A 57,671-nucleotide genomic window follows, 5' to 3' on the forward strand; every position below is an offset into this window, starting at 1 on the left:
TTGGCTAGTTCTATATGCTGTTATAACCATAGTTAGCCTAATCTGGGGATTGTACAACTTTATTTGGGCAAATTCTTCAAATAGACTGTATACTTCTAACTTTCAGAGAAAAGCTTAATCAAACTTGGGTTTCTAGACCGGCCCAGGTAAATTGCCATTACTGGCATCCAGATAGCGAAACCCTTTTAATCAAGATCTCTTAATGGTTCATCTGAAATAAGCGCAGGGAAACAACAGCGAAAAACAACATCAGACCTACATACGTCCAACCTCTCCATTCTGAAAACGCAGGGTTATCGTCCAGATAGCGCTGCGGCTCGGGTAAAAAGATGAATTTCAACTTATTCCAGTCCCATAAAAGCAGATACACATTGGAAAGCAGCATTAAAGACGTGATGAACAGAATGTTGGGGGATTCGAATGAAGTGGTGATGACAAAAATATTAAGCATAACCGGGAAAAACGCCACTGCTCCCAAAGTGCTGAAAGTCTGCGACATGAGCAGAAAACCTGCAAACAATTGGCCCCAGCCAATGAAATGCCAGTAAATGCCTGCCTGATACATCGCTTCAAAAAAGTGCGGCAGCGTGCCGATCGGTACGTTTTGATCTGGCTGAGGCATAAATCTGACCCCTAGAATTTTAAAAATACTTGCATATACAAAAGAAGACCCGAGCAGATAGCGCAGGCCAATCGTAAAAAGTTGCAACAACAGGTTTTGCTTCAACCTGGAAACTGAATTCTGCATGTTTGCGAACAAGTGTAATGGTGTACTAGATAAATAGAACACATAAATATACAAACTGCCTTTTGATTCACAACATGTGATACTACAGCCCTTCGGGTACATGCTGTCCCGTTTTCTGAGGAAAAGAGGGCGAGTGGGGATGTTTTAAATCCAAAAATTTGGATACCCTCTTGTAACCTTTTGGCTCAACGCTGGTTTACGCATTTTGAAATTAAAAAAATGTAAACCTCAAACATTTCGAAACCAAGCCCTTCTTTATTCTAAAAATTTCAAACATGCGACAAACATTGTTATCGGTCGTTTTATCCCTTTTCCTAAACTCGGTTGAAGCCCAGTCTGACCATGCTGTGGCCATTGGTAAGATCGACACGATCGATTCCAAAAAGCTAAATGAGAAAAGGACCATCTGGATTCATGTGCCTGAATCAGCTAAGAGCGATCCGAAAAAAAAATATCCCGTCGTTTATTTACTCGATGCGGAATGGAATTTTGCCAGTACGGCATCCACAATCAGCTTTTTAAGTTCGGTCAATGGCAACAATTTTTGGCCGGAAGCCGTCCTGGTTGGTATCGTGAACACCAATCGAAAGAGGGACCTTACCCCAACGCAAGTAACGGGTGGCCTATGGATCGATAATCCCACCGCCAGCATTTCGGGTGGCGGTGAAACCTTTATAGCCTTTATCGAAAACGAATTAATCCCGCATATCGATTCCGCTTACCCCACAACCCAATACAGAATTTTGATCGGCCATTCACTGGGAGGCTTGATGGTGATCGATGCCCTGCTGCATCATAAAGACCTTTTCAAGGGATATGTCGCCATCGATCCGAGCATGTGGTGGGACAATCAACGGTTATTGCGGGAGGTGCAGGGAACCTTAAAAACCTCGTCGTACGCAGGGATATCAGTGTTCTTGGCGATGGCGCATACACAGCCGGGCGAGATGGACACATTAAGTGTTCAGAAAGATACGACGAGTGGCACGCTACATCCCCGTTCGATCCTCAAACTAGCTAACTACCTTACCACCGGGCATCCGAATGGTTTGCAGGCAAGCTTTAGGTATTACGACCAGGATACCCACAGTTCGGTTCCCCTGATTGCTACTTACGATGCGCTGCATTTCCTGTTCAAGGATTATCCATTGGTACTGAAAGACCGTTATTATTCAGATCCTAAATTCGACTTTACCTCCTTTCTGAGGACACACTTTGAAAACCTTACTTCGGAGTATGGTATGACGGATGCCAACGGAAAAGCTCTTCTGCCACCAGAAGAGCTGGTTAATAATCTGGCGTATTATCTGTTTAATGAAAAAAAACAATTTGACAGAGCCGAAGCGCTGTTTGCCATGAACCTGAAAAATTACCCTGAAAGTTTTTTGGCCTATGCCTTTCTGGGTGACTTGTATAAGGCAAAAGGCGACAAGTCACGGGCCGTTGCCAGCTATAGAAAGTCACTTTCTATCAAACAAACTCCAGAAACAAAAATCAAGCTAGAGAAAGCCGAGCAAATGGTTGTTCATTAGTTCCGATTGGTGTTTGCTCTGCCTGAGATTACCTGTGGATTATTTTAAGTAGGACAAACTCATCAAAAACTTGAAAATGCGCAAATGAGCATACAATAGAGACCAAGAAGAGAATGACTGTATCACGTTCGGGGGTGGGCGTTACACAACTGATCAATGCAGGAAGCTTTCCAATTTCCGGGAGCGATCATCAGACCTTTTTAAAAAATTTCGGACAGCGACTCTCACACAACGGCATATTGCACCTAAAAGGCCTATTTCAAGCTTTTGAAGCTCTTTCTGGCCTGTCTACTGGCGGAGTCATGTACTTTCATAATATTGGATGCGATCGCGCCATGGTCATGTTCTTATGAGCACCATCTATTCCGAGGACTACATATACACTTCATTGGCCTTCCTTCAGCCAGTCTGAAGATTTGTAAAAAGTATTACCTAACACTTGGGCTCCAAGGTCAATCTGCTGGTTAAAGAGCGCATGAAACACTTTATTCCCCTCCTCACCCGAATACCGAACATCAAGGCCGTCGAGCTCCTGGATGTTAAGATCAAATGGCACGAAGCGATAGGATTTGAAATTGTGCTCAATCTCAGAACAAACCAATTCGAATGCTTCCTTGTATTCTTCCTCTGGTGACACCGTAAGATAATTTGTGCCGACAGCAAACCTCTCCTGCGTTAAGGCAACCACGCACCTGTCCCGTCCAATCACTGTGTAAAACGGCCCAACCAAGCTAACGGCAAAATATAGGTCGCGGAAAATGGTGTAGTTTTTGATTGATGTAGCTTCAAGTTCCAAATAGGCACTAAATGAGGGAGCTTGCCCATAAGATGTTCCAATTACAGGTTTTTGAGTAATCGAATGCAATTTCTCTTGAAACGATACCCACCGGTTCTTAAATTGGGATTCATCATGGATATGATCAATAATCAATGCTTCAAGTTCTTTAAGACCGGGATAGTGATAAAAAAGCCCGCCTTCCTCTTTCTTTATCCCTAGCGGATAATACTTCTTGATTGCCTCATAAATCGGCCAGTAATTGTATCGCTTTTGATTGAAGTAAAACATAAAAGGATCTTTGTTATTGACAGGATACGCGGAGAACATCACATCGAATCGTAGTACGATACTCAATTTCTAAAATTCGAAACACATTCTTAGCTATTGAACAGAATGGTAGTAGAGTTCAAAAGCAAGTTGGCTATGTTGATAAATAATTGTGTAATTTCTAATCCCGTTTCATCATCAAAAGTAACGAAGAGTCAATTTCAACCGAAACAGGTAGAGGTTATAAATAAAGGTAACAGATCATTTATTCTGCGCCACCGGTTTCCATCCTAGTTTCTGCTCATAAAAATCTTTCAAAACCTCGGCGTCATCCTCCACAGCGTCAAGAGCTCAGTCGCTTTTCCATTTTTGTCTGATTGGTTTGGCAGGACAAAATAAATACCATCGACGACCTATTCTACAAAAGTCCAGAAGGAAGGCTGATGCTATTTCGAGCCTCTGACCCATGCTAAACCGTTGGTTAACCCTGGCATGCCGAAAAAGAAATGCTCGCCCAAAGTAAGGAGAATGCAAGTCATTTTCGCACCGGTAATATTGTTTCACAATAAACATTTAAAAAATGACGAGTTTATCAAAGATTTCCAGGTTGGGGATGAGTGCCGTTTTTTTTGGCTCTTTAATATTCCTAAGCAGTTGTTCAAAGAACGATGTGCAAGCTCCGCAACCGCAGGCCGACGTCAAAACGTCAAATTTGAATGAAGCGGACAAGAACGCAAAAACCAACGACTTGATACCTAGTATCCCACAGACAGCGGGTCCTGCTTGCTATGGCTGCTTAGCTCAAGGGTGGATTAATGATGGGGCAACGGTGCCGACAGGCACTTCAACTCCTAGTGGATTGTGGGGAGATAATAACCTGCCATGGATAAATTCGATAACAGGAAGGGGCCAAACAGCCTCATTTCTCACGACTTCAATGAAGGTGTCCAAAAATAGTTTAAAACGTTCCCTCTTAAAAGCTACAATTACCAACCTCACACCAGATAAAACATACGTACTTGTTGTACTGGTATCCACCACCCGAACCTGGAATTCGAATTACGCCAAGTCCGTCGACTTAACCATATACCATGAAAATGCTCCAACGAAGTATTTCTCAATCGATCTGAGCAGCAATCCAGCAAAATGGGTCAACCATGCAATTAAGTTTACCGCTCACTCTGATAAGGCAAAATTGTCGTTCAACATTGGCGACGTTGATAGCTTCGGATATGCACATATTTCCATTGGAGCAAATGCAATTAAGCAGCTTGACTAATTAACCAGAATCACCCATTGTAGCATTATTGAAACCGGATTGCCCATTATGAGCAGTCCGGTTTTTGTATGGCTAAGAAATCTTATCTTAAATTCTATAATCAGGGCAGCGTATTTTCAGCAATAATGGCTGGATGGGTAGCAAATCGAAAATTTCAAGTACATGTTCCAGACGGCCAGACTAATTCAAATTCGACCCCACAGTACCGGGCCAGTAATGCCTCGGACGATGACAATCAGAAAGGCTTTGATAAACGCTGGTGACTGCCTAGCCAACTGGTGATTTTGGTTGAAATATCCTCAAATATTTCAACCTCTTTTTTTGCCACAAAACTCAACCAGGCTATGGTCCTTTCCCCCACCCATCGTTTAGCAACCGGCGCCCCCTCCTGCTTGGTTCTGGTTTGGCGGCTTTTTTGAATTCGATGTCGAATCGGGTTAGCCCGTTTGCGAAGACAACATGATATGCCTGGCCTCCCTCTATTTTGGTTGAATTATCGAAACGTGCCCTAGGAATTGCCTTCACCAATTCCTAGGGCACGTTTAAATTTTATTTTGTTCCAGACAGGTAAGATAGAGCTCATTGCCTCAAAAAAATAAAATGATCCTGGCACTTTCGCGAATTTCTAATTACTTCTCAAACTTATTACCGGATCCGTCAAAGCTGCTTTAATACTTTGCCATGACACTGTTAAGATGGACACCACGATTGTCAGTATTCCGGATAAAGCGAAGACCCACCATTTAATTTCGATCTTATATGCAAAACCCTGAAGCCAGCGGTGCATGCCAAACCAGGCAAGCGGTGAAGCAATTAAAATAGCTAGTAAAATCAAGACCAGAAACTCTTTCGAAAGCATTCCCGCAATTTCTGCAACCGAGGCACCCAGCACCTTTCGTACACCAATTTCCCTTGTCCGTTGCCCCGCTGAGAAAGTTGAAAGGCCGAACAGCCCCAAACAGGCAATCACAATGGCAATGACAGTAAAATAGGAAATGATATCAGCAGTACGCTGGTCTTTCTCATATCGACAGGCTGCTGATATCCCGAAAAATTGGCTGGGAAACAGAAAATCTGGGAAACAAAAAGATGCCGTGTTAGTTGCTACTAACTGCTCTTGCTTGTACTTTTTAACGCCCACCAAACAAGGACCGGCTGAAAAAACAATCGTAAAAACCGCTTGCCGTCGGTGTCAAGCCCAAAGGCGTCTCTATGGTTGACCAGCTGAGAAATGTTTCCCGGAAACACAGCGGAAAAGAAGGCGGCCGCTATCTGTCCAACGGTTTCGCGGTGCTTTTTGGGTGCAGCAACCAACGCACTGCCCATTGCAATTTCAACAATGCCGGAATAAACAACGGTCTCGTCCTTTTTCAAAGGAACAAAGTCGGGTACCTGTGCCTGAAATTCCCTTCTGGCAAAAGTCAGGTGGCTGATTCCCGCGTAGATCAAGCCTGCCCCTAAAAGGACCCTTGCTGTTGTTTTGATATCTTGTTCTTTCATGGATTTTCAGTTTCCGACTGGATTACAAATATTGTTCCCGTTGGCCCCTTCTACACCCCCCCCCCGGCATAACCTATTGGGTGCGGAAATGCAACAGAACATAACTCAATTGATCATCCCTGATTTGGTAAAAAAGAGTTTTTTTTCTTCAACTAAATAATTAGTTTTTCATAACTATTGCTTTTACTCTTAAAAACAATAGTTATGAAAGCGATACATTTTTGCGGGATTGTGTTACTGGCCTGTGTGGGTTGCGCCAGGCAGCCTTCCTTACCTGCCAATAGCAGATTCAATGTGACGAGCAATTTGAACGATACTGTCTGGTATGGCACCGGCAAGGTACTGCGGCTCAAATCTGCCGGGCAACAGTCAGAAGATGTCCGGCAGTTCAACCTGGTCGTCTTTACCGACATTGATTATCCGGGTATGGGCGGCGGCCCCAATCCAAACACCGAAAATGGTTGCCTCGACCCCGAATGCACCAGGACCCAGGCGCTGGTGATTTACAACATTCCGCTGAAAAAGGGGCGCTTCAACATGGGTACACTGGACAAACGGACCAAGCTGAAAAACGAGGTCGCCACACTCTCCTACATAGGCAACTCAGGCGGACTGGGAAAACGCTACCTCTACCGCGGAAAAAAGCCCGGCTGGATCAAGGTGACCCGATTTGACAAAGCATCGGGTGTGGTAGAGGGCCGGTTTGCCATTTCGTTTGATGAGGACCTGAACCTTTATCCCCGTCTGAAAAACGGGATGCCCGAAACAGCCCGGTTTACAGACGGGCTGTTTCGGATCAAAATCACGGATGTGCTGCTGCGATAAAATAAGGGTATGGCTGTTTATTCACTCCGCAAACTTTTAACAGGGTTCATCAGCGCAGCCCGGATTGCTTGGAAGCTTACCGTCAGAAAAGCCACGGCAACGGCCATCAGGGCAGCTTCCAGGAATGTAAATGCATTGACAGGAATTCGGTAAGGATACTTTTGCAGCCATTGATCGACGGCGTAGTAAGCCAGCGGAAAAGCAAAGACAAATGAAATGCAGACCAGTTTCAAAAAATCAGAAGTAAGCAGCCGGGCAATGCTGGTGACAGAAGCACCCAGCACTTTGCGCACACCGATCTCTTTCGTACGGCGCTCCGCAGAAAGTGTAGCCAGCCCGAACAAACCAATGCAGGAAATGAAAATGGTCAGCAGCGTACCGAAAAGCATGATCTGCTTCCATTTCGCTTCCGATTCGTAACGTTTCAGGTTTTCGTCGTCCATAAATTTATAGGTATATGGGTTGAGCGGGAACAGCCGGGTATACGTTTCGCCAATATGCCTCAGGCTGGTGGCTTCGGTACCAGGTTTGATCTTCACAAAAAACCTTCCATAGGGATTCCCGGGTTTCATGGTGAAAACTTGCGGGCCGATTTTCTCATTCAAATCGGTGTAATGGTAATCTTTAACCACCCCCACCACCGAATACTTGGCCTTATCGAACGAAAAATCAACGATCTGCCCGATCGGGTCTTTCCACCCGGCTTGTTTCACAAACGTCTCATTCACAAGCACCGAACGGGTAGAATCGGCTGGAAAAGCCTCGGAGAAATTACGACCCTTCACAACAGGCACCTGGATTACCCGCAGAAACTCGGGGTCCACGGTTTCGTAAGTAAAGTCGATATCAGTATTCCCGTTCACCTTCGCCGCAGTATTCCACCGGCCGCCATTTTTGGGTGCCACGGCGATCACATTCGGATCTTTTTCAAGCTCCTGCCTCAGCAGGTGCGCTTCTGCCCTTGTCAGGTTGGATTTGTCTACCAGGACCAGTTGCTCATCATGATATCCTAAATCCTTATTGATCAAATAATTGAATTGCGAGTTGATGGTAAGCGTGCCGATAATCAGAAAAGAAGCAATCGTAAACTGAAGCACGACCAGGGAAGTTTGCAGATAGTTTTTACCCGAAAGCTGCATGCGGTTGTACAACGTTTTAACCGGATTATAACCAGACAGCACCAATGCCGGATAAAAGCCCGCCAGCAAGCCTGTGGCGAAAAAGAGTGCCAGATAACCCATCATTAGTTTTATATCAAAAAGATAAGAAATTGCCAAAGCCTTATTGGAAAGGTAATTGAACGTCGGCAATGTCAGTTGCACCAATATCAGCGCAAAAATGAACGCAGCCATACAAAGCAGAAAAGACTCGCCGAGGAATTGAGCGATCAGCTGCATACGGCCGCCTCCCACTACTTTGCGAACGCCGATTTCTTTCGCACGTTTGATAGATCGGGCCACCGTCAGGTTCACGAAATTGATACAGGCTATGAGAAGTATAAAAAGCGCGATTCCCGTCAGAATATAGGATAATTGCGGATTGCTATGGCCCGTCAGTCCATTTTCGGCAGGCAGATCGGCACTCAGGTGCATATCCGTAAAGGGTTGCAGGGTGTATACCTTCTTGTTTCTCATGCCAAATCTTTCAGCGACTGCCTTGATAGCTTCTTTAGCATCCGCATTGTAAACGATGTTCATCTTCTTTTCCACAAGAGCTATGGACGCTCCCGGAGTGGACTCTCCCGGAGTGGACGCTCCCGGAGTGGACGCTCCGGGATCAAGCAATACAAACGTGTTCAGGAATGTGTTGAACCAATTCTCGCTGCGTTCCATTTCACCATGATCGGTCACCATTGGTACGAGTATATCGAATTTGATGGAGGAATTCTGAGGTAATTTTTGCGCCACACCTGTAACGGTATAAGGTTCAAAGCGGGCATTCTTATCATAGCTGTCCTTCATCACAATCGTCTTGCCGAGCACATCCGTTTTCCCGAAATGCTTCTCCGCCATTCCCTCCGAAATGACCACGGATTGGGGATGGGCCAATGCGGTTTTCGGGTTACCACTCAGCAATGGAAAGGAGAATACCGAAAAGAAAGAGGAATCAGCGCGAAAAACCTCCTCGCTTGTAATCTCATTGCCTCTTTTGATATCATTCTGGTGTACCTGATAGCGTACGAAGGCCCGGATTTCCGGCACACCCGCTGCAAATTTTGGTCCCTGCAGGTAGCCCGTGGCCCCCGAAACACCCTCCTGTTTTCCCTCGGGAGAAATGTATTTATTGGCGATGCGGTAGATGTTCGGATTGTTGGCATGAAACTGGTCGAAGCTGACCTCGTCTTTGGTGTACAGCAATATCAGCATAGCAGCTGCCAGGCCAATGCTTAACCCAATGACATTGATAAAGGAATAGGCCTTGTTGTGCGCCAGTGTTCGCCAGGCAATGGTAAGATAGTTATGGATCATGCCGCGATTGAAGGAAGAAGTGGATAAATTGGGCGATTTTTGCCGTTTGATATACCTGGGTTTTATAAAACCAAATGCTTCTCTCCAATAATGGAGCCGGGCTCTTTGCAAACCCATGCTGCTGACCTGCAAATGAAAATCTTCATGGAGATCGCCCAGGATGCCTTCGATCAGATGCGGGGCGCAAATCCAGGAAAGAAGCTTGTCGGCCCGGATAGGTGGAACGGGAGTTTTCATCAGTCAACAGCGAGTTTAAAAGGTTTAACAAGACGTGACCAAAGATTTTCTCTCACTTCCTTCACTTGCTGCAAGGTGTTCTGACCGTAAGCAGTAGCCGAGTATAGCCGCTTCCGGCGCCCGCCACGTTCTGCCGTCGGCTCGCCCATAACCGATTTGATCATCCCCTTTTCTTCCAACCGCTGCAATGCGGAATGGACCTGGTTGATCCTGACCGTGCGACCGGTTTGCTCCGCAATTTCGTGTACGAGTAGCAACCCGTACGCACCACCTTCGAGCGCAGCGACCGTCAGAAGCACAATTTCTTCAAACTCCCCGAGATAAGCCCTGTTCATGATTTTATTAGTTTCATATTTGCTGATCAAATACTTTGCCAGCAGGGATACGCATACACAATATGCTATTAATTAAAGAGTTACGACCTGATTTGATTACAAAAGATGTTCATTTCTGGACAGTTGCTGTCCGTTGCCGGCAGTTATTTCAATGTGATGATCTCGCTATACCTTTCTGTTTTATCTGTTCCATGGACGATATAAACCTCATATTTTCCGCTGGGTACGTCGTCCGTGATTTGATACGATGTGAATGCGAGGAAGCCGTCAAAAATCGGGTAAATGTCTCCCGAAAAAGGCAAAGTATATTCCGCCCGGGTAGTATGGTTGACCAGTATCAACTCATTTTTGTTAGCAGTTGGCCCCCACGTCTGGGTATAAACGAGTACAGGTTCTTCACGGCTGATTTCTTTCGCTGACGGATAGTAAGGCAACCGGTAGCCCATATTTGTATCGAAGGAACTGAGCCGCGATGGCTGCGATACGATTCTTGCGATGGGTTGCTCAGTATATTTCCGGATATAGATATTGTCGTCGCCCGAATATCGGTCCAGCCATTGTCTTTCCAGGTAAGGTTCCATCACTTTGCCATTATGGAGATATGTGATCTTGTAATTTCCCAAACCAAAAGGCTCGGGCAAATTGCCGGATAATGTTCCCGGTTTTTCATATTTGAGGGGAAACTGCTGAGGAGCTATGAAGTCATTTTGAACAATGGCCTCGTATTTGTCTTCGGAACTTAAATTGAAACCTTTCACCTCGAAATAGCGATCCTTTTCGAGCATGGTCCATGATCCTCTCCTGAATAGGGTCGGGCCTGCTTCGATGCTGATCTGGGAGGAAAGTAATTCCGTTTTAGTACCCCAAACGACCTCCGCCCTGTAATCGCCCGGCATTGTAGTAACGGGCAATGTGATGATCAGCTCTTTCCCCGAGGTCGCATAGCTCTGATCGGCATAGAGTTCCTGCGCAATCTGGCCGGTTGCCTTGTCGGTGAAACGGACCAGTGGCTCATATACCAGCTTCCCGCTGTCACTGACCGTTGCCCGTGTACCCATGAGCTCATACAAAATGGTAATGGTAGCTTCCGGAGCGATGGTAAGCTGCATATTTTTGGCAGGCTCCGCCAGCAGAATGGCTTTGTGCGGGATTACGATGATGTTATAGGACCGTATTGTCCCGGTTATGCTTTCTACATCCAGCCTGATATCCTTTCCGTTAAAATTAAATCCATTGAGGAGCGTGGAGCCCGAAGAATAGCCATTTTCGAATGTGATCTCGGGCTTAATATGATCTCCTGACCCGTAATTCTCCGGAAGATTGACGACGATGAGATCTTTCCCTACTACGATATTTTTCGGATCAACGCCAGGTATGGAAAAATCAAGAATATTTATTTCCTTCTGCCCAGCGGGCTGCGGCACCTCGTCTTTCTTTTCTTTACATTGCCAGCAAAGGCAGGACAGACAAACAACCAGGTAGAGAATGTGCTTCATGGGTTACATTTTTCTGTAAGTTAAAAAAATCATCCAAAAAGCATTCATTTTCACGGACGTTCAGACAGCTTCTCACCGATTTGCGGCTGGATGATCACGTACCGGATCAGGGGATAATCTGTTTTAATGCTGGTCCGGACACGCACAATGGCATCGGTGATGGCGGCCGTGTCGAGGTCTTCTTTAAATTCAGTCAGCAGCATCAGCAGGACTTCCTGCGGCGATTGATAGGTGGAGAGCACACCCAGGACTTTCACGACCGCCGGGTCGCTTTCTGCCAGCGCCTTGATCCTGGCCTGCGTTTCCGGTGCGATACCTTCGCCCATCAGCAGGCTCCGGCTCTCCCTGGCGAGGATAGCGGAAACCATCACGAGTAACAGACCGATCATTACCGAAGCAACGCCATCCAGGTAAGGCAGTTGATAATGGTGACCTGCGATCATCAAAACGAGCACGATCAACAACCCCAGCACCGCTGCACCGTCTTCAAAAAGAACCAGAAAACTGGACGGATCTTTACTTTTGATAATGGCCTCCCACCAGCCCACGCCATTACGCACCTCGTTAAACTCCCTGATCGCGATAAACAGCGAACTTCCTTCCAATAGGATGGAAATACCTATTACCGCATAATTCCAGGTAGGGTCGCCGAGTGCCTCCGGTTCCATGATATGATGGATACCCTGGTAAATGGAAATCCCCCCGCCCAATCCGAATATCAGGATCGACACGATAAAAGACCAGAAATACAACTCCTTCCCATAACCAAATGGCCGGGCCGCATCCGCTGGTTTTTGACTCCGGCGCAGGCCGTAAAGTAGCAAGACCTGGTTGACGGTATCCACCATCGAATGAATCCCCTCCGAGATCATGGAAGAACTGTTCGAATAAGCGCCTGCTATAAACTTCGTGACTGCGATAAGGACGTTGGCCGCGAGGGCACTGTATATGGATTTGTTATTTCTGGGCATTGGGGGATGTCTTGTATCGCTAAACTAGATAAAACAAGCGTTCCAACCAACTCGGCTACCTGGGTGCTAAAACACAAAGGCAAACTTTGATTTTCTTAAACCTGCAAAATGAATCCCCGCGAACAAACATCCGATTACAATACCAAAATCAAGCTGAAAGGCTTTAATGGCTAAGGTCAGCCTGACTTCCGGGACTTACAGCTTTCATTACGCCGACAAGAACTTTGAAACAAAAGGGCCCATTTTGTTTTTTGGCAACCCACGTATCCCCTGCTCCTGCGGAGTTCTCACGCCGCCGCAGTAATGTTCAGATCCCCGCGCCGGAACGCGGGGATCTGATCTATTTAAACATTTTGGAAAGATCATTCAGGTCTACATCGCCATCGCCGTCCTTGTCAAGGCCCAACCTGGCGCCCATGCTGCCGATATTGCCTCCCAGCCCACCTGAGGATGTATTGCCAGGCGCACCACCGCCACCGGTCAGCGAACCCAATAGTCCGCCCAGGTCGAATCCGCCCTGTCCTCCCTGACTGCCTTTGCTGGCGATCTTACTCAGGACAATGGGGATCAGGGACGACGCAATAGACGCTGCCGTACCCGCATTGATGCCGAACTTTTGCATGATATTGCCCATGAAATTGTTCGAGATCTGCTGTACAGCAGGGTTATTTTGTGCCTGCCCCTGCTGCACCGACTCAAAAAGGCTGTTCACCTGCGCTGGCTCCCTCAGATCACTTAGCCCGTTCACGATCGAACGATGGGCCTCCTGTATCACAGCCTCATTGTGCTCATTGGGCACAGCTTCGTTTTCAACAACGGACTGTTGTCCGTTTTGTCGTATCAGATCAAACAATTCATCGAGCATATCGCATTCATTTAAAATTGAGAAATAAGGATTAAACAAACTATGCCAGGGCGGCTATTGATTTGCTTTCTGGATTGTGTCATATCTTTACTTTACAAACCTGGCTAAACGCATCATCCTTGATTTCGCAATCGCTTCTGGACCATTTTGAAAGTTATCTTCCCTTAGACGAAGAAGAGAAAAAGCTGCTTCATAACAAGGCGACCGAGCGTCAGATCAAGAGACGGCAATTCATTTTACAAGAGGGGTTTCCCTGCAGACATTATTCATTTGTTGTGAAGGGGTGTTTCAAAATGTATGCTGTAGACAAGAAAGGGACTGAGCATAATATTCAATTTGCCGCTGAAAATGACTGGATCGCTGACATCGGCAGTTTTCATTCCGGAAGGCCCAGCCAACTCTTTATTGAAGCAATCGAACCTGGTACGGTGGTACAAATAGAAAAACCGGCCCTTTACCTTTTATATCAGAGCATCCCCAAGCTGGACCGGATTTTCAGAGTGATCATTGAAGACAAGTATGTGGAACTGCAGAATCGGGTTTTACAGAATTTCAGTTCCAGCGCACAGGACAGGTACCTTGCTTTCCTGCAACAGTACCCTACCCTCGCTTCCAGACTGCCTAACACCCAAATCGCTTCCTATCTGGGTATCACGCCCGAGTTTCTGAGCAAAATCAGAAAGGAAATTACCTCCAGGGATTTCAACGCTTAAACCAGGTTAAGGCCATTTCTTAAGGTAGGTTATGGGTGCATCAGCAGGTTGTTCGCCAACTTTGCTGCGACATTAATCAGTCACAAATTGAAGTCAACCCATTCCAATTATCACAAATGAAAGCAGCTGTTATTTACAGTCCCGGCTCAGCGGAAGAGCTGATCCTGGGATACAGGCCGGTGCCGGTGCCGGATCAGGGTCAGGTACTTGTAAAAGTCAAGGCATTTGGCCTGAACCGCTCGGAGCTGATGACTCGCAAAGGGCTTTCACCAAGCGTCACATTTCCCAGGGTATTGGGCATCGAATGCGTCGGTGAGGTGGAATTCGATCCTTCGGGACAGTACCAGAAAGGGCAAAAGGTCGCAGCGCTCATGGGCGGGATGGGTAGGGATTTTGATGGCAGCTATGCCGAATACACTGTCTTGCCTCAAAAGTTGTTACATCCGTTTGAAAGCGCATTGTCCTGGGAAATTCTGGGCGCTGTTCCGGAAATGTTCCAAACCGCGCACGGCTCTCTTCACCTGGCGCTGGGCATCCGGAAAGGCGAAACACTCTTCATCCGCGGCGGGACTTCTTCGGTGGGCATGCTGGCCGCACAGCTCGCACACCATGCAGGCCTGACTGTGCTGGCGACCACGCGTAATCCGCAAAAAATGCAGGCGCTGTGCGATAACGGTGCGACGCATGCCTTGACCGACGATGGTCACTTGGTGAAGAAAGTAAGGGCCCTGTTCCCGGATGGGGTCGATAAAGTCCTTGAACTGATCGGCGCACCTACGCTTCATGACTCACTTAGCTGCTTAAAACCCGGCGGAACAGGCTGTATGAGCGGAATGTTGTCCGAAAAATGGACAATACCCGACTTTGCTCCGATGGAATTTATCCCTGCCACCGTCAAACTTACCACTTACGACAGCGGCCAGGTAACGAGCCCGACACAGGCATTTCAATCCTTCATCAGCGATGTTGAAAACGGGAATATACGGCTTTCGGTGAGCCGGGTATTCAGTCTGGACCAGATCGTAGAAGCGCACCGGTACATGGAAAGCAGTATGGGAGCAGGCAAGATTGTTGTAGTAACATCTTAGCACTTCATTTAATTGTTGCCGTCGCCCGACTTCTTATCATCGTTGCTGATCCGCTTTTTCTGACGTGGCGCCCCATTCATTTTACCAAATTCGTATTTCAGATTAATCCGCCAGCCTCTCCGGTACATCGCTACGTCCTGTACCTGTACGAAATTGGCCCCGACGAAATCATTACGCCAGCTGATTGTCCGGTTGAACGGATTATCGTAACCAACACCGATCGAGCCCTTTTTCTTCAACACTTCCTTTTGAAATACAATGTTGTAAAAACCAAAGCCGCCATATCTTCCTTGTATGTTAACCCGTGGTGAGTTGTAAAACCCGAATAATTGTGCCTTGTAGCCTTTGCCCAAATCGACTGTCGAATTGAGGTTGATCCGGTACATCCAATCCGCATTCCTTGTTTTAAGCTCGGCGCTTTCAAGCACGTTATAGAACATGTTGAGGGAACCGTTGACGGTCCATTGCTTGAAGATCTTGGTATTCGCGCTCAGGTTAACCCCGTAAGCCGCATTCTCGGCCACATTCTTGTAAATCTGCGTCAAAACCCCGCTGCTGTCTACCGAGCTGATGCTTTCGATGGCATTTTTGGTTTTTCTGAGAAAAAAGGAGGCATTCATACTGGTTTGACCAATGGAGATACTGTAATTGGCTTCGGCAGAATGGGTTAACTCCGGGCTGAGATAGGGATTGCCGCCATACTGGTTTTTAGAATCCGACTGGTTCACATACGGGTTCAGGTAGAAAAACTGGGGACGCTGTATGCGTTGCGAGTAGCTCAGGCGGATCTGTTGATTTTTCGGCAGGCTCCGAGACAGGCTCACACTTGGAATGAAATTACCATAGTCGTTCGAAAATGGCCTTGTCCCGTTCAGGAAATTGGCTTTGATAAAGGTGTGCTCATACCGCGCACCGGCATTGATACCCCACTTTTTCTTGGGTGTCCGGCTATAAACCACATAAGCGGCCGCAACCTGTTGATTGTAATCGAAAACATTGGCAATGTCGGGCATATCGACAAATTCCGCTGACCCGTCGGGTGCGCTGGCGATGCGGTAGTCGCTTAAAATCTGGCGAAAAATAGATTTCGCCCCCATTTCAAGCGTGCTGATGCTGTCCAGCGGATTGGTAAAGTCGAGCTGGAAGGTGGCTTCTTTGTTGTTGTTGATGTTATAGCTCTTTTCCCGATAATAAATCTGCTCTTCCCGATTTTGGACATTGGCCCAATAATCGCTGTCCTCTCCTTCAAAGGAATACATCATCAGCAGGTTCAGCTCCTTTTTCGGCTTTTTGAAGAGTCGGGTGTAGTCCAGATTAAAAGTAGCACCCGACCAGTCGTAGGTCCTGCTCATGTTCCGGCGGAAATATTCAGTTACAATGTCCTGACGGGTTTCTTCGAATGAAATGTCAAACCCGTTGGTATTGCGCCCGTTGTAATAGTTGACCCCGGCACCCATGCGGTTGAGCGAATCCACGTCCCAATCGGCATTGAAGGAGCCGTAGAAATTCTGCCCGCTGCCCTTCACCCATTGCCGCTGGTCCTGCAGGCTCAGGGTATCCGCATCGGTGAAAGCACGCACCTGGTTCATGACGCGCTTGTTGCGCCAGTTGCTGAAACCACCGTTGGCTGTGAGGCTGAGCCCCTTATTGCGGTGGTTGATGGTCGCATTGGGCCAGTTGTTCCATTGCCCGAAGTTAGGGCTTACGGAGCCGTTGGTACCTTTGAGGGTATTCTTTTTGGTGATGATATTAATAATACCCGCAGTTCCTTCTGCATCGTATTTGGCAGAAGGAGAGGTAATTACTTCAACCTGCTTGATGATATCCGCCGGGATTTGCTTCAAGGCGTCGGATATGCTCCGGGCGACAACGCTGGAAGGTTTGCCGTTGATCAGTACCTTAATATTGCCGCTTCCCCTCAATTGCACATTGCCTTCTATATCCACAGCCACGGAAGGTATTTTCTTCAGCACGTCCGTAGCGTCGCCTCCACGGATGCTGATATCTTTTTCCGCATTGTAAACCATCCGGTCCGAACGTTCTTCAAACAATGCTTTCTCCCCGGAAACCGTTACTTCGCCGAGTGTCTGAACGGCGGCCGCAATAACAATGCTTCCCAGGTCAATGTCTTTGGATTTTACTTCAAACTTCTCGGTATTCCTGGTCTTATATCCAATCAGCGAAGCCTGAACAGTGTAGTGCCCCGGGCTTACCTTATCGAATTCGAATACACCCTTTTCGTCGGTGGTGGCACCTTGGAGAATTTTCCCGCTTTGAAGCAGCGCTACGGTGGCAAATTCCACTTGCTTGGTGCTCGCCGAATCGACGAGCGTACCTTTTACTTTGACTTGTTGGGCCAGTGCAAGACCGATGCTTGCCACCAATGCCACCAGGGTGGGGAGTGTTTTTTTCATATATCATGGCTTCTGTTCAATGCGGCGCGAAAACCGACCGCAACGCAAAGACGACTGAGCCATGATGATGTTGCACCAGGAACATTTAAAGTATTTCCACAAACCCTTCCGTTCCATTTACCCGGATCCTCTGCCCGTCCCTGATGAGTTTGGTAGCGTTTTCCACTCCTACCACCGCCGGCAACCCATATTCACGGGCGATGACTGCTCCATGGGTCATGAGTCCGCCCACTTCGGTGACCAGGCCTTTGACGGAAACAAACAAGGGTGTCCAGCTGGGGTCGGTGAATGCAGTGACCAATATATCGCCGTCTTCCAGGTCCGCCTCTTCCATCCCCAAAATAACCCGCGCGCGCCCCTCTGCCACGCCAGTCGAAACAGCCAGACCTGCCATGGCATTTTCGGGCAGGTTCTCTTTTTTATACGATCCTGTGATGATCTCGCCATCAGAAGTCATGACGCGTGGCGGCGTTAATTTCTCATGGTGTTTGTATTCCTCTTTTCTTCGATCGATCATCCCTTGATCTGCCTTTTGGATGCGTACGGCTTCGCGAAGCTCTTCAAAAGTGAGGTAATAGATTGCGTCCTTATCATCAATAACCCTGGCTTCCACGAGTTTTTCTGCCTCTTTCAGCAACGCCTGCTTGTAAACGAAATAGTGACTAACCCAGCCGTATTTCGGGTATTCGCGGTAGCCCGCAAAATTCCGGATCAGATCGATCATTCTTTTGGTCTCGCGGGCTTTCTGCTCCCCATCCGGCAGTTGCCTGAGCCGGTCCAGTAACTCCTGTTCTTTCTGCGAGGCTTCCTGCTTCCCCTGCTCAAATTTCAGTTTACCTGCATTTGGTTCACAATTTTTGATGTTACCCAGAATGGCCGGGATCAGCGTCGCCGGTCTTTCGCTCCAGCGCGTCCTGGTTATATCGATTTCACCGGCACATCGCATTCCGTATTTCCCAAGAAAAGCATTGATCGCATCGCGGGATTCGTGCCCTCCATGAAACCGGACCAATTCATCCAAAAAGCTTCCTTTCTCCATTGCGCCTTCACCTTTCTTCCTCTGCGCCCCTTCCTGTTCGAGATAGGCAATAACTTCCGGATAAGGGCGGATCACATCTGCAACATCCAGCAGCGCCAATCCCATTTCCGAAGTAATATTGTTCGGCACGGACTGCGAAAGCGTGTCCGCTGCATTTTTTTCTCCTAACCATTCCTCCATTTTTTCGTTAATCCATAATGAGGCGTTGATACCGGCCAGGATCACACCAAAACTCTGCGGGTCCCATAAAAATTTCTTTAATTCCCCGATGTCTTCCAGGATAAAATCGAACAGCTCGGGCCCTGATTTCATCTGGATGTTTTGCTTTAACGCTTCAACCGACATCTGACTGGCTTTGATCAACCCGGAAACGATTTGTTCCGGGTCGCCCGGCGAATCGTACGCGTTCGATGTCTGATATTTCTGTTGCGAAACATCCCTATAGCTTTCACCTGAAGCCGGGCCCGTCTGATTATCCTGTAGGGGTTTTATAATATCTCCCCGCTCTATGAGGGTAGAGAGTGCGTCTTTTATAAGGGGATCTGATTTTCCCAGGGTTACGTTCAGGACAGTTTCCCTGCTTTCGGGGGAAGCGAGCATTGCAGTAATATCTATAAATAACCTTCCGCCGGCAGCCCGCATAGGTGCGCGGGTCGTTATCAGCCAAAAAGACAATCCCAAGGGCTTCATGGCGTCGGTCATCATTTGCTGATGGCCCACGGAAACATACACCCGTGACGCAGCGTCGTCGGCTTCGGGGACGGGGAATAAGGTCGTGATCGGCCGGCTCTGAACGATATGAAATGTGTCATCGACCAAACACCACTCAATATCCTGGGGAATACCCCGAGCGGCGCCGGGGGATTTGAAATGTGCTTCGATCTTTCTGCCTTTTTGCGCCAATTCCAAAATCTGCGCATCGGTCAGCGCCTGTCTGTTCTGCCGGTCAGGCCCGATCTCTCGTTCTTCAGTTCCGCCCTCTTTTAAAGCGCAGACAGCCCGTTTCTTGGCCGAGATTTTCTTTTCGACAATTTGCCCTTCACGAACTTTATAATGGTCCGCATTGACGAGTCCGGAAACCAATGCTTCGCCCAGTCCGAAACTGGCATCGATGGATGTTACTTTCCTGTTACCTGTGACAGGATCGGCGGTAAACAAAATCCCCGCTGCCTGTGGGAAAACCATCTTCTGAACAACCACAGCTAGCCGGACGTTACGATGGTCGAAGCCATTCTGTATGCGGTAGGTCACTGCCCGGTCCGTAAAAAGGGAAGCCCAGCATTTGCTGATATGCTTCATTACCGCGTCTTTCCCAATTATGTTCAAATAGGTATCCTGCTGGCCCGCAAAGGATGCTGTGGGCAGGTCTTCGGCAGTAGCACTGGACCGGACAGCAAATGCATCTTGTACGCCAAACTTGGTGAGGTAAGCGGCAACCTCTTCGGTGATGTCGGCAGGAATAGGGATACGTTCAATGGCTGCCCTGATTTGTGCACTGATATCGCCGATTGCCGAACGGTCTTTTGCCGTCAGTATGGCCAGGTCATCCAGTAAGGGTTTGAACTCCCCGCTGTTTTGGATTGCTTTTTGATATGCTCCGGTGGTAATGCAAAAACCCTCCGGCACCCGTATGTCACTGATACCGTAGAGTTCTCCCAAATGGGCCCCTTTGCCACCGACAAGCATTAGCTTAGACCTATCGATCTCCTCAAAACCAAGCACGTATGTGTTCATTTGGATGGCTTTTAAAATGTAGAAAGCCAAAAATAGGAGTTGCGGCAGATCAAAAAATGCCTTTTCAACTATAGTTTTTTCTGCGCAATACCGCAAAAAGAGGGAACGTTATCCATACAACTAACGGTCTTCGAGACGGTTATAAAAGCCGCTTTCCCTGTAACCCAATTGTCACCCCAAAGGCAAGTGGCTGGCTACCAAAACTTCCCGGTTCACCAGGAGCGGAACGATTTCTCCGATCACTATTTCCTGAAAATGCGCCGAATTCCGGTGCTCGGCCAGCGCCGCCTCATCCTTATATGCCTCGTACAGCATCAGCGTGTTTTTATCCGTGCTGCCCTGATGGATTTTGTACAATAAGTTTCCAGTTTCCTCTCTGCTTTTCCTGGATACGCCAGCAAGCAAGTCCAATACCGCATCCAAATGGCCTTCTTTAACCTGCCATTTGGCAAATAAATAAATTGTCTGGTCCATGTTGTTCAATTTTTGAATTATGATCTACTGATTTTCTTTGCAACTACGGCAATCACCAATGGTATTGCGCCTTCCCGAAATGAAAGGCGCAATATGGCCATCGTTACGCATGGGCGGCTTCCAAAATAGCAATCATTTTTTCGGCTACTCCTTTCGCCGATGCAGGATTCTGGCCGGTTACGATGTTCCCGTCCGCAATGCTGTTGGCAGACCAGGGCGCTGCTGCGTGAAATATTGCCCCTTGGTTGGTAAGTGCGGTTTGCAGAAAAAAAGGCACGTCCGTTTTAGCATAGTTCTCCTCTTCCTGGTTTGTAAAGGAGGCGATATTTCTGCCATTCACCAGATAAGATCCGTCGCTTAGTTTTACATTCAATAACGATACCGGCCCGTGACAAACCGCCCCTACAACAGCGTCGCGTTCGTAGGTTTCGGCAATCACTTTTTTGAGCAGTGCGTCTTCCGGCATATCGACCATGGGCGCCAGGCCTCCGGGTACAAAAATCGCGTCGTAACTGCTCACATCAGCCTCTGAAAGTTTACCTGCCTTCTGCATCGTTGCCCATCCTTTCCCCACCAGGAATGCGAGGTTCTGAGGATCGTCTGCCAGGTTGAGGGCATCCAGATAAGGGGTATCCCCTGTTAAACTGGCAAAGTCTATCTGATAACCTGCTTTGTCGAATTCGGCATAAGGGTGCGCTACTTCGGGAAGGAAAGTCCCTGTTCTTCTGTGGTTTGGACCAATGGAATTGGCATTGGATACGATGATTAAGATTCTCTTTTTCATGATTTCTGATGTTTTAATTTGATTCAAAATTAAAGCACCCTGCATCCGGCGGGAAGGAGGCAGATCACAAAAAAAGTGTGAGGCAGATCACACTTGTTCATTTTTTCATTTGGTGTTCGAGTAAAGTCTGCTTAATGTTTCCCGGCTCAAACCGAGATATTCCGCAATGTATTTCTTTGGGATCTTTTGTATCATATCCGGATAAAGCTGGCAGAATTCCTCGTAACGCTCCTGGGGTGTGCTCGCCAGCAGCGAAATGATCCTGCGCTGCAAAGCCACATAACCTCTGGTCAGTTTGACCCTGAAAAAATGTTCCATCTTATGCAGGTCGGCGGCCAGCTTTTCTCTGCCCTCCAATGTCATGCACAGCACTTCGCCGTCCTCCATGCAGGTGATATTCAGTCTCGCCTGTTTCTGATAGAAATAGGCCTGGTAGTCCGACATCCACCAGCCTGCTTCTGCAAACTGGACAATGTGTTCCTTTCCATCGTGGTCCAGATAGAACACCCTGAAAATTCCTTTGAGGATCAAATATTCAAAATGGACGTGATCGTCTTCCTGAACCAGGTACTGATGTTTTTTTACCCTTTTTAAAGTAAAAAAGGTTTTAATGTAGTCAAAATCTTCATCGCTGACGGGAGTGATTGCCTCAATGTGCTCTCGCAGTTTTTCCATAAAAAATCGAAACCTGATTACAACTCCAATTAACAACAATTTTCAATTAAACGACTGCCTGAATTCCATCGGGGAAAGACTTGTTTTGGTCTTGAATAATTTGCTGAAAGACTGGGGATGCTCAAAACCCAGCGCATAAGCGATTTCACTAACCGACAAACTGGTGGTTGATAATCGTTCTTTCGCCTTAGTGATAAGCTTGTTGTGGATATGCTGCTGGGTTGTCTGCCCTGTCACGGATTTAAGTAGTTCACTTAAATAAGCCGGAGACAAATTGAGCCGACCAGCTAAATAAGCCACTGTTGGCAATCCCTTGGCGACCAGTTCATCGCTGTTGAAATAATCGACCAGTAACTGCTCCAATTGACTTAAAACCTGATGCGTGGTGATTTGACGGGTAATGAATTGACGCTGATAGAACCGGTCTGCAAGGGTAAGCAGTGTTTCGAGCTGGGAAACAATGATCCTCTGACTGAATTTGTCGATACGGGATTGATATTCCTGCTCCATGTTCAGCATGAGATTGATAACCGTTTTTTCCTCTGGCTCCGACAAAAACAATGCTTCGTTAACTGAATACGAAAAGAAATGATAATGCTGGATTGTTTTGGCCAGCGTTGTATTCCAGAGCAGGTCGGGATGAATCAATAGCAAAAATCCCGAATGCCTTGGATGTTCGTGAGGCTCGACCGACAAGAGTTGTCCCGGCGCCATAAACACCATAATCCCCTCATCGAAATCGTACCGCTGCTGGCCGTACTTCAACTTCCCCTCGAAATTCCGTTTCAATGCGACGGAATAATAGTTCAGTATCAGGCTCTGACATTTGCCGGTTGTCTTTTTGCTCATGGAATCAAAGCGGAGCACGCTAATCAGCGGATGCTGCGGCTTAGGCGCTCCGACCAATTCGTGGTATTCGGCGATCGTTTGCAGACGAGTGGGTGACATGGCCGAAAATTTAAGTCTTAAAATTGGAAAAGCGATTTCAATCCCTGTTCTAATGACGCTGGTTTTCTGCCTAAAATGATTTCCAGGTCCGGACTGACGATTTCTTCCTGCCCGTTTTTGATATCTGTCATGAACGCAAGAAGCAGCCCTGTGATCCACTCAGATGTTCCCTGCTGCTTCATTTTGGTTTCGAATGAAGACGGGTCCAGGGGACTATAAGTAACCGTTTTCCCTGATAACTGGCTCAGTCCGGCGGCTACATCCTCAAAAGAATAAGACTGGCTGCCTGTAAAATGATAGATGCGGTTATCGCAATCCGTGTCGGCGAGTACATTTGCAATGGCCTGCCCCATTTCAGTTCGAAGTGCAAAGGAAACCCTTCCGGCGCCCGCAGGCAGTATAATGCCACTTTCCAGCACGTTCGCCCCGAGATACATAGGAAGTACATCCATATAAAGACTATTGCGAAAAAGGACATATCTGAGTCCACTCGCTCTGATGTAATCCTCTGTCTGAAAATGACGCACCATCAGCTGGTTTGTGAGCTTGCCGGGATCTTTCAAAGCTCTGCCAGTATAAGCAATGCAACGAACATTGGCCTGCTTAGCCGCATCAACCACATTCTGGTGTTGCCGGAGACCATGTTCGGCGCCCCCTCCTGAAACAAGCAATACTTTTTCCACCCCTTGCATAGCATGGTATAGAGAATCCGTGTCATCGTAGTCACCCATGCGCACTTCCACCCCTATTTCGGTCAGGTGAGTGGCTTTGCCTTCGTCCCGGACGAGTGCTGCAATCTGTCCGGGTGCCATTTTTTTGAGCAGCTGCTGAATAACCGCGCCTCCCAACCGGCCGGTAGCCCCTGTTATTAAAATCATAACCGTATCGTTTTTTGTTTTCACAAAGGTCAGTACGATACGGAAACAGGACGTAGCCGTATTTGGGTTTATTGTAGCCGAAACTGGGTTGGGTTCATGAATTCTCCCTTTCCCACGCCCGTGGGCGCATATCCGTAATGTTTCTTAAATGCATACGAAAAGTGCGACAGGTTTTCGAAGCCTGCTTCCAGGTACACGTCAACCGGCTTGCGCTTTTTTTCGGCAAGCTGGTAATGGGCCAGTTCCAATCGTTTTTGGGTGAGCCATTTTTGGGGTGTGGTATAAAAGGCTTTTTTAAAATCCCTTTTGAAGGTGGTGAGGCTCCTGCCGGTCAGATAGCCAAACTGGTCGAGCGGCATGTTGAACATGAAGTTCTTTTCCATAAACTCAGCGAGATTGATCTTTCCAGGCTCTTCGAAGTTGCTTATGGCGCAGAAAAGATCGTTATCGATGATTTGTATGATAGAGATCGCTTCAGCTACTTTCCCTTCGGCGATATGGGCAGGCAATTCACTCGTCAGGTCGAAATAGGGTATCAGTGAGCTGAACAAGCTTTCGAGCAAAGGGTGCTTTCCGACCGGCTTGATGCCCACTTTCGTTCCAGTTTGGACGGGCTTCGCATGATGCTTCACAAAATACAGCTGCGTCGATTCCGGCGTGAAGCAAATAGCCACCGACTTGTAAGGCCGCCCGTCCTTCGGCGTTTTGATGACTTTGGCGAGTTCAAGCCGTGGGAAAAAGATGGTATCACCGGCTCCGACCACATAGGTGATATCCGGCAAGATGATTTTCATCTCACCGGATATCATCCTGATCAAAGTGTTCTTCTGCACAATCAGGTCATCGTTGTAATATTTCTCTTCCGTGCAAGTCAGGAAAATATCTGCCTTTGAAACCGATTGTGTGGTATGCGTTATCATGGCGCAAATTTAAGGATATTAATATTTGCCGGGCTGAATGTCCGCCAGGATTGGGGCAGGTGCGGGTTTCACCCCGTTGATTTCGATGCCGCCATGCTGCATCATCCTGATCAGCTCCTTATATTCTGACAGAAACGTCGGCGGCGGTACCGACAGCCTATCCAAAGATGCAATTTCTTCGGCAGATAAATGTACATCTGTAGCAGCAATGTTATCTGCCAGCTGCTCCACAGTCCTGACGCCGATAATGGTTGAAGCAACGCCGGGTTTGTTGTTAACCCATGATAATGCAACGGCGGCCGGTGCAGTGCCGTGTACCGCCGCAATGCGTTCCAGTTCATCGATGATCGCGAGCTGTTTTTCCGTCAGCGTCACGTCGCCGTTCCTGGTTTGCAACCTGCCACCCACTTTTCCATTGTTTGCGCGGTTGTATTTACCCGATAGCAGCCCCCCTTTCAGCGGCGACCAGGGTGTAATACCCAAGCCGAGTTCCATTGCCATCGGCACCAGCTCATCTTCAACGGTCCTTTGCAGCAATGAGTATTCAATCTGCAGGCCAATGAAAGGTGTCCAGTCCTTCAGCAAGGCGGCCGTTTGCGCCTGGGCAATTTTCCAGGCAGGTGCGTCGCTGATACCGATGTACCTGATCTTCCCGCTTTTTACCGCATTGTCGAGCGAACGCATCGTTTCCTCCATCGGTGTGAGAAAGTCCCAGGAATGTATCCAGTACAGGTCGATGTAATCGGTCTGCAAACGCCTCAGGGAATGTTCCAAATTGGTGATCAGCGACTTGTTGCCAGTTCCTCCGGTGTTCGGGTTACCCGGGAACCCATTGTTGGCAAACTTGGTCGCAACAACCAGCTGTGTCCGCAGCGACGAACTTTTCCCCAGCACATCGCCGATGATTTTCTCCGAATGATTATTGGTGTAGATGTTGGCAGTATCTATAAAATTACCCCCTTGCTCCACGTAGGTGCTGATCATTTTTTGGGACTCGTCGGCGCTCGCACCCCAGCCCCAGTCTTCGCCGAAAGTCATCGTCCCGAGGCAAAGCGGGCTAACCCGCAAACCTGATTTTCCGAGTACTCTGTATGATTGTAATGACATGATTTAAAAGGTTAAAATGTAAAATGGCTAAAAGGTGAAAAATGTCGTTTTGGAACCGTCGTTTACAAAAAACTTACGCCCGTCAGCGCTTCGCTCAACGTCCAGAGTTTCGCTGCGCTTTCTTGATCCAATGCATAGGGCATGACGCCGAAAATTCTGGTTACGCCATGCACACGTTTACGCGGGTCGATGTTGGTCAGGTCTATCTCTGCTACGTCCGCGTTTTCGCAATAAACGCCGCCCAACTCATTCAACTGCGGGCTTGTGGCGCACCAAACTGTCGTGGAAGCACCTTGCTGAATGGATTTTCTGCCTGTCGGCGGATCGTGTATCACTTTTCCGTCCGGATCGTAAACGCCGAGTTTTTGCAAATCTTCGGCAGAAAGCAGCCTGCCTAAGTCGGTCTCTACGATGGCACCAGGGTGAAGCGAATACGATCTCACGCCAAATTCCTGCCCTCGCCTATCTAATTCCAGGGCGAAAAGGATATTGGCCGTTTTGGATTGTCCGTAAGCTGTTAAGGTCTCGTATTCGCGATGTTCAAAATTCGGGTCGTCAAAATGGACGGGAGAGAAATGATGCCCCCAGGAAGATACATTCACAACTCTGGCTTTGCCCGCCTTTTTCAATGCCTCCCAAAGTCTTGCAGTGAGCTGAAAATGCCCGAGGTGATTGGTCGAAAAATGCGATTCACAACCCCGCCCGTCCCTGTTGAGCGGTACCCACATGATGCCCGCATTGTTGATCAGCAAATGCAGCGGTCTGCCTGACGACAAAAATTTTTCGGCGAATGCATCAATGGAAGCCGGTTGCATCAAGTCCATTGCCTCAATTTCCACATGGGTAATGTTTTTAAGATTTCTTTTTGCCTTTTCGATATCCCGGGCGGGAACGATCACTGTGGCCCCGGCAGCTACAAATGATTTTACTGTCTCCAGGCCGATCCCGGCATAACCGCCGGTTACGATGGCAACTTTTCCCGTCAGATCAATTCCCTGGATAACTTCCGTTGAGGTGGATGACGCGTCGAATCCCGATCCGACCGGCTTTTGCAACGCACCCTGATCATTGTTTTTTCCCATATTCCTGTTGTTCTATTGAAACAAAAGTAGCAGGCATTTCCGCGTACAACTTTGTTTTCCGGGCTAATTTTACTTTGCCCAGAAGGCCACATTTAGATCTCCCCATGAGCCAAAGGTTTTGAGCGTAAAAGAATTTCCCCTAACTTTTATGCAGGTGTACATTACTCGCTGATTTTTAAACGGACAACAATCCAATGACTTCTGACGACTTCCGGCTAACGATACATATGGTATCAAGTCTTGACGGCATCATTGCCAAAAAAGACAATAGCATTTCATGGTTCGAGGCATCCAGTAACTATGAGAAAGGCGTTTCCGGACAGGACCCGGAAGCATTTCTGAAAACAATAGACTGCTACGTAATGGGGTCGCGGACATACGAACTTGCCCTGGAATTATCGAAAAATTATGGGTGGGCTTATGGTGACAAACCGACCATTGTAGTAACCAGCCGAAACCTGCCCAACGAAAGGCAGAACGTCGGATTTTATTCCGGCGACCTGACTGACCTTGTGAACGAACGTTTAAAGCCCGCCTACCGGAACGTGTGGGTGGTAGGCGGGGCAGTCCTTGCCAAAGATTTGATCCGCATGAAATTAGCAGACGACATCAGGGTTACCGTTTTGCCCATTATTCTGGGTGAAGGCACATTGTTTTTTGACCAGATAGGAATGGAACAGGCACTGCACCTAAAAGATGTGACCGCCTACAAAAATGGCCTGGTAGAATTATGGTACGAAGTAAACACGCGGTAGCTTACAATTGGTGCAGGCGATACTCAGTCGCTTGGATGCATTTCGTTTGCAAACAATGTATCGATTTGCGCAGATGCGGCTTCTTGTAAACGGCCCAATTCCGTTTTTGCTGATCTATCAGAGGCATCCTCTCAGGAAGTGATGCGCCGGAACAATCATGCAGCCCCAAACAGTTTCCAGCGTCCCTCGGACACCACTTCGATTACACCGTTGGTCACTTTAATGGCGGTCTGATCGTCAATCGCATAGGAAGGGAACGGCAGGGTGGCGGCTAACTTTTCCAGATTGTCAAGGGAATTCCCGGGAAAGGATTCATGATCCAAATGCGGATGAAGTGCAAAATCAACCAATCCCAGCGATTTGTCGCTTTCCACCGGCAGTGTATGACCGCCGTAGGTCGTTCCGAAGCGGGTCATGATCATGCTCCCTGCACTGAGGCCCACGTACACCATCTTATGTAGCAGCGACGGCAGGAGATCTGCCAGGCCGGACTTTTGCATCCAGTAACACAGGTACTGGCAGTCGCCACCCCCAACCAGCAGGGCGTCCGTCTTCCGAAGCATAGGAACCCAAAGTTCCTGCTTGATACTGGACAATGCAGTGAGTTCCAGCAGCCCCAGCGATTTCCACCCCAATTCGCAAAAGGGATCGCCTAATGATCCGCATATTACCCTTCTCGCAATGTCACCCCCACCGGGCAGGGCATATATGGCTGTGGGAACGAACAGGGCACTAGCCTCGCCAATCGGCTTGCCCAGGAGCTCAACCAATGCCTTGCGTATACGCATGTTGCTGATGCCGGCGGACGTGAGAAGAAGTTTCATAGAGCTTCAAAAATACAAATCAGTAACTGATATCGTCATCGGTAGCCATTCATATTTTGCGGCAAACCGGCATCTTCCGCAAAGCGTTCTGCTGATCGCGTATTGCGCTTACTCGGAATTCCTTACCATGTTTCTCCAAACACCTGATCAGAAAAAGAGACGGTAAATCGTTAGAGAAGCACACATGGAGCTAATATGACTTACTTTCTTCGCTTTCCGGCTTCGGGTTATATCAAACTGGTCCTGATAACCGCCTTATTTTTGATCAGCTGCTCCGGGCATGTATTTTCCCAGCGGACGTTGCAGATAACCGATTCCCGCGACCAGCACATTTTCACAGGTGATGAGATACAATATCTGGAAGACACATCAGGCGCTTATACCCTCAAAGAGGTATTGTCGCCAGCTCTGAGCAGGCATTTTGTGAATAGTAGCACGAACACGCCACAAAATTATAACCTGAGATCTACCTATTGGTTCAGGATCAGGGTCCGGCATAATCCGGAAAGCCACAAAAACTGGGTCCTGGAATTTTTCGATCAGACCATTGATCATATCACGGCCTTTTTGCCGGATGGGCGCGGCGGGTACACTGAGCGGCGTATGGGCGATCAGCTGCCTTTTCGTGACAGGGAATATGCGCACAAAAATTTTGAGCTTAATATCCCAAACAACACCTCGTTTGAAGGAACCTATTACTTCCGGGTAAAATCGCATCAGACGGCTGATGCGATCATTGTGCTGAGATCGGTGAACCGCTTCATTCAATATGCGCTGGATGAGTACTTCATCTTCGGCATATTTTATGGTATGGTACTGGTTTTCAGCTTCTACAACCTAATGATGTACCTGGCAGTACGTCAGGTGCAATACTTGTACTACGTTCTTTACAATCTCTGCGTGGGCCTTTTTGAAATGTGCATCGACGGTGTTGCCTATCAGTATCTATGGCCAAACGCGCCGGAATGGAATCAGTACGCCTACGGCATCGCGCTATACGGGGTCAGCATTTTTGCATTGCAATTCACGAGAACATTACTTTACACGCATAAAAAAGCGCCCCTGCTGGATCGCCTCATTGTCTGGATCATGGCGTTGAGGACGCTCTTTTTCGCCACCTGCCTTTTCTTCAATACCGACTGGTTCAGTTACAAATTCGTAGAGCTCGTCCCGCTTGCTGTGGCATTTTACACAGGCATCTACATTTACCGGAAAGGTTACCACCCGGCCCGCTTTTTCGTCCTGGGTTACACATTTCTCTCCATCGGTTTCATACACAAGTTGTTACTGATGCTACATGTTGAAGGCCTGAATTTTGGTGTCGTCACGTATTATAGCCTGAGCATCTGTTTTGTACTCGAAATGATTTTCCTCTCTTTCGCGATTGGCGACAAAGTACGGGTCCTGAAAACAAAAAAAGATAGGGCTCAAAAGCAAATCATCCATCAGATGAGGCTGAATGAAAAGTTGAAGGATTCTCTGAATGTCAGGCTGGAAGCCCAGGTGGAAGAACGGACGAAGGAGGTATTGGAGAAATCGGCGATCATCGAAGCCCAAAACCAGGAATTGACGCAGGTAAACGAACTTTTGCAGCAACAAAAAGAGGAAATCCTGCAAATGAACCTGTTGCTCGAAAGGGATAATGAGGTACTGCACACCAATGTGGTGAAGGTGACGCAGGCCAGGGTAATGTCCGCGGAAGTCGGTTTCGAAGAATTCAGCAAGATTTACCCGGATAATGAAAGCTGTTTCAGGTTCCTGGCCGGAATGAAATGGGGGAACGACACGGCTGCGGATCATTTCGAATGCCGCAAATGCGGCCATGATCATTACTTTCACGGGCATTCGCCTTATAGCCGGAGATGCGGCAAATGCGATTACGACGAGTCGGTGATCGCCCACACGATTTTTCAAAATACCCGAATTCCCATCAATAAGGCATTTTATATGGTCTTTCTGATGTACACTACCAAGGGCAAAATTTCCTCTCATAAGCTCTCGGAAATCCTGTCTATCCGGCAAGGCACCTGCTGGGCTTATGCGAGCAGGATCAAAAAAGTAATGCAAGACCGGCGCAAGGAAATCGCATCTTCCAAATCAGGCGAAGGGTGGAGTTTGCTGGTCCTGGACCAATCGCTGGAAACCGCCTGACAAACATCCCGCCATAATCCTTTAGCAACACCACTTTTTTAACGATAATATCACTGCCGCAAAAAATTTTTTGTGCAAAAAAGGCCGGTTTGCAGGCGTATCATCCCTTCGTTTTTTATCCCTACCGAACTTCGCGGCATCACTTGTAAATCAGGGTGATCGCCCTGTTTTATCTTCGGGGCTAAACCGTATCAACATGAATGTAAGTATCTATATTACAGATGTTTACATGTAAAATTTATTACTAAATATCCCAAAGTATACCTAAATTTGCCACATGGAATTATCCAAGAAATTATCAGATTAATTACCAAAATTCATTAACATCCTATGGGAAAGAGAATTACGATGTTCATTGCCATGATTTTCACGATGGTAGGCCTGGCAAACGCCCAGGACCTTGTCGTGAAAGGGGTGATCAGAGATCAGCAAAATCAGACATTGCCGGGGGCAAGCGTTCTGGTGAAGGGAACGCAATCAGGTACGGTAACAGATGTAGACGGAAATTACTCAATCAGTGTCCCCAATACCGGCTCCGTGCTGGTCATTTCATTCATCGGCTACGGAACACAGGAAGTTACGGTGGGCAATCGCACGCAAATCGATGTGACACTGGCGTCGGACCTTAAGAATCTGCAGGAAGTAGTTGTGATCGGTTATGGTACACAAAAGCGCGGTGATGTGACGACGGCGATCGCGTCGGTAGACACCAAGGATATCGAAGAGCGGCCAATCCTGCAGGCGGCCCAGGCATTGCAGGGAAAAGCGGCAGGCGTGCAGGTGACGCAGCCGTCGGGAAAACCAGGAAGTGCCCTGTCGATCCGTGTACGTGGTGCCACTTCGGTACAGGCCGGGAACGAGCCCCTGTACGTGGTCGACGGCGTCCCGACAATGGATACCCGCGACCTGAACGTAAATGATATCGAAAGTATCCAGGTGCTGAAAGATGCATCCTCAGCCGCTATTTATGGCGCAAGAGCTTCCAATGGGGTTGTAATCGTAACCACCAAAAGGGGTAAGGCCAATCAGTCGCAGGTAAATTTTGCGGCATACTATGGATTTTCAAATATAGCCAAGAAGATCAATGTGCTTAATCCGCAGCAGTATGCCGACCTGATGAATGAAATGGGCAACAATGTGACCGTCGGCAGCCAGACTACCGACTGGAACAAAGAAGTCTTCAAAACCGGACATAACCAAAATTACCAGCTCAACTTCTCTGGCGGTACCGATAAAAGCAGGTATTTCGTTTCCGGTGCCATCACACAGGACAAAGGCATTATCCAGCCTGCCAGCTACAAGCGGTATTCCTTCCGTGTAAACCTCGATAACCAGATCAAAAGCTGGTTCAAGCTGACAACCAATGTCAGCTATGCCAATGCGAAAATCAGGGACGTAAAGGACAACAACAATGCAGGCCGCAATGCGGTTGTACTGGGCGCGCTGGGCGCTCCGCCTACCATGGGTATTTACACACAGGACCCGTTAAGAGGCACTATTTTCTCCACGAACCCGCTCAAAGCCGGTTGGGATAACCCACTGGCCGCAATGTACGGACCTACACAGGCAGCAAAGGATAACAGGATTTTCGGCAATATAGCCGGTGACCTTACGCTCGCCAAAGGGCTGGTGACACGTTCCAATTTCGGGATCGATTTCATGAACCATTCCAACGATTACTATCTTGATCCTTTCCGGACTACCGAAGGCTGGGGAAGCAACGGAAGTACGCATGGATTAGGCAATGCAACCCGGAGCAACTCTTTCACATATCTCTGGGAAAATACGCTCAACTACGAGAAGAAGTGGGATAAGCAGGAATTTTCGGTGCTGGCAGGTACCACAGTCCAGAAAAACAACTGGAACAATTCCTACATGGCGGGACGCGACTTTCCCGCCGACGGCGTCGTGAAAACAATGAATGCCGCCAATGAAATCACGGAGGCATATACGGAACAATCGGAGTGGTTCCTGAATTCTTACCTGGGGCGTGTGATGTATAATTTTGACAGCAAATACCTGGTTACTGCCAATTTTCGCGCCGACGGATCCTCTAAGCTTGCCAAAGGCAATCAATGGGGTTTCTTCCCATCGGTATCGGCCGGATGGCGTATTTCCGCGGAGCCGTTTATGCAAGACGTGAAGTTTATCAATGATCTGAAACTGCGTGGCGGATGGGGCCAGAATGGGAACCAGGAAGGTCTGGCCAATTATGCTTCCTATGGGCTGAACAGCTACACCCGCCGTACCCCCACTACCCCACCCTCCGGCCCGGCAGTTACTGCCCCGACCTACGCGCCCAATCCCGACCTGAAATGGGAAACGACCACACAAACCAACATTGGTATCGACCTGAGCATGCTGCAGGGCCGGGTGACGTTCACAGCGGATGCCTATTTGAAAAAGACGAACGACCTGCTTCTAAATGTACCGCTGCCCAACACGAGCGGCTACACTTACATGCCGAGAAACTCCGGAAAGCTGGAAAACAAGGGCCTCGAATTTGTTTTGTCCACCATCAATCTCGATAAATCCGATTTTCAATGGACGACCGATTTCAACATTGCATTCAACCGGAACAAAATCACCGAATTGCAGTTGAGCAAGATCTATCGCTATGCGGAAGTCGAAGGCAGGAGCGACCAGATCATCATTTTGCAGGAAGGCGCTTCACTGGGCACTTTTTATGGGTACATAGCCGAAGGCGTCAATCCCGAGACCGGCGACATGATCTACAAGGACGTAAATGGCGACGGCACTTTCTCGCCTTCCGACCGTACGGTGCTGGGTTCTGCGCAGCCGAAGTTTACCTATGGGATGAACAACAACCTCACTTACAAGCATTTCAGCCTTTCTTTCCTTTTCCAGGGTTCGCAGGGGAACAAGGCATTTAATGCTTCAAGGCTGGAAACGGAAGGGATGTACGACAGCAAGAACCAGTCGACCGAGGTATTGAGACGCTGGCAGAAGGCGGGTGATATCACCGACATCCCCAGGGCAACCGACGGCAATGTCAACAACTCGCTGATTTCGTCGCGGTTTGTCGAAAATGCCTCTTTCCTGAGGATGAAAAGCGCAACGATCTCCTATGCACTGAGCAAGGATTTCGCCAGCAAGATCAAGCTGAGCAGGGCTTCCATTTACCTCACTGCGCAAAACCTGTTTACCATTACAAAATACAAAGGATTTGATCCTGAGGTCAATGCGTTCACATCGAGTGGTGCAACCCTGGGAATCGACTACGGCACTTACCCGGTGTCCCGCGCATTTGTGGCAGGTCTTAATGTCTCTTTTTAATCCAGAAATGATATGAAAAAAGTTAATTATATAACACTTGTGCTGGGAACATCGCTGATGGTGTCGGCGTGCCAGGACCAACTTGATCTGCAACCCATTTCTCAGACCGTCGTCGGCGAAAGCGGCACGGGGACGGCGGGCTCGTCCATTAAAGATGCTGCGAGCGCCGAAGCGGCCCTGGCTGGCAGTTATTCCATTTTCAAGAGTGCTTCGGCGGAATATTACGTGATGGATTATTTTATCCTGGGCGACGGCCAGTCCGACAACGCTTATGCCGGAGCAGACAACGCCGCATGGTTTGAAGTGGATGAATTCAGGATACTTTCGACCAATGCCGTGGCCGCGCGGGATTGGCAATATCTGTACAACCACGTGGCAAGCGCGAATTCTATTATCGCCAATGTACCCAAAGTCACGGATGCATCGCTGTCGGCAGACCGCAAAGCGCAGATCGTAGGCGAGGCAAAGTTCATACGCGCCCGGGCCTACTTCGATCTGGTGCGTATTTACGGCGACATTCCGCTCGTGGTGGATGAGCTGCCGACCATTACCTCCTCCAATGTGGAGGAAATTTATGGTAAGCTGTATCCGGCAAGAAGCAAGGCAGAAGACGTTTACATGCAAATCATCAAAGACCTGGACGAGGCTGCCATCACAGTCCCCAAGTCGGGACCGGACAAGATGACTGTTACCCCGGGGGCCGTTTATACCCTGCTGACCAAGGTTTATGCAACCCGAAAAGAATGGGATAAGGTGAAAACAAATGCAGATAAAGTGATCGCGCTTGGCTACACATTAGTGCCTAACTTCGAAGACCTTTGGGATGGTAAGCATGAAAACAGCGCCGAGTCCATTTTTGAGTTGAATTTCGAGGATTGGTCTACCGGAGGAAACTGGGGATCGTCTATGTTCTATGGCACGGACTGGAAGAAATTCAATACGCCTTCCAACGATTTGTTGAAGGCATACGATGATGAAAAAGATGCTGTACGTAAGGCATCTACCATTTTTACAGCCGACGTAACCGGCAAATGGTCAGACAAGTACTGGTCGCTGACGAAATTCCCGTTCGCCTATAAAATGCGAAACACAGACGCCTCCCAGAACATCATCATGTACCGTCTGGCTGATGTCCTCCTCTTGAAAGCGGAAGCTTTGAATGAAACCAGCGACCTGGCCGGTGCGCGCACTTTGGTAAATCAGGTCCGGGAACGCGCCAAACTGACGGCAACGCCAGCGGCCGACCAGGCGGCAATGCGGCTGGCGATCGAAAAAGAGCGTCGGCTGGAGCTCGCATTCGAAGGCCAGCGCTGGTATGACCTGAAACGGACCGACCGGGCAATCCCCGTGATGGAAGCTGTAAAAGACGGCTCTGGCGCCAGCCTGAAATACAATGTGACCGCCAACAGGTTGCTATGGCCGATCCCGCAGGGCGAGATCGATAAAAACGCCAATTTGACACAGAACGAAGGATACTGAACCAGTCACCTCATGCCCTGCCAGGCCGGGAGATGAAAAGCCCCGGCCGGCAAGGGCATTCTTTTTTACCTAGTGATATGAGAAAATTCGTGATAACGGTGGCCATAGGCCTGACAGCCTCACTAAGCAGCTGCTCGGGCAAGTCGGCGGCCGTAGATACACCTCGGCCGGAAGATACCACGTCGGGCGGTAAGGTAGCCGTTTGGGTCACCACCGGTACACAGAGCAAATTGTTTCAAAACGAGCTTGCACTCCCCATTGTAAAAACCGGTACCGTTTCGCCTTTTGCAAACCTGATCAGCATCGATTTTTCGGCCAAACTGCAGGAAATGGAGGGCTTCGGAGCCGCCCTAACGGGCTCGTCGGCCTACCTGATCAATCAGAAACTCGACGCTTCGCAACGCACAGCCTTGCTCAAAGACCTGTTCGATCCGCAAACCGGGATCGGCATCAGTTATTTGCGCATTACGATGGGCGCTTCGGATTTCTCTTTGGAAGATTTCACTTACGACGACCTGCCAGCAGGGCAAACAGACCCGACTTTAAGTAAATTCTCCATTGCAAAAGACCAGACAGACCTGATACCCGTTTTGAAATCCGCCCTCGCCCTGCAGCCGGCGATCAGGATCATGGCTACACCGTGGTCGGCTCCGGCATGGATGAAGACGAGCGGAAAACTGGCCGGAGGAAGCCTCAAGCCGGAATGGTATGGCACTTATGCCAATTATTTCCTGAAATACCTGCATGCGTTCAGGGATGAAGGGATCAGCATTGATGCGGTTTCTGTACAGAATGAGCCTTTGCATGAAGCTGCTTATCCGTCCATGGGCATGGATTCGACCGCCCAGGGAAATTTCATTAAAAATCATCTCGGCCCGCTTTTCCAGGCAAATACAATCAAAACGAAGATCCTGCTATACGACCACAACTGGGACAGACCTGGGTATCCTATGTCGATTTTGAATGATCCGGCGACCAGCAAATATGTTGCAGGGTCCGCATTTCACGCCTATGGCGGCCAGGTTTCCGCTATGGGCCAGGTCCACGACAAATTCCCCGACAAAGGCCTCTATTTTACCGAAATATCGGGCGGGCGCTGGGCGACCAACTTCTCCGATAACCTTAAATGGAACACGTCCAACATCTTTATCGGCACTGCCAACAATTGGTCTAAGAACGCACTTTTGTGGAACATCGCACTGGACGAAAACGATGGCCCGAAGAACAAGGGCTGCGACAACTGCCGGGGCGTGGTAACCATTGGTTCCAATGGCAGTATCACTAAAAATGTGGAGTACTACACGATTGCGCATCTGTCCAAATTTGTAAGGCCCGGCGCATTCCGCGTGCAGTCGGATAAACTCGCCGCCTTGACCCAACTAGAGCACGTTGCATTCCTCAACACCGACGGATCCAGAGTGCTGGTGGTATTGAACCAGGGTTCCGACAGCAAGAAATTCACTGTCGCTGCTGGTGAAGACCAGTTCAGTTACACAATCGATCCCAATGCTGTTGTAACACTGGTTTGGAAATAAGGAATTTAAAATACTGGAATGCGCCTAGCTCAGCAACCCTGCTTCCCTGGCAAAGAAAATTGACATTGCAATTACAACCGCAACCGCCGCCAGGATCACGAAAAATTTAACCCTGGGCGTGACACGGACTTTTTTGTTTCGGATGTTCTTATTAGCCACCGTGGCAACAACCGGCCTGCGCATCAGCGGAGCATCTGTGCCCAGCTTAGCTTTGTGAATTTCAAACAATTCCCGCCTCTTTTGATCGATACTGGATTCCATGAACCATTGTCTTTAAACCTCCATTAAATTATCGAAATCCTTATAAAAATTCAAAGCTGCAACTAAGAAAAGCTTCAAGGCATTGTAAATAAATTTTGACAAACCAGATTTCTGTGCTTTAATTTGTCTACTTAATTTATAGACTTTATATTAAAATGTTCAGAAATCTACTTCATCTCAGCAACAGACGCACCTCTCTACTCCTGCTGGTATATTCCGTTTTCCTGGGTTTCCAGGTAAATGCTCAGTACGTCGTCAGGGGCACCGTTACATCCTCAGCCGATAAAGGAGCGTTGCCCGGTGTAAATGTTGTGATTAAAAATTCGCTTACCGGCACGTCGACCGACGCGGACGGAAAGTACGAGATTGCGGCCGTGACGGATGCGATCCTGGTTTTCTCAGGGATCGGTTACGTTACCAGAGAAGTCCAGGTGAAAGGGCAAAGCGTGATCGACATTGCGCTGGCCGCCGATACGAAGCAGCTCGATGAGCTTGTTGTAGTGGGCTATGGTACCCAGAAACGCAATGCGTTGACCAATTCTGTCTCGACCATAAACGGCGATCAGATCACGCGCAGACCAGTTTCCAACATTCAGCAGTCATTTCAAGGCCTGATGCCGGGCGTTACCGTACTCGATCAGGGCGGGTCGCCGGGTAAGTCGAATACCAACATCCGCGTACGCGGGATTACTACCTTCAATATCAACGGAAGCAGCACCAGCGGTTTCGACCTGGGCAAAAACGACGCCCTGGTGATCGTGGACGGGCTCGAGCAAAGGCTGAGCGACATCAACCCCGACGATATCGAATCCGTATCGGTTTTGAAAGACGCTTCTTCGACAGCGATATACGGTTCAAGAGCCACCAACGGGGTAATTTTGATCACCACCAAAAGGGCCAGGGGCGGCAAAGTACAGGTGGACTACCACGGCTACTACGCCATCCAGAAATCCAATAATGTTCCCAAAATGATGGGTCTGGAAGCTTATATGCGTGAGCAGGTGGCGGCTTATACCAATGCAGGCGTGACTTTGCCCTCACGCTTTACCGAAGAGTCGATCCAGGCTTACGTAAATGCGACGGACCGTGAAAAGTATCCTTTGCCCAATACCTGGTTTGAAACCATGCTCCGCGCTGCTCCCCAGCAAAATCATACGATCTCGGTTGCAGGTGGAAATGAAACTTTACGGACACGCCTGAGTGTACGTTACCAGGACCAGGAAGGCGTGATCGCGGGCTACTCCAATACAATCGGCGAATTCAGGCTGAATTCGGATTATACGATTTCGAAGAGAATTCGCGTGAGCGGCGACATTAACTATCGCTATGCCAAAGCATTAAATCCGACGGTCAACAATGCAGACAACAACCCTACGCCGCTGAACAACTTTTTCCATGGCACACTTTGGGCAGTCCCCAAATATGCCGATGGAACTTACGGCCTCAGCACCCAGGGAAACAACCCCTTGATGTTCAACGAAATCGGCGGAAAGTCGCGGCAGAATACCGATTATCTGGCAGGCTATGTGAAAGCAGAGATCGACCTGACCGACGGGTTGACGTTATCGACGCAGATCGCGGGGAGGGGTAATTTTATTCACCAAAAGAATTTTACCAACTCCTACACCAATACCGACAAGAACACCAACATTACCAAAACCGTGGCGATCAACTCGCTGACCGAGGTGCGGAATACGCTGCGTGAATACACGATCAACAATTTGCTGACCTATGACAAAAGCTTCGGCAGCCATCACCTGAAAGCACTGGTCGGCTATTCACAGATCGGGAATACACAGACGTTCCTCTCGGCTTACCGCGAGCGATTTTATAACAATGATATCGGCTCCATAGGCCAGGGTGCCAATGACGGTACCAAGAGCAACAATGGAAATGACGCGGAATATGGCCTGCGTTCTTTCTTCGGGCGGGTGAATTACGATTACCAGGAAAAGTACCTCTTTGAGGCCAATGGTCGCTACGACGGTTCCTCCAAATTCACCGGCAACAAGCAATACAGCTTTTTCCCCTCCTTCTCAGCTGGCTGGCGGATTTCTAAAGAAAACTTCTGGAGTGGTTTAAACAAAGCTGTAAACGACCTGAAACTCCGCGGATCGTGGGGCATTACAGGAAACCAATCGGTGAACCTGTACAGCTACTATTCTGCATTGACGGCAGCAGGCTACACCTTCGGCGGGGCTTCGGTGCAGGGTTATCGTCCCACTACTTTGGCAAACACCAACCTTGGCTGGGAATCCACCACGCAGCTTGACCTCGGACTCGACGCGGCTTTCCTGAACAACAAGCTGACATTGACAGCAGATTATTACCGCAAACTCACCGACGACATCCTGCTGAACCTGGACATTCCTGCAACGATCGGGCTCACAGCGCCTCCCCAAAATGCAGGATCGGTGGAGAACAAAGGCTGGGAATTCAGCCTGAACTACCGCGGCACGCCGTCGTCAGGTGGCTTCCGGTACAGCGTTGGTGGAAATTTGAGTATCAACGAAAACAAAGTCGTGGACCTGAAAGGTACCGGCCCATACATTACCGGCTCGGACATCGACCCGCGCTACATCATTGCCAAAGGTTTGCCGATCAATACCTTGTGGGGTTACCAGACGGACGGTTTATTCCAAACCCAACAGGAAATTGCCGAGTACAAAGCAACTTATGCCGCCAATACCAAGCCCGGGGATGTGAAATACGTGGATAGAAATGGCGACGGCAAGATCAATGCCGATGATATGACGGTGATCGGAAATTCATTTCCCAAGTATACTTTCGGAGTGAATGGGGATTTCTCCTACAAAAATTTCGATCTGAACATGCTCTTCCAGGGAGCTGCGAAAGTGGATGCCCGCCTGGCTGGCGCATTGGCAGAAATGGGGAACCAGGAAGGTTTTACCCACGAAATTTACACCAACAATTACTGGACACCCGAAAACACCGGCGCACGTTTTCCGAGACCGGTAAAATTCGATTTGCGCAACGTGGCCACGTCCGACCGCCTCGTGATCGACGGCTCTTACCTCCGTCTGAAAAATGTACAGCTAGCTTACAATATCCCCGCTGATGTGGTGAAGAAGCTGGGACTGGCGCGACTTCGCGTGTACACGTCGGCCACCAACCTGCTGACATTCTCCAAACTGAATGAGTGGAACCTGGATCCCGAGGTACCGTCGGGCCGCGCGGTTTATTTCCCGCAAACTGCATTGTACACCTTCGGTCTCAACCTCCAATTCTAAGCAACTATGAAACTCAATAGCATTAAATACATCTTATTTTCGGCAGTATCGGCGTTTTTGCTGGCTGCCTGCGACTCCAACCTCCTCGAAACCGTACCCAATGACCGGCTTTCGGAGGACCTTTTCTGGAAATCGGAAAACGATGCCCGCCTCGCTGTCAACTCCATTTACACCGACCTGGACACCACCAATATCTTTTCCTGGGACGGCGTAACCGACATTGCGCACACCAATCAGAGCTTCAACATTGACGCTTACATTGAAGCCGGCAGCTACGATGCCACGAGCTCCAAGATCTACAATGAATGGAAACGCGCCTACCGGGGCATCCGGGCTTCTAATTATTTCCTCGAGCATGTCGACAAGATCCCGAGCACGAACACGGTGCTGATCAACCAGTTTAAAGGCGAAGCAAGGGTTTTGCGGGCCTATCAGTACATCAAGCTGGCTGGTTTCTTCGGCAACGTGCCGCTTGTGACCAGTTCGCTCACCATCGACGAAGGGCGCGCGCTGACCAACACGCCGGTGGAGCAAGTCTGGGATTTTATTGAAAAAGAACTCACAGAATCTGCGGCCCTGCTGCCCGCCACTTACGGGGCGGCCGACAAAGGAAGAGTTACAAAAGGTGCCGCGTTAGGCTTGCTCGCGCGTTCCAGCCTGTACGCAGGCCGGTATGCCAAAGCGGCAGAGGCTGCAGACCAGGTGGTCAGACTGGGTGTGTATGGCTTGTACGAATCTTACGAAAAACTGTTCAGCTATGCCGCCGAAAATAATAAGGAGGTGATTCTGGATAAGCAGTTTGTGAAAGATGTGTATGCCAATAATGTATTTGCCTTCCTCGGACCTTACAGCCAGAAAAACGGTCAGAGCACTTATGTTCCTACCAAAGCGCTGGTAGATATGTATGAAACCACGGCCGGCAAGAAAATCACCGACGCGGGCAGCGGCTATAATCCTGCCAAACCTTACGAAAACCGTGATCCCCGCCTGAAATTCTCTGTTTTCCTCGAAGGCGACCCACTGCCCAGCGGCATTACGTTCCAGCCAAAACCGACCAGCGGCACCGCCGACGCGATAGGCAGTACCTACATTGCGTCTACAACTGGTTTCAACATCAAAAAATACATCAACGCTGAGGACTACGCGAACCCGGCCAATGGCGGGATCAATATCATCCTCCTGCGCTACGCCGAAATCCTGCTGACTTACGCCGAAGCCAAGATCGAGCTGAACCAGATCGATGCAACTGTTCTGGCGGCAATTAACCAGGTAAGAAATGGCCGTACCGATGTAAAACAGCCGGATGTAACGGCCACCACACAAGCCGCATTGCGTGAGATTGTCAGACACGAGCGCACCGTAGAACTCGCATTCGAGGGGCAGCGGCTTTTTGATATCAGAAGGTGGAAGATCGGGGAAACCGTCATGCAGGGTGCGGTTTACGGGATCACTTATACCGACGCCTCGGGTAAGCTGGTAACCGTGCAGGCAGCGACTTCCAATAAAGTTTTTGACGCGGCAAGGCATTATCTTTGGCCAATCCCGCAAAAAGAGCGAGACCTGAACCCTAATTTAAAACAAAATCCAAACTGGTAAGCATGTTAAAAAAAGTCACATTCATACTGCTGTCGGCCGCCCTGTGCACCTTCATGAGCTTCCGACCCGACAAACCTGCCACGAAAACACCCAACATCGTCCTTTTCTTCATTGACGACCTGGGTTATGGCGATTTATCCGTCACCGGAGCGCTCGGTTACAGGACCCCGAACCTGGACAAAATGGCCGCCGAAGGTACCCGTTTCACCAACTTCCTGGCCGCCCAGGCCGTGTGTAGCGCATCCCGCGCGGCATTACTGACGGGTTGCTACCCAAACCGGCTGGGTATTTCGGGTGCATTTGGACCGAATGCGAGAATGGGTCTGAACCCGAAAGAAGAAACCATCGCTGAGCTTGTAAAAGCGCAGGGTTATGCGACCGGCATTTTCGGGAAATGGCATTTGGGCAGCGAGCAGGAGTTTTTGCCTCTGCAACAAGGCTTCGACGAATATTATGGTGTGCCCTACTCGCACGATATGTGGCCGCTGCACCCATGGCAGGAGCGAGCAAAATATCCGCCGCTGCATTGGATCGAAGGAAATACAGCAGGCAAAGAGATCAAAAACCTTGAAGACGCCAGTGAACTGACTCCCCACATTACCGCACGTGCCACGGCGTTTATCCGTAAAAACAAAAACAAACCATTTTTCCTGTATGTGCCGCACCCGCTCCCGCACGTGCCTTTGGCGGCGTCGCCGAAATTCCGCGGCAAGAGCGAAAGAGGCATTTTTGGCGATGTATTGATGGAGCTCGACTGGTCTGTGGGGGAAATAATGAAGGAGCTGAAAGCACAGGGACTTGATGAAAATACCCTCGTCATTTTCACGAGCGACAATGGCCCCTGGCTAAACTATGGCGACCACGCAGGGTCTTCGGGCGGGTTCCGGGAGGGAAAAGGAACTTCATTCGAGGGCGGGCAGCGCGAACCCTGCATCATGCGCTGGCCGGGAGTGGTACCTGCGGGCCGTGTCTCAAACAAGCTGCTTTCCACATTGGACGTCCTGCCGACCATCGTGAAATTGACTGGCGCAAAACTGCCGAAGGAAAAGATCGACGGGGTTGATTTTACAGACCTGCTGAAGGGAGACGATCGTAAAACGCCACGAGAATCCTTTGTGTACTATTATCGGAAAAACAGCCTGGAAGCTGTGCGCAAAGGCGACTGGAAACTGGTTTTCGCACATCCCGGACGCAAATATGAAGGTCAGCTGCCTGGGAAAAACGGACAGCCAGGCCCGGCGCCGGAAGATTTCCAGTATCCCAAAGCATTGTACCACCTCACCCGCGACCCTGGCGAGCGCTACGATGTTTTGGAACAAAACCCGGAAATCGTAGCTGAGCTGGAAAAAATCGCGGACGCTGCCCGTGAAGATATGGGTGATGATTTGCAGCAAAAACAAGGCAAGAACGTCAGACCCGTGGGACGCGCCTCAGCTAACTAAATCTCCGGGTTCATCTGCCCTCCTTTACTTCGTCTAACCAAAATCCGTCGTCATGTCACCACGCAAAATACCAGCCCTGATCCTGCTTGCATCCCTATGCTGCGGAATCCAGGTTTTTGCACAAAACAAGAATGCCAAGCTGCCCAACATCATCTACATTTATGCCGATGACCTGGGCTATGGCGAATTGGGCTGCTACGGACAGAAAAAGATCAAAACGCCAAACCTCGACCGGCTTGCCCGGGAAGGGATACGGTTTACCCAACATTATACCAGCATGCCCGTGTGCGCCCCGGCGAGGGCCATGCTGATGACCGGAAAGCACAGCGGGCATGCTGCCATCCGCGGTAACCTGGAACTGGGCGGGTTCAGGGATGATGAGGAACGCGGGCAAAAGCCATTGCCCGCCTCAGAATTCACCATCGCGGAACTGCTCAAACAGAAAGGTTACGCCACCGCGCTTACCGGCAAGTGGGGCCTCGGGATGAACAATTCCGAAGGCTCCCCCAGCAAGCAGGGATTTGACTATTATTACGGCTACCTCGACCAGAAACAGGCGCACAACTATTATCCTTCCCACCTCTGGGAAATGATCAGTGGGACACATTACCACAGCCCTGGCTGGACGTGCACAAAAAACTGGATCCAGCCAAAGCCACGGATGCAGACTTTGCTTATTTCAAAGGCACAGCCTACACACCGGCCAAAATGACGGAGAAAGCCCTGGCATTCATCGACCGGAGCAAAGGCGGACCTTTCTTTTTGTATATGCCGTATACGATACCCCACGCATCCCTGCAGGCACCCGACGAATATGTCAACAAGTATATTGGCCTGTTTGATGAGAAGCCGTATTATGGTGAAAAAAATTATGCGTCGACCAAATATCCGCTTTCGACCTACGCGGCGATGATCACTTATCTGGACGATCAGGTGGGTATTATTCTGCAAAAAGTGAAAGAGCTGGGCCTGGATGAGCATACGATCATCATGTTCAGCAGCGATAACGGGACAACATTTAACGGGGGCGTGAATGCAACCTTTTTCAATAGCGTTGATGGTCTCCGTGGACAGAAAATGGATGTGTATGAAGGCGGTATCCGGGAACCTTTCATGGCGCGGTGGCCCGGCAAAATCAAGGCTGGCAGCACCAGCGACCACGTTTCGGTCCAATATGATCTGATGGCGACGGTCGCGGAGCTGACCGGGCAAAAACTAAAACAAACCGACGGGATATCCTTTTTACCAGAGCTGACGGGCCAAAAAAGCAGGCAGAAAAAACATGACTTCATCTATTGGGAATACCCCGAAAAAGGCGGCCAGCTCGCGATCCGTATCGGCGACTTTAAAGGTGTAAAAACAGACATCAGGAAAAACCCTGGCACCCCCTGGCAGATTTTTGACCTGAAAAACGATCGCAACGAGACCACCGACATCGCTGGCAACCATCCGGAGCTCGTCAGGAAGCTGGACGCCATCGTCGCACGCGAACATGAAGATCCTGGCGTGGACGAGTGGCGTTTTCTGGATCAGGTGATCGGGGTCAATGCGAATCATTGACATCTCGCCGGAGCGTACAATACAGTTTCCTGCCCTGGCCTGCAAAGTCTGTCCTGTAAAGCTCCCAGCTGTCTTTATTCAATTCCTCCAGATGGTACTGATTGACGGGATTGGAAAGTTCATTTTTGAGCCAGCGGGGAAACGCATTGGCGGCACGCGCATTTTCCCAGGTCCTGATGGTTTTGAAAATCTCGTATTTCTCCGGACAGGCCTCCACGTCCTGCTGATTCAACTGGAGGCTGTATGTAGAACCTATCCCTACCGCAATTGCCTCGATGTGCTCGTATTGGGCCACTGTTACTCCTGGCTTGATCGGGAAGTTGCCGCCCATCCCCACAGGAAAGAAGTTCGAATAAGTTACGTCCCTGAGATCTTTGCCCTGGCTGGTCGCACTCCCCCACTCCCTGGTTTCGGCATCGTACAGATTTTTCCCGCCGCCTACGTTCCAGATGCTCTGGTAATGCCAGGAGCCCTCGGACAATGTGGACCCTGTGAAGCGGATATAAGGGACACCAAGCATTTTGGCCCGGTCAAACATTTTATGAAAAAACCGTTTGACGGAATAATATCCGTGTCCATTGTTGAATAAAAACTCTTGGCCGTCAAAATCATAATAGGCCAACCCGTTGATATGGCACACATCCGCATAGTATTCAGCTATTTTATCCTGTAGCTGCATATTGGGGATCAGACCGTCGTACCCGTAGTTAATCGTGACCTGAAGCTTATAAACCGTGTCGCCCGCAGCGTGGTTTCCAGGAGTTGTCTTCCAGTAGCCGCGTTTGATATTGAGCAGGCGGTATGGTGCCTTGTCGGAAACACCCATATAATAAATGAGCTCCTTTCCGATTTTGATCATGTTCAGGTTTTTGCTGTGACCTTCCCAGCTGGCAATCTCTTCCAGGTATTTGGGATCGTCGACAAAGATGAGGGTGTCTGCCGGTCCGATCCCTTTTGCCAGCAACCTTTTTTGCTGATAGCACAGGCTATCGGTGGGGATAGGACTCGCATCTTTCGTGCCCGGGGCCAGTGAGTTGGTGATCGGGGTGCGGCCAATGAGTATGCCGCTTTTTGCGGCCATTTCCGAAAACTCCCTGTGCGACTTGTCTGCGGACGCCATTTTCAAGGGCTTCCTTTCAAAATTCTTTCCATCCAGATACCCTTCATTCCCCCGGTCTGGCCGGATAAATCCCTGGTCATACAGGCTGATCGCTTTAAAGCCTAACTGACGGGTATAAGAAACAATGCTGTCGTAAACAGCACCTGCGCACATGGCATCCGGCACGAATGCAGCCGGGTCTTTCACCCATTTTCCATTCATCGTGGGATAAGGCAGGCCCTCTGACAAAACAATGTTTTGCATGACGTCCAGCAGGGCGGTACTGTCCGGGCTTCCCCAGAGCGCTACCGAAGAGCCGATATAATCGATACCGGGCAGCGGCTGCACGTCCAGGTGGTTTGGTATATTGGCCGACATGTTCGGGATCAGGGAAAAAAAGACCTCCCGCATGAATGATCTATCCCTGGAATTATAAGCAATTGAAATTCTCCCTTTTGCGTCGATCTGAGCTGCATTGCCGTACAAAATCCTGTAATAAGGTTCCTTGTGCGCATAGAAAGCTACATCGCTGATACCATCTCCGCCGATTGGAAAAACCTGCCCTTCGTGCAAGTGCGACGGCAGCGGAAACTGCCTGGGATCCGGGCTGTGAATAATGTATTGAAAAGGGGCCGCGTCGGCGATGGTTTCGGATGTGCCGCCCAGCGTATTGTCGTTGAGCGCCAGCATACCAATGGCATAATTAACCGACTCGCTGGTGTCACGGGCGACCCCAATGATCTCCCCGAAAAGATTGGTAATGTTGGTATGATAGGCGCCCCACTGCACGTTGTCTACCCCGTTACGAGGATACAGTGCCAGTAAGCTTAGCTTGAAATACTTCTGCCTGGCAACCAGCGAAACACGGGCCACCGAGCCATTGGGATAATGAAGGGTAAAAACATGGTCTGCCTTGTGATAAGCAGCCTTTACCGGCTGGTAGTATTTCTGCTTTTTACTGTCATAAAGGGAAAGCAAGGGAGAGGGTTTGTCGGCAGGACTGAACTCCCGCTGCCGCCCGCGGCCCGTTGTATTTTTCATACTGGTGATCCATCCCTTTGCATTGACATGTATCCTGAAATAGGCGGTACTGAAGTCATTTTGCGCATGGGCACGAAGGGAAAGAAAGCAGGCTGCGGCACTAAAAATAAGGGTTCGTAAAAACCGGGACTTCATAACAAATTGAGATTAGGGACAATAAAAACAGACGGCATAGAAAAGCGACGGCAGTTACTGGAAGCAGCCACCATCGCCTTTTTTACTGATCCGGTGCTATTCAAGCGGATTAAATGTGCCGCCCCACTCCACATTCTGCTTGATCGGGGCACTCGCGTCCAGATTGGCCTGGCTGATCGGATAAAACCAGTGGTTCAGGTTGAGGTTGTATTTATACTGGGCGTCACCATCGAGATTTTCTATGTAGACAGCCGTAAATTTCTTTCTTACCAGCGGATCCGAAATGTCGTCGGTCCAGGCGATCTTTTCTCCTTCATTCAAAACCATATACAGGCCGTGACGGTATACTTGCTTGTTCAGGATGTCAAATCTTTTCCAGCGCCGCAAATCGCCCCATCTTTTATTTTCGAATGCGAACTCAATAAACCGCTCGTTCACAAAACCTTCCCGTATTTCGGCCTGGACCGAGGCTGTAATGCCGTACATTTCGGCAGCACCTGGCTGGATACCTGCCCGTGCCCGTATATCTTTCAATACCCGCAGGGCCTCTTCGGATTTACCGGATTCATTGGCCGCTTCGCCGTAGTTCATCAGTACCTCGGCAAAACGGATCTCGACCCAGTCCGTTGAAGCATTGGCGATCGATGTCTTAACCAATGTGTTATCCAATCCTTTTAACTGAAAGAAACCCGATACGCCCGCCCCGATACTCGCCTGAGTCTGGTCACTGGCCAGGGAAACGTATTTGAATCCCCCGGGAGAGGAAGCATCGGCTGCTTTCCGCCATGCACTCCAGTACCGGGTGCCGGCTGGCAGGTCAGGTGTTGGATAGGTGGTACCTCCCGTGAATACTGTGGCATAAAAACGATCATCTCTATTCGTTACAAAATCGGTCAGGTACTGTGCATTATAAGCGGGATCGCTCAGTTTTGCAGGATCAAACTGCATGGGCGAGCCATCCTTTTTCGGAAATGCATTTAGCAGGATCAGGATGGGCTGATTGGCGTTCGATGCGTCTTTGGTGAGCGGTTCGGGGCGGATATTTGCCTGGTTAAAAGGATGGTCGGGGTACGAAAACTGGTTTACCATAATTACCTCCTTGTTCCTCTCCTGCTTCCAGATCTGCCCAAACTGCTGCAACAACCCTTTTCCCTGCGCCTTCAGATAATCAACCGCGGCCTTATTGGCGTCATACGCCGCCTGCCATCTCGACAGATCGTTGGACGGATTGAATAACGGACTGGCGTACCAAAGCAATACTTTCCCCTTGAAAGCCATAGCAGTACCTTTGTCTATCCGGCCGTAGTTGGCATCGTCCCACCGGTCGGGCAGGGATGCGATGGCAAGATCAAGATCGGCGACAATCTGGGCAATGCACTCCGAGGTTTTATTCCGTCCCACAAAAAGACCCTCTTTATTGGTCACATCCTGCGGTTGCAGGATCAGCGGCACACCGCCGAACAGCGCCACTTTGCCAAAATAGTCCCAGGCGCGCCAGAAAAGCGCCTGGCCAGACATCTGACCCTTCGCTTCTTCACTTAGCACTGCAGGGGAAACCCCTGGAAGTTTACTGAGGAAAAAATTGATCTTGTCAATGTTCGTATAGCTTAAACCCTGCCCTTCTGAAGCGACACTGATAATTCCTCTCAGATAACTGCTCATTGATCCCGGACTGTTTATTGCTTCATCGGTCGCATTCCCGTTGACCGGCCAGGATGGGATCATACTGCCGTGAATGTCTGTTAAAAAGGCGTTGATCAGTTTCTGGTCATTCCAGACATTCTCCGGGCTGATCGCCGTGGTATTGTTATAGTCCAGGTCGGTTTCGCAAGCCTGGGCGAGCAACATGGCGACGAGGCAAAAAAGACGTAAAAGGATATTTCTTGTATATATGCGCATCATCATATCTTTTTAATTTGATCAAAACGTGACATTTACACCAAAGTTGAAACTGCGCATTACCGGGTAGGCAGTGCCGTCTGAGATCTCCGGATCATAGTATGAAAAATGGGTCAGGTTGAAAAGATTGGTACCCGAGAAATAGAATTTCACACTTTCCAGCGCTTTATTGTAAAACCGGGGAGGTACAGTGTATCCCACAGTCAGGTATTTCAGTCTGACAAAGCCCGCGTTTTGATACCAGAAGGTCGATGCCGTATTATAAGTGCTGGACTGATTGGCGGACACTCTTTTGGGCAGATCGCCCCCTGGGTTTTCGGGACTCCAGCTGTTATCATACCAGCCCGCGTACATGCGGTTCCATTCTACTCCGCCTGCCAGGTCCTGATATGATTTCTGCTGATGCAGGTAGCCGTTAAACATCATGTCCACGCTAATGCCCTTCCAGCTTCCGCCCAGGTTCAGGCCATATACAACCGGAAAGTTACTTTTCTTGATAATAACCCGGTCGTAGGTATCAATTAGCCCGTCCGGCGTTCCCTGTGGGCCGCTCAAGTCCTTGTAAACCATCATTCCCAGCGCTGGGGCTATACCATTGTAAGTGTATCCCGGGTGGGCAGCGTTAAACTGGTCAAGCTCAGCCTGGTTCCGGATGATCTGGTCAAACTGGTAGCCGCGGATCACACTCAGCGATTTTCCGACAGGCACATCGATCGCCTGTGCGTTCTGGCTGTAATCCTGGGTAACGATCCTATTCCAGCCATAGGAGGCCGTGAGGTTGCCGTGGTATGCAAAAGCATTCTTCGTATTGTGGTATCCGAGGCTGAAATCAAAACCCTGGGCCTTGATCACCCCGTAATTCTCTGCCGGTAATGTCAGACTGAATGTCGGAGGTACCGACAAGATCCTGGAACCCAGGATGTCATAGGATTTTCTGTTCCAGTATTCCAGTGTGCCCGTCCAGTTTTTAAGGAAACTGATATCCATGCCCGCATTGTAGGTCAGCGCCTTTTCCCACGTCAGGTCCGGGTTCACAACAGAGCCGTAAGTGATCCCGGTCGAAGGTTTGGGATCAGTCCCGAAATAAGCCGGGTTGGCCTGTTTGTACGATTCCTGCCATTGCCATCCTCCCACTGCATCATTGCCTGTTAACCCAGCCGACAAACGTAGCTTCAGGTTATCGATCTTCGCCGACTTGGGGAAAAAGGATTCCTTCGAAATGACCCACCCGACTGCACCTGCCGGGAAAAAGCCCCATCTTTTATCCGGCGCAAAATTCATGGACCCATCTTTCCTGAACGAAAATGTCGCCAGGTACTTACCGTCGAAGTCATAATTGAACTGCCCGATGTAAGAGGCACGGCCGATCATAAAATCTGTACTCCCGCCGCCATAATCATCTGCCCGAGAGCCGCTGGCTGCCCACCACTGGTCGGTTGTATAAACCGGAAATGACTCTCTTCCGGCAAAAATACCGCTTCCGCTTGACTCTGCTTTTTCGTAAACCACAATGCCCTGGACATGATGCACATTGTCGAATGTATTCTCGTAGTTCAGCTGAAGGTCGAGCTGATAGTCCTGCGCCCAGTCGACGTTGGTGCTCAGATACTCCCTGGAAATATTGCTGGACAATTTCGTTCCGGTGATACTGGCATCGTCTGTATGGATAATGTGCCGGTTGACGCCGTCGCGCTTCATGACATTCATCACATAGTTTTTCTCGAAAACCTTCTGCCGGTTATAAGAATAGTTTTTGCTGTAAGCCGCCTTGGCGCTCAGCCCCTTCACGACCGGGATATTGTAAGTGGCGTTCAGTACCACCTGGGGTTTGAGAAAATTGGATTTATTATACCCACCGTCGCCGTTGACAGTTCCCCCTACATTGGCTATCCAGCCATAGTCCACAAGTTTTCCACTGTCGGTGTACACGGGCTGGTCCGGTTGCCATACGAGCAGTTTCCGATACAGCGCCTGCGCGCCCTCCCAGGTTACATTGCCCTGCATATTGTTACTAAGGCCCAATCCTACAAAGAATTGCAGGTCTTTAGTGGCGTCGATCGTAGCATTCAGCCTGATATTGTATTTATCGTAAGTGAGCGGTTTAAGGGATCCATTTTGCTTCACATACGAGGCCCCCGCATAATACCGGATCTTTTCACTGCCGCCAGTCACACTCAGGTTATGCTGTGAGGTCGACGGATTTCGCCAGACGGATTTAAGCTGGTCATAGCCCCATCCGTTATTAATTCCCTTGTAATAGTCCAGTTCCTCCTGAGACCAGGTCCAGCCTGCCGGATCGGAATTTCCGTTGATCCGAGTATACAGCTCTCCCGCCTGTACCGCGCTGGTGAGGTCCGCATTTTTAGTCCTGGTGTCAAAACCTGTACTGAATGAATAGTTGAATGTGGGCTTTCCTACCTTTCCTCTTCGGGTGGTAACCAGGATTACGCCGCCGGCCGAGCGCGAACCATACACCGCTGCTGAGGCAGCATCCTTCAAAACGGTGATGGTCTCAATCTCATTGGGGCTCAGGTTGTTGAAATCAGCCGCACTGCGGATCACGCCGTCAATGACATAGGTAACGGGTTGTGCATTGGAAGAGGAACTGGTGCGGATACTGATACCCGGGGTCGTTCCAGGTATGCCATTGGGCGTACTGATGTTGACTCCCGCCAACCGGCCAGCCAGCAGATTGCCCGAGGAAGTGGTGGGAATATCGCGGATTTCCTCACCGACATTCATGCTGACGACCGAGCCGGTCATTAAAGATTTCTTCTGTGCGCTGTATCCGGTTACTACCAGTTCTTCCAGCGATTTGGTATCCGCCTTCAGTACCACATCCATTCGCGTCCTGGTCCCAACGACCAGTTCCTGCGAAAAAAAGCCAACAAAGGAAAAAACCAGCACCGCTTCTTTGTCGGCCACTTCCACCCTGAACTCACCTTCTTCATTGGTGATGGTCCCCTTTTGAGTCCCCTTCAATACCACGCTGACGCCCGGTAAGCCCTGTCCCTTTTCATCGGAAACTTTGCCATTTAAAATAACCTCCGACCAAATCTCCGGTGCGGGCGAGGCGCTTGCCGACAGGTGAGGGGCCTGTACCGGATAGAACAATCCTTCGCCGCTATGGCCCGTCTGTCCCGACACAGGCATGCTTTGTACCTTTTTGCCTGCCTTCATGTTCTTTGTAACGATATACCCCCCGGTTCTCGATTTTTTATACTGAAGGCCGAGCGGGGCGAGCATATCGGCAAGGGCCTTTTCCGCGGATGATTCAAATGCCAGCTTTTCCACCGAAACTTCATATCCTTCCACCACGCTGTCAAAATACAGGATATCAACTTTGTAATGCAGCTTGAATTCCTGCAATGCCATTTTAAGGCTCTTTGTCGATTGCTGGGGAGCAATGACCGATGGCTGCTGTCGCCTTATTCCAGCAAGTAATTGGGTGTGCCCGGGCTGAACACTTCCCATCATCATCAGAATAAATAAGAATGAACGTATTGTTCTTTTCATAAAAAGGTGGTTAAAAATATAAGGGTTTAGGAATGTGCAAATCAGTAATCCAGGGTAATGACTTTTCCGTCCCCTGATTTTTTGTAGGAAAGGCCCGAGTCATCTGTCAGGATTTCCAGGAGCTCCTCCGCATTGAGTGCTGTAAACGAGCCGGAAATGGTCTGGGCAGCCAGCGTGGAATCCGGTATGCGGACTTCCAGACCGAAATTATCTTCAAACAAGGTGCATATCTCCCTCAGGCTCTCATTTTCAAAGATGAAACGATGGGCTTTCCAGGCGGAGTAATTTTGCGGATTGTCTGTTTTCCGAAGACTTGCATGACCTTTGGGGTCCATCGTCACCAGGTCTCCCGGCTTCATGGTGATTTGTCTGGCAGCTCTGCCATCCAGGTAGTGAAGCGTTACCTTCCCCTTGCTAAGCACCACTCTGGCGCCTCTCGCCCTGGCATATACGTTAAACTCGGTCCCCAATACTTCTACGTCGAGATTCTTATCTGTATGCACGACAAACCGCTTGTTCTCAGTGGTGTGTGTTATGCTAAAACTCGCCTCGCCTGTCATGTACACATCGCGTGCGTCTTTTCCAAAACCGAAGCGCGGAACCCTGAGCATGGAATTGGAATTCAAAATGACTTTGCTGCCGTCTGCGAGTTCGAGTCTTTGCGTCTGCCCAAATTTTGTCACATATATTTCGTAGCGAATGTGATCCCGCAAAAACCAGCCAGTTGAGAACATGACAAGCACAAGTGCTGCGGCGGCCATCCAGTACATTTTTCTGACTACCTGAAAACGCGCCAGCGTTGGTATGGCATCACCGCCACCGGCGGCCATGCCCCCTGCAGGAGTTTCCTCCATTCTTGAAAAATGGCGTGAAATTCCTTTTTCTACATCTGCCTGATATTGAAGCTTCTGGTTTTCCCATTCTAAAAGCCAAATAAAAAATTGCTCTCTGGCCTGAGCATCCTGGCTCCACTGGTCTATCATCTCTTTTTCAAAAGCAGTCGCCCGCCCTGAAAAATAATTGAAAACCAGCTCTTTATTAATTGATTCTTTCATCTGTCGAATTTGATGTTTTTGAAAAGACTATTGCGGTCTCATCAACGCTTAGTGGAAAAACCCCAGCAGCATGAGGAACCATTTGGCCTTGATAACCCTTCGAATCTCTTGCATGGCACCATACATTTGCGCCTCAACCGTCCGGAGTGAGAGGCCCAGCTCCGTAGCGATCTCGCCATATTTTTTCCCTTCATAGCGGTGCATCAGGTATATCTTGCGTCTTTTCAAAGGCAATTTGTTGATCGCGTTCTCGACATCGTTATACAAATCCTCGAACTGGGTAACCTGGTCGGGCTGAAGTTCCGGCTGCAAAGTCACATACTCTGCGTATTCCAGGGAAGTATTCCGCCGCACTTCTACTCTTACATAATCGTAGGCGCTGTAACGCACGGCTGTAAACAGATAGGCTCGGAAGGACGTCTGTATGGTTTCGAAGGCCTTGTCTTTATGAAACTTGTAGAACACATCTGATACAATATCTTCGGCTACCTCCTTGGAAGAGACATACCTGACTGCATGGCTGCACAGTGCGCGGTAATACCAGCGGAACATCAGCTCAATTCCTTTGCTGCTGTCTGATTCAAATGCCTTTTTAAGCAGCATTTCGGATTCTGTCAGCATTTCCTGATTTCGTTTAGGCTGATCAAAACCACCCGGGGAGGTGGGCGCTTTTTGTGGGTCATCCCCCGAATGATCAAAAACTCCTAAACTTTCCATGTTCGTTGGTTCAATGCGGTGTCTCAGGGGCAAAGCAAAATCTTACCCCTTTGTAAGTAAGTCGATCTGGGCGGGAAAAACACCTAGAACAAAATCGATCATTTTTGAAAAATAGGAATACAGCGTAAAGCTGGCCACCTGCTGCCGATATTAGCAAGGGAATTTTTGGCCGATTTTCACTTAAGTGGAAATTTTACAGATTATGACCCGTGACCTTTGTCAAAAAAACAAAGGATATCATGGACCCAATCAATGAAACAGGTGCAGCAAGACCAGCTATCGCTGTCAACACTGCCAAATCACTTCGTCGCCTTTATTTTCTACGTACCGCACTTTTTGTCATCCGGGCTATACTCCTCACCTTTTTTGTAAAAACCAATGCTGGCGTAGCGGGCGCATTGTTTATTATTTATCCGTTATAGGACGTGTTTGCTACCAGTCTCGACATTCAAGCCAATCCTTCGTATGTCTCAAAAACCCCGCAGTATGTCAACATTGCAATAGGATGACTAACTACGATTGGCGTGGGATTCGCCTTGCAAAAAGAGGTTCCGGAAGCGCTGATGGTCTTTGGTGCCTGGGCGATCATTACCGGACTCATTCAATTAATTTCAGGGCTGAGTCGACGTAAGGAAATGGGAGGGCAATGGCCGATGATGATCAGCGGCGGTCAACCTATCCTGGCCGGCGGTAGCTTTGCTGCACTTGCCCACGAGCCAACCATGGGCATTCACAGCCTGGCAGGCTATGCAGCTTTGGGCGCATTTTACTTTCTGATTGCGGCTATCAGATTAAATAAATTAATTAAAATGACACCTCCGTGAGTGAAGCCTACCCCGGGATCACCAACCCCTCTCTCAGCCGGATCGGGAAGAGGATAAATAGGTAACAAGCTTCCGCCCTGTTCGATACCGGACACAACCCGTTCTCTTACGAACATCAAACCTCTCCTAAATACCTCCAAACAGCGCTCAAAAGCGCATTTCTGCACTTTCCGATTCCTGGCACGTATTTATACTATAAAATGTAAACTAATCATTTTTGGAATGCGCAGGACGTATTTGGGAGAATTTGAAGAAGTGGTGCTGCTTATGATCGCTATTCTCGACGGGCATGCTTACGGCGTCACCGTGTCGCAGGAAATTGAGCGGCAAACAGGCAGGATCGTCGCCTTCGGCTCGGTTCACAATACGTTGATCCGCCTGGAAGAGAAAGGCTTCGTTACCTCCGAGCTGGGCGGGGCGACTACCGAGCGGGGCGGCAGGCGGAAACGCCTTTTTAAGGTAACAGCCCTGGGAAGAACGGCGCTGACCGATATTCAGCTGCTGCGCAACAAGCTTTGGAAACAAATGCCCGATGCCACTTTAAACCTGAGCGGCATATGAACACGCCACAACCGCCACGGTGGGCAAAAACGATCCTTCGCTGGCTGCACCCCGAAAATACGATTGAAGAAGTGGAAGGGGATCTCGACGAGCTCTATGCGTACTCGCATCAACGTTCAGGTAAAAGACTGGCACTGCTGCGCTATCTGTTCGACATGGTGACAGTGCTCCCACCATTTGTACATCGGCGTCGTAATAAAACAAGATATGAACAACCATTTTCTCTTAGCCCTGATATGTTAAAAAACTATTTCAAAATCGCCTGGCGGAACATCGTGCGCCAAAAAGCCTATTCAATATTAAACATTGCCGGCTTGTCCATTGGCATGGCGTGCAGTATCCTGATCCTGTTATGGGTACAGAACGAGCTGAGTTACGATCGTTTTCATCCCCGCGCCGACCAACTGTTTCGTCTGACCTGTAATGCCGGTGATTTCAAGACGGCTGTGAGCGCGGCGGGTATGGCCAAAGGCTTGCAGGCACAGCTGCCCCAGATAAAAGGCGGAGTAAGGATCAGCAAACCCAATCCCGCGCTGTTTGAAGTGGGAGAAAAAAAGATAGAAGAAAAACGCGTATTTTTTGCAGATTCGAATTTCCTCGAAGTTTTCTCCTTTCCCTTGCTGGCAGGAAATGCGGCAACAGCCCTGAAAGATCCGGGAGCCATATTGATCACAGAAGAAACAGCCGTAAAATATTATGGCACACGCGATGCCGTAGGCAAGACGATCCGCATCAACAATAACGAAAACTTTACAATTGGGGGCATTCTGGCCAATACGCCCTCCAATTCACATTTACAGTTCGATGTGATCATTCCCATGAAAACCATGGCAAAGTGGAACTGGGACTTACAAAACGATACATGGAGTAGTTTTAACTTTTATACCTATCTCGAACTGGATGCAAAGACGGCTGCATCCGCTTCCGCCCGGCAAAAACTCGTCCGACAAATCGACAAGATTTTCAAGGATCACGGCGGGACGATCAAAATCGACTTTCAGTTACAGCCGTTAACTGATATTCACCTGCATTCCAACCTGCAGATCGACCTTCCCGGGCACGGCAGCATTCAGTATGTTAATATTTTCTTTGTGGTCGCGCTCTTCATTCTGGTGGTGGCTTGCATTAATTTCATGAACCTTGCCACCGCGCGCTCCGAGCGCCGGGCCAAAGAGGTAGGACTGCGCAAAGTCGTGGGCGCGAATCGCTACCAGCTTGTGTTCCAGTTTCTTGGCGAATCGCTCATCTTTTCGTTCCTCTCGCTGGTGATCGCGATCGGGATTGTATATCTGCTGCTGCCCGTCTTTACGATGCTGACCGAGAAAACACTCGCCATTCATTTGCTGGATGGCAAGCTGCTGCTGAGCCTGATCGGCATTGCGGTATTGACGGGCTTGCTTTCCGGCAGCTATCCCGCATTGTTCCTGTCTGGGTTTGCTCCTGTGAAAGTGCTGAAAGGCAAGCTTCGGGTCGCTGGCGGAAATTTGCTTTTTCGCAATGCACTGGTGGTTACGCA

Annotated in this window: 45 protein-coding genes (1 of these 45 running past the window's edge); 19 read left to right on the forward strand and 26 right to left on the reverse strand. The window is 49.1% G+C overall.

What is annotated here, in order from left to right:
• Positions 1–199: 199 nt before the first annotated feature.
• Positions 200–748, reverse strand: coding sequence for a hypothetical protein (locus AC1XUF_RS27740; protein WP_483345125.1), 549 nt, complete (start codon positions 746–748; stop codon positions 200–202).
• A gap of 275 nt (positions 749–1,023) precedes the next feature.
• Between AC1XUF_RS27740 and AC1XUF_RS27745 the strand changes: the two genes are divergently transcribed.
• Positions 1,024–2,280: an alpha/beta hydrolase-fold protein gene (locus AC1XUF_RS27745; RefSeq protein ID WP_483345126.1), complete on the forward strand. Its 1,257-nt coding sequence runs from the start codon at positions 1,024–1,026 to the stop codon at positions 2,278–2,280.
• Between the two features lie 385 nt (positions 2,281–2,665).
• Here AC1XUF_RS27745 and AC1XUF_RS27750 read toward each other — a convergent pair whose 3' ends face one another.
• On the reverse strand, positions 2,666–3,412 hold the full coding sequence (locus AC1XUF_RS27750) for a hypothetical protein (RefSeq protein ID WP_483345127.1): 747 nt from the start codon (positions 3,410–3,412) through the stop codon (positions 2,666–2,668).
• 493 nt (positions 3,413–3,905) lie between these two features.
• Between AC1XUF_RS27750 and AC1XUF_RS27755 the strand changes: the two genes are divergently transcribed.
• Positions 3,906–4,604 carry a hypothetical protein gene (locus AC1XUF_RS27755; protein WP_483345128.1) on the forward strand — a complete coding sequence of 233 codons (699 nt, stop codon included), beginning with the start codon at positions 3,906–3,908 and terminating at the stop codon, positions 4,602–4,604.
• Positions 4,605–5,229: 625 nt separating this feature from the next.
• Here AC1XUF_RS27755 and AC1XUF_RS27760 read toward each other — a convergent pair.
• Entirely contained in the window at positions 5,230–5,745 is a 516-nt protein-coding gene (locus AC1XUF_RS27760) for an ABC transporter permease (protein WP_483345320.1), read from the reverse strand.
• Positions 5,712–6,104 (reverse strand): DoxX family protein, encoded by a 393-nt coding sequence (locus tag AC1XUF_RS27765; RefSeq protein ID WP_483345129.1) that lies wholly within the window; start codon positions 6,102–6,104, stop codon positions 5,712–5,714. Before AC1XUF_RS27765 ends, AC1XUF_RS27760 begins: the two co-directional genes overlap by 34 nt.
• 204 nt (positions 6,105–6,308) lie before the next feature.
• On the opposite strand from AC1XUF_RS27765, the gene AC1XUF_RS27770 reads away from it, so the two are divergent.
• The gene (locus AC1XUF_RS27770; protein ID WP_483345130.1) at positions 6,309–6,929 is read left to right on the forward strand and encodes a hypothetical protein; all 621 of its coding nucleotides are present in this window, start codon (positions 6,309–6,311) and stop codon (positions 6,927–6,929) included.
• 17 nt (positions 6,930–6,946) lie between these two features.
• On the opposite strand, the gene AC1XUF_RS27775 is transcribed toward AC1XUF_RS27770, so the two are convergent.
• The 5 genes from AC1XUF_RS27775 to AC1XUF_RS27795 all read right to left on the reverse strand — a co-directional run bounded on the left by AC1XUF_RS27775 (position 6,947) and on the right by AC1XUF_RS27795 (position 13,301).
• Positions 6,947–9,634 (reverse strand): ABC transporter permease, encoded by a 2,688-nt coding sequence (locus AC1XUF_RS27775; protein WP_483345131.1) that lies wholly within the window; start codon positions 9,632–9,634, stop codon positions 6,947–6,949.
• Positions 9,634–9,969 carry a PadR family transcriptional regulator gene (locus AC1XUF_RS27780; protein WP_483345132.1) on the reverse strand — a complete coding sequence of 112 codons (336 nt, stop codon included), beginning with the start codon at positions 9,967–9,969 and terminating at the stop codon, positions 9,634–9,636. The genes AC1XUF_RS27775 and AC1XUF_RS27780 overlap by 1 nt, the downstream gene beginning before the upstream one ends.
• Before the next feature lie 143 nt (positions 9,970–10,112).
• Positions 10,113–11,465: a hypothetical protein gene (locus tag AC1XUF_RS27785; protein ID WP_483345133.1), complete on the reverse strand. Its 1,353-nt coding sequence runs from the start codon at positions 11,463–11,465 to the stop codon at positions 10,113–10,115.
• Between the two features lie 50 nt (positions 11,466–11,515).
• Entirely contained in the window at positions 11,516–12,436 is a 921-nt protein-coding gene (locus tag AC1XUF_RS27790; RefSeq protein WP_483345134.1) for a cation diffusion facilitator family transporter, read from the reverse strand.
• Positions 12,437–12,776: 340 nt separating this feature from the next.
• The gene (locus AC1XUF_RS27795) at positions 12,777–13,301 is read right to left on the reverse strand and encodes a hypothetical protein (RefSeq protein ID WP_483345135.1); all 525 of its coding nucleotides are present in this window, start codon (positions 13,299–13,301) and stop codon (positions 12,777–12,779) included.
• A 119-nt stretch (positions 13,302–13,420) separates the two neighbouring features.
• On the opposite strand from AC1XUF_RS27795, the gene AC1XUF_RS27800 reads away from it, so the two are divergent.
• Complete coding sequence (locus tag AC1XUF_RS27800; RefSeq protein ID WP_483345136.1) at positions 13,421–14,014, forward strand: Crp/Fnr family transcriptional regulator; 594 nt, start codon at positions 13,421–13,423, stop codon at positions 14,012–14,014.
• 116 nt (positions 14,015–14,130) lie between these two features.
• Entirely contained in the window at positions 14,131–15,102 is a 972-nt protein-coding gene (locus tag AC1XUF_RS27805; protein WP_483345137.1) for a zinc-binding alcohol dehydrogenase family protein, read from the forward strand.
• 8 nt (positions 15,103–15,110) lie between these two features.
• Here the strand turns inward: AC1XUF_RS27805 and AC1XUF_RS27810 are convergent, their stop codons facing one another.
• The 10 genes from AC1XUF_RS27810 to AC1XUF_RS27855 all read right to left on the reverse strand — a co-directional run bounded on the left by AC1XUF_RS27810 (position 15,111) and on the right by AC1XUF_RS27855 (position 27,157).
• Positions 15,111–17,516 carry a TonB-dependent receptor gene (locus tag AC1XUF_RS27810; RefSeq protein WP_483345138.1) on the reverse strand — a complete coding sequence of 802 codons (2,406 nt, stop codon included), beginning with the start codon at positions 17,514–17,516 and terminating at the stop codon, positions 15,111–15,113.
• 85 nt (positions 17,517–17,601) lie between these two features.
• Complete coding sequence (gene ppsA, locus AC1XUF_RS27815; RefSeq protein ID WP_483345139.1) at positions 17,602–20,289, reverse strand: phosphoenolpyruvate synthase; 2,688 nt, start codon at positions 20,287–20,289, stop codon at positions 17,602–17,604.
• Positions 20,290–20,460: 171 nt separating this feature from the next.
• Positions 20,461–20,763, reverse strand: a complete 303-nt coding sequence (locus tag AC1XUF_RS27820) for a putative quinol monooxygenase (RefSeq protein ID WP_483345140.1) — start codon at positions 20,761–20,763, stop codon at positions 20,461–20,463.
• Between the two features lie 103 nt (positions 20,764–20,866).
• On the reverse strand, positions 20,867–21,547 hold the full coding sequence (locus tag AC1XUF_RS27825; RefSeq protein ID WP_483345141.1) for a type 1 glutamine amidotransferase domain-containing protein: 681 nt from the start codon (positions 21,545–21,547) through the stop codon (positions 20,867–20,869).
• 105 nt (positions 21,548–21,652) lie between these two features.
• Complete coding sequence (locus tag AC1XUF_RS27830; RefSeq protein WP_483345142.1) at positions 21,653–22,222, reverse strand: Crp/Fnr family transcriptional regulator; 570 nt, start codon at positions 22,220–22,222, stop codon at positions 21,653–21,655.
• 42 nt (positions 22,223–22,264) lie between these two features.
• Positions 22,265–23,170 (reverse strand): helix-turn-helix domain-containing protein, encoded by a 906-nt coding sequence (locus tag AC1XUF_RS27835; protein ID WP_483345143.1) that lies wholly within the window; start codon positions 23,168–23,170, stop codon positions 22,265–22,267.
• Positions 23,171–23,187: 17 nt separating this feature from the next.
• The gene (locus tag AC1XUF_RS27840) at positions 23,188–24,048 is read right to left on the reverse strand and encodes an SDR family oxidoreductase (protein ID WP_483345144.1); all 861 of its coding nucleotides are present in this window, start codon (positions 24,046–24,048) and stop codon (positions 23,188–23,190) included.
• A gap of 68 nt (positions 24,049–24,116) precedes the next feature.
• A complete protein-coding gene (locus tag AC1XUF_RS27845) occupies positions 24,117–24,968 on the reverse strand; it encodes a helix-turn-helix domain-containing protein (protein WP_483345145.1) in 852 nt (283 codons plus the stop codon).
• Between the two features lie 18 nt (positions 24,969–24,986).
• Positions 24,987–26,075, reverse strand: coding sequence for an aldo/keto reductase (locus tag AC1XUF_RS27850; RefSeq protein WP_483345146.1), 1,089 nt, complete (start codon positions 26,073–26,075; stop codon positions 24,987–24,989).
• Between the two features lie 62 nt (positions 26,076–26,137).
• Positions 26,138–27,157 carry an SDR family NAD(P)-dependent oxidoreductase gene (locus AC1XUF_RS27855; RefSeq protein ID WP_483345147.1) on the reverse strand — a complete coding sequence of 340 codons (1,020 nt, stop codon included), beginning with the start codon at positions 27,155–27,157 and terminating at the stop codon, positions 26,138–26,140.
• Between the two features lie 194 nt (positions 27,158–27,351).
• Here AC1XUF_RS27855 and AC1XUF_RS27860 point away from each other — a divergent pair, with 194 nt between their 5' ends.
• A complete protein-coding gene (locus AC1XUF_RS27860; RefSeq protein ID WP_483345148.1) occupies positions 27,352–27,912 on the forward strand; it encodes a dihydrofolate reductase family protein in 561 nt (186 codons plus the stop codon).
• 155 nt (positions 27,913–28,067) lie between these two features.
• Here AC1XUF_RS27860 and AC1XUF_RS27865 read toward each other — a convergent pair whose 3' ends face one another.
• Positions 28,068–28,736, reverse strand: a complete 669-nt coding sequence (locus tag AC1XUF_RS27865) for a Type 1 glutamine amidotransferase-like domain-containing protein (RefSeq protein WP_483345149.1) — start codon at positions 28,734–28,736, stop codon at positions 28,068–28,070.
• A 195-nt stretch (positions 28,737–28,931) separates the two neighbouring features.
• On the opposite strand from AC1XUF_RS27865, the gene AC1XUF_RS27870 reads away from it, so the two are divergent.
• From AC1XUF_RS27870 to AC1XUF_RS27885, 4 genes are all read left to right on the forward strand, one after another.
• Positions 28,932–30,887, forward strand: coding sequence for a 7TM diverse intracellular signaling domain-containing protein (locus AC1XUF_RS27870; protein WP_483345150.1), 1,956 nt, complete (start codon positions 28,932–28,934; stop codon positions 30,885–30,887).
• A 330-nt stretch (positions 30,888–31,217) separates the two neighbouring features.
• The gene (locus tag AC1XUF_RS27875; RefSeq protein ID WP_483345151.1) at positions 31,218–34,184 is read left to right on the forward strand and encodes a SusC/RagA family TonB-linked outer membrane protein; all 2,967 of its coding nucleotides are present in this window, start codon (positions 31,218–31,220) and stop codon (positions 34,182–34,184) included.
• A gap of 12 nt (positions 34,185–34,196) precedes the next feature.
• Entirely contained in the window at positions 34,197–35,663 is a 1,467-nt protein-coding gene (locus AC1XUF_RS27880) for a RagB/SusD family nutrient uptake outer membrane protein (RefSeq protein WP_483345152.1), read from the forward strand.
• Positions 35,664–35,740: 77 nt separating this feature from the next.
• Positions 35,741–37,198: a glycoside hydrolase family 30 protein gene (locus AC1XUF_RS27885; protein WP_483345153.1), complete on the forward strand. Its 1,458-nt coding sequence runs from the start codon at positions 35,741–35,743 to the stop codon at positions 37,196–37,198.
• Between the two features lie 24 nt (positions 37,199–37,222).
• Here AC1XUF_RS27885 and AC1XUF_RS27890 read toward each other — a convergent pair whose 3' ends face one another.
• Positions 37,223–37,459: a hypothetical protein gene (locus tag AC1XUF_RS27890; protein WP_483345154.1), complete on the reverse strand. Its 237-nt coding sequence runs from the start codon at positions 37,457–37,459 to the stop codon at positions 37,223–37,225.
• Positions 37,460–37,614: 155 nt separating this feature from the next.
• Between AC1XUF_RS27890 and AC1XUF_RS27895 the strand changes: the two genes are divergently transcribed.
• The 5 genes from AC1XUF_RS27895 to AC1XUF_RS27915 are packed head-to-tail and all read left to right on the forward strand — an operon-like array spanning position 37,615 to position 45,308.
• Entirely contained in the window at positions 37,615–40,710 is a 3,096-nt protein-coding gene (locus tag AC1XUF_RS27895) for a SusC/RagA family TonB-linked outer membrane protein (RefSeq protein WP_483345155.1), read from the forward strand.
• A 6-nt stretch (positions 40,711–40,716) separates the two neighbouring features.
• On the forward strand, positions 40,717–42,306 hold the full coding sequence (locus AC1XUF_RS27900; RefSeq protein ID WP_483345156.1) for a RagB/SusD family nutrient uptake outer membrane protein: 1,590 nt from the start codon (positions 40,717–40,719) through the stop codon (positions 42,304–42,306).
• 53 nt (positions 42,307–42,359) lie between these two features.
• The gene (locus AC1XUF_RS27905) at positions 42,360–43,748 is read left to right on the forward strand and encodes a sulfatase family protein (RefSeq protein ID WP_483345321.1); all 1,389 of its coding nucleotides are present in this window, start codon (positions 42,360–42,362) and stop codon (positions 43,746–43,748) included.
• 52 nt (positions 43,749–43,800) lie between these two features.
• The gene (locus tag AC1XUF_RS27910) at positions 43,801–44,460 is read left to right on the forward strand and encodes a sulfatase-like hydrolase/transferase (RefSeq protein ID WP_483345157.1); all 660 of its coding nucleotides are present in this window, start codon (positions 43,801–43,803) and stop codon (positions 44,458–44,460) included.
• Positions 44,376–45,308, forward strand: a complete 933-nt coding sequence (locus tag AC1XUF_RS27915) for a sulfatase-like hydrolase/transferase (RefSeq protein ID WP_483345158.1) — start codon at positions 44,376–44,378, stop codon at positions 45,306–45,308. The genes AC1XUF_RS27910 and AC1XUF_RS27915 overlap by 85 nt, the downstream gene beginning before the upstream one ends.
• Here AC1XUF_RS27915 and AC1XUF_RS27920 read toward each other — a convergent pair.
• The 5 genes from AC1XUF_RS27920 to AC1XUF_RS27940 all read right to left on the reverse strand — a co-directional run bounded on the left by AC1XUF_RS27920 (position 45,292) and on the right by AC1XUF_RS27940 (position 54,770).
• Complete coding sequence (locus AC1XUF_RS27920; RefSeq protein ID WP_483345159.1) at positions 45,292–47,583, reverse strand: hypothetical protein; 2,292 nt, start codon at positions 47,581–47,583, stop codon at positions 45,292–45,294. The genes AC1XUF_RS27915 and AC1XUF_RS27920 overlap by 17 nt on opposite strands.
• 96 nt (positions 47,584–47,679) lie before the next feature.
• Positions 47,680–49,488 carry a RagB/SusD family nutrient uptake outer membrane protein gene (locus tag AC1XUF_RS27925; RefSeq protein ID WP_483345160.1) on the reverse strand — a complete coding sequence of 603 codons (1,809 nt, stop codon included), beginning with the start codon at positions 49,486–49,488 and terminating at the stop codon, positions 47,680–47,682.
• A 15-nt stretch (positions 49,489–49,503) separates the two neighbouring features.
• Positions 49,504–52,998, reverse strand: a complete 3,495-nt coding sequence (locus AC1XUF_RS27930; RefSeq protein WP_483345161.1) for a SusC/RagA family TonB-linked outer membrane protein — start codon at positions 52,996–52,998, stop codon at positions 49,504–49,506.
• Between the two features lie 41 nt (positions 52,999–53,039).
• Positions 53,040–54,053 carry a FecR family protein gene (locus AC1XUF_RS27935; RefSeq protein ID WP_483345162.1) on the reverse strand — a complete coding sequence of 338 codons (1,014 nt, stop codon included), beginning with the start codon at positions 54,051–54,053 and terminating at the stop codon, positions 53,040–53,042.
• 48 nt (positions 54,054–54,101) lie between these two features.
• On the reverse strand, positions 54,102–54,770 hold the full coding sequence (locus tag AC1XUF_RS27940; protein WP_483345163.1) for an RNA polymerase sigma-70 factor: 669 nt from the start codon (positions 54,768–54,770) through the stop codon (positions 54,102–54,104).
• A gap of 239 nt (positions 54,771–55,009) precedes the next feature.
• Between AC1XUF_RS27940 and AC1XUF_RS27945 the strand changes: the two genes are divergently transcribed.
• From AC1XUF_RS27945 to AC1XUF_RS27960, 4 genes are all read left to right on the forward strand, one after another.
• Positions 55,010–55,192: a hypothetical protein gene (locus AC1XUF_RS27945; RefSeq protein WP_483345164.1), complete on the forward strand. Its 183-nt coding sequence runs from the start codon at positions 55,010–55,012 to the stop codon at positions 55,190–55,192.
• 102 nt (positions 55,193–55,294) lie between these two features.
• Positions 55,295–55,594 carry a DUF308 domain-containing protein gene (locus tag AC1XUF_RS27950; RefSeq protein ID WP_483345165.1) on the forward strand — a complete coding sequence of 100 codons (300 nt, stop codon included), beginning with the start codon at positions 55,295–55,297 and terminating at the stop codon, positions 55,592–55,594.
• Between the two features lie 222 nt (positions 55,595–55,816).
• Positions 55,817–56,155: a PadR family transcriptional regulator gene (locus tag AC1XUF_RS27955; protein ID WP_483345166.1), complete on the forward strand. Its 339-nt coding sequence runs from the start codon at positions 55,817–55,819 to the stop codon at positions 56,153–56,155.
• Positions 56,152–57,671, forward strand: the 5' portion of a protein-coding gene (locus tag AC1XUF_RS27960; protein ID WP_483345167.1) for an ABC transporter permease. Its footprint extends 1,087 nt past the window's final position; the window shows 1,520 of its 2,607 coding nt (coding positions 1–1,520); it begins with the start codon at positions 56,152–56,154; the stop codon falls past the right edge of the window. Before AC1XUF_RS27955 ends, AC1XUF_RS27960 begins: the two co-directional genes overlap by 4 nt.

The organism is Dyadobacter sp. HNCC25DJ185 (genome assembly GCF_056895195.1).

What these genes read in the sequence shown, in the direction of transcription:
- AC1XUF_RS27890 (WP_483345154.1), bottom strand. Translation starts at nt 37,459, where the DNA reads ATGGAATCCAGTATCGATCAAAAGAGGCGGGAATTGTTTGAAATTCAC.
- AC1XUF_RS27845 (WP_483345145.1), bottom strand. Translation starts at nt 24,968, where the DNA reads ATGATAACGCATACCACACAATCGGTTTCAAAGGCAGATATTTTCCTG.
- AC1XUF_RS27780 (WP_483345132.1), bottom strand. Translation starts at nt 9,969, where the DNA reads ATGAACAGGGCTTATCTCGGGGAGTTTGAAGAAATTGTGCTTCTGACG.
- AC1XUF_RS27940 (WP_483345163.1), bottom strand. Translation starts at nt 54,770, where the DNA reads ATGGAAAGTTTAGGAGTTTTTGATCATTCGGGGGATGACCCACAAAAA.
- ppsA (WP_483345139.1), bottom strand. Translation starts at nt 20,289, where the DNA reads ATGAACACATACGTGCTTGGTTTTGAGGAGATCGATAGGTCTAAGCTA.
- AC1XUF_RS27895 (WP_483345155.1), top strand. Translation starts at nt 37,615, where the DNA reads ATGTTCAGAAATCTACTTCATCTCAGCAACAGACGCACCTCTCTACTC.
- AC1XUF_RS27900 (WP_483345156.1), top strand. Translation starts at nt 40,717, where the DNA reads ATGAAACTCAATAGCATTAAATACATCTTATTTTCGGCAGTATCGGCG.
- AC1XUF_RS27935 (WP_483345162.1), bottom strand. Translation starts at nt 54,053, where the DNA reads ATGAAAGAATCAATTAATAAAGAGCTGGTTTTCAATTATTTTTCAGGG.
- AC1XUF_RS27910 (WP_483345157.1), top strand. Translation starts at nt 43,801, where the DNA reads ATGTCACCACGCAAAATACCAGCCCTGATCCTGCTTGCATCCCTATGC.
- AC1XUF_RS27755 (WP_483345128.1), top strand. Translation starts at nt 3,906, where the DNA reads ATGACGAGTTTATCAAAGATTTCCAGGTTGGGGATGAGTGCCGTTTTT.
- AC1XUF_RS27925 (WP_483345160.1), bottom strand. Translation starts at nt 49,488, where the DNA reads ATGATGATGCGCATATATACAAGAAATATCCTTTTACGTCTTTTTTGC.
- AC1XUF_RS27930 (WP_483345161.1), bottom strand. Translation starts at nt 52,998, where the DNA reads ATGAAAAGAACAATACGTTCATTCTTATTTATTCTGATGATGATGGGA.
- AC1XUF_RS27860 (WP_483345148.1), top strand. Translation starts at nt 27,352, where the DNA reads ATGACTTCTGACGACTTCCGGCTAACGATACATATGGTATCAAGTCTT.
- AC1XUF_RS27805 (WP_483345137.1), top strand. Translation starts at nt 14,131, where the DNA reads ATGAAAGCAGCTGTTATTTACAGTCCCGGCTCAGCGGAAGAGCTGATC.
- AC1XUF_RS27785 (WP_483345133.1), bottom strand. Translation starts at nt 11,465, where the DNA reads ATGAAGCACATTCTCTACCTGGTTGTTTGTCTGTCCTGCCTTTGCTGG.
- AC1XUF_RS27820 (WP_483345140.1), bottom strand. Translation starts at nt 20,763, where the DNA reads ATGGACCAGACAATTTATTTATTTGCCAAATGGCAGGTTAAAGAAGGC.
- AC1XUF_RS27875 (WP_483345151.1), top strand. Translation starts at nt 31,218, where the DNA reads ATGGGAAAGAGAATTACGATGTTCATTGCCATGATTTTCACGATGGTA.
- AC1XUF_RS27765 (WP_483345129.1), bottom strand. Translation starts at nt 6,104, where the DNA reads ATGAAAGAACAAGATATCAAAACAACAGCAAGGGTCCTTTTAGGGGCA.
- AC1XUF_RS27880 (WP_483345152.1), top strand. Translation starts at nt 34,197, where the DNA reads ATGAAAAAAGTTAATTATATAACACTTGTGCTGGGAACATCGCTGATG.
- AC1XUF_RS27955 (WP_483345166.1), top strand. Translation starts at nt 55,817, where the DNA reads ATGCGCAGGACGTATTTGGGAGAATTTGAAGAAGTGGTGCTGCTTATG.
- AC1XUF_RS27770 (WP_483345130.1), top strand. Translation starts at nt 6,309, where the DNA reads ATGAAAGCGATACATTTTTGCGGGATTGTGTTACTGGCCTGTGTGGGT.
- AC1XUF_RS27740 (WP_483345125.1), bottom strand. Translation starts at nt 748, where the DNA reads ATGCAGAATTCAGTTTCCAGGTTGAAGCAAAACCTGTTGTTGCAACTT.
- AC1XUF_RS27850 (WP_483345146.1), bottom strand. Translation starts at nt 26,075, where the DNA reads ATGTCATTACAATCATACAGAGTACTCGGAAAATCAGGTTTGCGGGTT.
- AC1XUF_RS27825 (WP_483345141.1), bottom strand. Translation starts at nt 21,547, where the DNA reads ATGAAAAAGAGAATCTTAATCATCGTATCCAATGCCAATTCCATTGGT.
- AC1XUF_RS27835 (WP_483345143.1), bottom strand. Translation starts at nt 23,170, where the DNA reads ATGTCACCCACTCGTCTGCAAACGATCGCCGAATACCACGAATTGGTC.
- AC1XUF_RS27790 (WP_483345134.1), bottom strand. Translation starts at nt 12,436, where the DNA reads ATGCCCAGAAATAACAAATCCATATACAGTGCCCTCGCGGCCAACGTC.
- AC1XUF_RS27775 (WP_483345131.1), bottom strand. Translation starts at nt 9,634, where the DNA reads ATGAAAACTCCCGTTCCACCTATCCGGGCCGACAAGCTTCTTTCCTGG.
- AC1XUF_RS27745 (WP_483345126.1), top strand. Translation starts at nt 1,024, where the DNA reads ATGCGACAAACATTGTTATCGGTCGTTTTATCCCTTTTCCTAAACTCG.
- AC1XUF_RS27870 (WP_483345150.1), top strand. Translation starts at nt 28,932, where the DNA reads ATGACTTACTTTCTTCGCTTTCCGGCTTCGGGTTATATCAAACTGGTC.
- AC1XUF_RS27830 (WP_483345142.1), bottom strand. Translation starts at nt 22,222, where the DNA reads ATGGAAAAACTGCGAGAGCACATTGAGGCAATCACTCCCGTCAGCGAT.
- AC1XUF_RS27810 (WP_483345138.1), bottom strand. Translation starts at nt 17,516, where the DNA reads ATGAAAAAAACACTCCCCACCCTGGTGGCATTGGTGGCAAGCATCGGT.
- AC1XUF_RS27795 (WP_483345135.1), bottom strand. Translation starts at nt 13,301, where the DNA reads ATGCTCGATGAATTGTTTGATCTGATACGACAAAACGGACAACAGTCC.
- AC1XUF_RS27855 (WP_483345147.1), bottom strand. Translation starts at nt 27,157, where the DNA reads ATGGGAAAAAACAATGATCAGGGTGCGTTGCAAAAGCCGGTCGGATCG.
- AC1XUF_RS27920 (WP_483345159.1), bottom strand. Translation starts at nt 47,583, where the DNA reads ATGAAGTCCCGGTTTTTACGAACCCTTATTTTTAGTGCCGCAGCCTGC.
- AC1XUF_RS27905 (WP_483345321.1), top strand. Translation starts at nt 42,360, where the DNA reads ATGAGCTTCCGACCCGACAAACCTGCCACGAAAACACCCAACATCGTC.
- AC1XUF_RS27945 (WP_483345164.1), top strand. Translation starts at nt 55,010, where the DNA reads ATGGACCCAATCAATGAAACAGGTGCAGCAAGACCAGCTATCGCTGTC.
- AC1XUF_RS27865 (WP_483345149.1), bottom strand. Translation starts at nt 28,736, where the DNA reads ATGAAACTTCTTCTCACGTCCGCCGGCATCAGCAACATGCGTATACGC.
- AC1XUF_RS27885 (WP_483345153.1), top strand. Translation starts at nt 35,741, where the DNA reads ATGAGAAAATTCGTGATAACGGTGGCCATAGGCCTGACAGCCTCACTA.
- AC1XUF_RS27840 (WP_483345144.1), bottom strand. Translation starts at nt 24,048, where the DNA reads ATGATTTTAATAACAGGGGCTACCGGCCGGTTGGGAGGCGCGGTTATT.